The sequence below is a fragment of the Flavobacterium sp. NG2 genome (assembly GCF_034119845.1).
Classification (GTDB): Bacteria; Bacteroidota; Bacteroidia; order Flavobacteriales; family Flavobacteriaceae; genus Flavobacterium.
In genome coordinates this window covers 1,712,473-1,770,143 of record NZ_CP139420.1, presented here as the reverse complement: position 1 = coordinate 1,770,143, position 57,671 = coordinate 1,712,473, and the positions used below count along the sequence as shown (strand labels likewise).

Annotated in this window: 55 protein-coding genes (2 of these 55 only partly in view); 27 read left to right on the top strand and 28 right to left on the bottom strand. The window is 33.9% G+C overall.

Annotation, left to right across the window (positions count from 1 at the left end):
- The 6 genes from SLW70_RS07595 to SLW70_RS07570 all read left to right on the top strand — a co-directional run.
- A protein-coding gene (locus SLW70_RS07595; protein WP_320891499.1) for a DUF5683 domain-containing protein crosses the window boundary here: on the top strand, nucleotides 1–493 show its 3' portion. It extends 68 nt beyond the left edge of the window; only the last 493 of its 561 coding nucleotides appear in the window; its start codon lies off the left edge, out of view; the stop codon is at nucleotides 491–493.
- A 54-nt stretch (nucleotides 494–547) separates the two neighbouring features.
- Nucleotides 548–1,249, top strand: coding sequence for a 4-hydroxy-tetrahydrodipicolinate reductase (gene dapB / locus SLW70_RS07590; protein WP_320891498.1), 702 nt, complete (start codon nucleotides 548–550; stop codon nucleotides 1,247–1,249).
- Nucleotides 1,250–1,285: 36 nt separating this feature from the next.
- Entirely contained in the window at nucleotides 1,286–2,863 is a 1,578-nt protein-coding gene (lepB, locus tag SLW70_RS07585; RefSeq protein WP_320891497.1) for a signal peptidase I, read from the top strand.
- Nucleotides 2,864–2,936: 73 nt separating this feature from the next.
- Nucleotides 2,937–3,077: a hypothetical protein gene (locus SLW70_RS07580; protein WP_320891816.1), complete on the top strand. Its 141-nt coding sequence runs from the start codon at nucleotides 2,937–2,939 to the stop codon at nucleotides 3,075–3,077.
- A gap of 73 nt (nucleotides 3,078–3,150) precedes the next feature.
- Nucleotides 3,151–4,860 (top strand): signal peptidase I, encoded by a 1,710-nt coding sequence (gene lepB / locus SLW70_RS07575; RefSeq protein WP_320891496.1) that lies wholly within the window; start codon nucleotides 3,151–3,153, stop codon nucleotides 4,858–4,860.
- Nucleotides 4,861–4,940: 80 nt separating this feature from the next.
- Complete coding sequence (locus tag SLW70_RS07570) at nucleotides 4,941–5,567, top strand: WbqC family protein (protein ID WP_320891495.1); 627 nt, start codon at nucleotides 4,941–4,943, stop codon at nucleotides 5,565–5,567.
- 7 nt (nucleotides 5,568–5,574) lie between these two features.
- Here SLW70_RS07570 and SLW70_RS07565 read toward each other — a convergent pair whose 3' ends face one another.
- The 6 genes from SLW70_RS07565 to SLW70_RS07540 form a co-directional block, all read right to left on the bottom strand.
- Nucleotides 5,575–6,621: an endonuclease/exonuclease/phosphatase family protein gene (locus SLW70_RS07565; RefSeq protein ID WP_320891494.1), complete on the bottom strand. Its 1,047-nt coding sequence runs from the start codon at nucleotides 6,619–6,621 to the stop codon at nucleotides 5,575–5,577.
- 69 nt (nucleotides 6,622–6,690) lie between these two features.
- A complete protein-coding gene (locus tag SLW70_RS07560) occupies nucleotides 6,691–7,554 on the bottom strand; it encodes a rhomboid family intramembrane serine protease (protein WP_320891493.1) in 864 nt (287 codons plus the stop codon).
- A gap of 24 nt (nucleotides 7,555–7,578) precedes the next feature.
- On the bottom strand, nucleotides 7,579–8,331 hold the full coding sequence (locus tag SLW70_RS07555) for a rhomboid family intramembrane serine protease (RefSeq protein WP_320891492.1): 753 nt from the start codon (nucleotides 8,329–8,331) through the stop codon (nucleotides 7,579–7,581).
- Nucleotides 8,328–10,208: a DNA mismatch repair endonuclease MutL gene (gene mutL, locus SLW70_RS07550; protein ID WP_320891491.1), complete on the bottom strand. Its 1,881-nt coding sequence runs from the start codon at nucleotides 10,206–10,208 to the stop codon at nucleotides 8,328–8,330. Before mutL ends, SLW70_RS07555 begins: the two co-directional genes overlap by 4 nt.
- 167 nt (nucleotides 10,209–10,375) lie before the next feature.
- Complete coding sequence (ribH, locus tag SLW70_RS07545; protein WP_320891490.1) at nucleotides 10,376–10,948, bottom strand: 6,7-dimethyl-8-ribityllumazine synthase; 573 nt, start codon at nucleotides 10,946–10,948, stop codon at nucleotides 10,376–10,378.
- A gap of 114 nt (nucleotides 10,949–11,062) precedes the next feature.
- Entirely contained in the window at nucleotides 11,063–11,836 is a 774-nt protein-coding gene (locus SLW70_RS07540; RefSeq protein ID WP_320891489.1) for a tetratricopeptide repeat protein, read from the bottom strand.
- Nucleotides 11,837–12,079: 243 nt separating this feature from the next.
- On the opposite strand from SLW70_RS07540, the gene recF reads away from it, so the two are divergent.
- Genes recF through SLW70_RS07520 form a run of 4 tightly spaced genes read left to right on the top strand, consistent with a single transcriptional unit; the run spans nucleotide 12,080 to nucleotide 15,380 of the window.
- Nucleotides 12,080–13,165 (top strand): DNA replication/repair protein RecF, encoded by a 1,086-nt coding sequence (recF, locus tag SLW70_RS07535; protein WP_320891488.1) that lies wholly within the window; start codon nucleotides 12,080–12,082, stop codon nucleotides 13,163–13,165.
- A gap of 56 nt (nucleotides 13,166–13,221) precedes the next feature.
- Entirely contained in the window at nucleotides 13,222–13,617 is a 396-nt protein-coding gene (locus SLW70_RS07530) for a rhodanese-like domain-containing protein (protein WP_320891487.1), read from the top strand.
- A 15-nt stretch (nucleotides 13,618–13,632) separates the two neighbouring features.
- A complete protein-coding gene (locus SLW70_RS07525) occupies nucleotides 13,633–14,307 on the top strand; it encodes a DUF2461 domain-containing protein (RefSeq protein ID WP_320891486.1) in 675 nt (224 codons plus the stop codon).
- Between the two features lie 11 nt (nucleotides 14,308–14,318).
- The gene (locus tag SLW70_RS07520; protein WP_320891485.1) at nucleotides 14,319–15,380 is read left to right on the top strand and encodes a glycosyltransferase; all 1,062 of its coding nucleotides are present in this window, start codon (nucleotides 14,319–14,321) and stop codon (nucleotides 15,378–15,380) included.
- Between the two features lie 157 nt (nucleotides 15,381–15,537).
- Here the strand turns inward: SLW70_RS07520 and SLW70_RS07515 are convergent, their stop codons facing one another.
- Together SLW70_RS07515 and SLW70_RS07510 are read right to left on the bottom strand one after the other, a co-directional pair.
- A complete protein-coding gene (locus SLW70_RS07515; RefSeq protein ID WP_320891742.1) occupies nucleotides 15,538–16,491 on the bottom strand; it encodes a transposase in 954 nt (317 codons plus the stop codon).
- A 13-nt stretch (nucleotides 16,492–16,504) separates the two neighbouring features.
- Nucleotides 16,505–16,867 (bottom strand): transposase, encoded by a 363-nt coding sequence (locus SLW70_RS07510; RefSeq protein ID WP_320888229.1) that lies wholly within the window; start codon nucleotides 16,865–16,867, stop codon nucleotides 16,505–16,507.
- Nucleotides 16,868–17,030: 163 nt separating this feature from the next.
- Between SLW70_RS07510 and murB the strand changes: the two genes are divergently transcribed.
- The 6 genes from murB (at nucleotide 17,031) to gap (ending at nucleotide 23,282) form a co-directional block, all read left to right on the top strand.
- Nucleotides 17,031–18,044: a UDP-N-acetylmuramate dehydrogenase gene (murB, locus tag SLW70_RS07505; protein ID WP_320891484.1), complete on the top strand. Its 1,014-nt coding sequence runs from the start codon at nucleotides 17,031–17,033 to the stop codon at nucleotides 18,042–18,044.
- 110 nt (nucleotides 18,045–18,154) lie between these two features.
- The gene (locus tag SLW70_RS07500; RefSeq protein WP_320891483.1) at nucleotides 18,155–19,261 is read left to right on the top strand and encodes a glycosyltransferase; all 1,107 of its coding nucleotides are present in this window, start codon (nucleotides 18,155–18,157) and stop codon (nucleotides 19,259–19,261) included.
- Nucleotides 19,252–19,803: an RNA polymerase sigma factor gene (locus SLW70_RS07495; protein ID WP_320891481.1), complete on the top strand. Its 552-nt coding sequence runs from the start codon at nucleotides 19,252–19,254 to the stop codon at nucleotides 19,801–19,803. Before SLW70_RS07500 ends, SLW70_RS07495 begins: the two co-directional genes overlap by 10 nt.
- A gap of 533 nt (nucleotides 19,804–20,336) precedes the next feature.
- Nucleotides 20,337–21,176 carry an energy transducer TonB gene (locus tag SLW70_RS07490; RefSeq protein WP_320891480.1) on the top strand — a complete coding sequence of 280 codons (840 nt, stop codon included), beginning with the start codon at nucleotides 20,337–20,339 and terminating at the stop codon, nucleotides 21,174–21,176.
- Between the two features lie 136 nt (nucleotides 21,177–21,312).
- Complete coding sequence (lipA, locus tag SLW70_RS07485; RefSeq protein WP_320891479.1) at nucleotides 21,313–22,212, top strand: lipoyl synthase; 900 nt, start codon at nucleotides 21,313–21,315, stop codon at nucleotides 22,210–22,212.
- Between the two features lie 68 nt (nucleotides 22,213–22,280).
- Nucleotides 22,281–23,282: a type I glyceraldehyde-3-phosphate dehydrogenase gene (gene gap / locus SLW70_RS07480; protein WP_320891478.1), complete on the top strand. Its 1,002-nt coding sequence runs from the start codon at nucleotides 22,281–22,283 to the stop codon at nucleotides 23,280–23,282.
- Between the two features lie 295 nt (nucleotides 23,283–23,577).
- On the opposite strand, the gene lpxK is transcribed toward gap, so the two are convergent.
- A complete protein-coding gene (lpxK, locus tag SLW70_RS07475; RefSeq protein ID WP_320891477.1) occupies nucleotides 23,578–24,597 on the bottom strand; it encodes a tetraacyldisaccharide 4'-kinase in 1,020 nt (339 codons plus the stop codon).
- A gap of 82 nt (nucleotides 24,598–24,679) precedes the next feature.
- On the opposite strand from lpxK, the gene SLW70_RS07470 reads away from it, so the two are divergent.
- From SLW70_RS07470 to SLW70_RS07450, 5 genes are all read left to right on the top strand, one after another.
- Complete coding sequence (locus SLW70_RS07470; RefSeq protein ID WP_320891475.1) at nucleotides 24,680–25,774, top strand: Nif3-like dinuclear metal center hexameric protein; 1,095 nt, start codon at nucleotides 24,680–24,682, stop codon at nucleotides 25,772–25,774.
- A gap of 3 nt (nucleotides 25,775–25,777) precedes the next feature.
- On the top strand, nucleotides 25,778–26,557 hold the full coding sequence (locus tag SLW70_RS07465; RefSeq protein WP_320891473.1) for a zinc ribbon domain-containing protein: 780 nt from the start codon (nucleotides 25,778–25,780) through the stop codon (nucleotides 26,555–26,557).
- Between the two features lie 39 nt (nucleotides 26,558–26,596).
- Nucleotides 26,597–27,442 carry an alpha/beta fold hydrolase gene (locus SLW70_RS07460; protein WP_320891472.1) on the top strand — a complete coding sequence of 282 codons (846 nt, stop codon included), beginning with the start codon at nucleotides 26,597–26,599 and terminating at the stop codon, nucleotides 27,440–27,442.
- A 209-nt stretch (nucleotides 27,443–27,651) separates the two neighbouring features.
- The gene (gene rluF / locus SLW70_RS07455; RefSeq protein WP_320891471.1) at nucleotides 27,652–28,464 is read left to right on the top strand and encodes a 23S rRNA pseudouridine(2604) synthase RluF; all 813 of its coding nucleotides are present in this window, start codon (nucleotides 27,652–27,654) and stop codon (nucleotides 28,462–28,464) included.
- Nucleotides 28,465–28,639: 175 nt separating this feature from the next.
- Nucleotides 28,640–30,868 carry a response regulator gene (locus SLW70_RS07450; RefSeq protein WP_320891470.1) on the top strand — a complete coding sequence of 743 codons (2,229 nt, stop codon included), beginning with the start codon at nucleotides 28,640–28,642 and terminating at the stop codon, nucleotides 30,866–30,868.
- Here the strand turns inward: SLW70_RS07450 and SLW70_RS07445 are convergent.
- The 9 genes from SLW70_RS07445 to ffh all read right to left on the bottom strand — a co-directional run bounded on the left by SLW70_RS07445 (nucleotide 30,865) and on the right by ffh (nucleotide 39,188).
- A complete protein-coding gene (locus SLW70_RS07445) occupies nucleotides 30,865–31,005 on the bottom strand; it encodes a hypothetical protein (protein ID WP_320891468.1) in 141 nt (46 codons plus the stop codon). The two genes, SLW70_RS07450 and SLW70_RS07445, sit on opposite strands and share 4 nt — an antisense overlap.
- A 179-nt stretch (nucleotides 31,006–31,184) precedes the next feature.
- On the bottom strand, nucleotides 31,185–32,021 hold the full coding sequence (locus SLW70_RS07440) for a T9SS type A sorting domain-containing protein (protein WP_320891467.1): 837 nt from the start codon (nucleotides 32,019–32,021) through the stop codon (nucleotides 31,185–31,187).
- Nucleotides 32,022–32,246: 225 nt separating this feature from the next.
- Nucleotides 32,247–32,801, bottom strand: a complete 555-nt coding sequence (locus SLW70_RS07435) for a phage tail protein (RefSeq protein WP_320891466.1) — start codon at nucleotides 32,799–32,801, stop codon at nucleotides 32,247–32,249.
- A 255-nt stretch (nucleotides 32,802–33,056) separates the two neighbouring features.
- Nucleotides 33,057–33,341 (bottom strand): hypothetical protein, encoded by a 285-nt coding sequence (locus SLW70_RS07430; protein WP_320891465.1) that lies wholly within the window; start codon nucleotides 33,339–33,341, stop codon nucleotides 33,057–33,059.
- Between the two features lie 230 nt (nucleotides 33,342–33,571).
- Complete coding sequence (locus SLW70_RS07425) at nucleotides 33,572–34,318, bottom strand: response regulator transcription factor (RefSeq protein ID WP_320891464.1); 747 nt, start codon at nucleotides 34,316–34,318, stop codon at nucleotides 33,572–33,574.
- A gap of 99 nt (nucleotides 34,319–34,417) precedes the next feature.
- Nucleotides 34,418–36,154: a tetratricopeptide repeat-containing sensor histidine kinase gene (locus tag SLW70_RS07420; protein ID WP_320891463.1), complete on the bottom strand. Its 1,737-nt coding sequence runs from the start codon at nucleotides 36,152–36,154 to the stop codon at nucleotides 34,418–34,420.
- Between the two features lie 77 nt (nucleotides 36,155–36,231).
- Entirely contained in the window at nucleotides 36,232–36,627 is a 396-nt protein-coding gene (locus SLW70_RS07415) for a hypothetical protein (RefSeq protein WP_320891462.1), read from the bottom strand.
- A gap of 162 nt (nucleotides 36,628–36,789) precedes the next feature.
- Nucleotides 36,790–37,677: a bifunctional 5,10-methylenetetrahydrofolate dehydrogenase/5,10-methenyltetrahydrofolate cyclohydrolase gene (locus tag SLW70_RS07410; RefSeq protein ID WP_320891461.1), complete on the bottom strand. Its 888-nt coding sequence runs from the start codon at nucleotides 37,675–37,677 to the stop codon at nucleotides 36,790–36,792.
- A 149-nt stretch (nucleotides 37,678–37,826) separates the two neighbouring features.
- The gene (ffh, locus tag SLW70_RS07405; protein ID WP_320891460.1) at nucleotides 37,827–39,188 is read right to left on the bottom strand and encodes a signal recognition particle protein; all 1,362 of its coding nucleotides are present in this window, start codon (nucleotides 39,186–39,188) and stop codon (nucleotides 37,827–37,829) included.
- Nucleotides 39,189–39,676: 488 nt separating this feature from the next.
- On the opposite strand from ffh, the gene SLW70_RS07400 reads away from it, so the two are divergent.
- The 3 genes from SLW70_RS07400 to SLW70_RS07390 all read left to right on the top strand — a co-directional run bounded on the left by SLW70_RS07400 (nucleotide 39,677) and on the right by SLW70_RS07390 (nucleotide 42,132).
- Entirely contained in the window at nucleotides 39,677–40,909 is a 1,233-nt protein-coding gene (locus SLW70_RS07400) for a hypothetical protein (protein WP_320891459.1), read from the top strand.
- Between the two features lie 193 nt (nucleotides 40,910–41,102).
- Nucleotides 41,103–41,501, top strand: coding sequence for a hypothetical protein (locus SLW70_RS07395; protein ID WP_320891458.1), 399 nt, complete (start codon nucleotides 41,103–41,105; stop codon nucleotides 41,499–41,501).
- Between the two features lie 235 nt (nucleotides 41,502–41,736).
- Nucleotides 41,737–42,132, top strand: a complete 396-nt coding sequence (locus tag SLW70_RS07390) for a hypothetical protein (RefSeq protein WP_320891457.1) — start codon at nucleotides 41,737–41,739, stop codon at nucleotides 42,130–42,132.
- Nucleotides 42,133–42,480: 348 nt separating this feature from the next.
- Here SLW70_RS07390 and cobA read toward each other — a convergent pair whose 3' ends face one another.
- The gene (gene cobA, locus SLW70_RS07385; RefSeq protein ID WP_320891770.1) at nucleotides 42,481–43,275 is read right to left on the bottom strand and encodes a uroporphyrinogen-III C-methyltransferase; all 795 of its coding nucleotides are present in this window, start codon (nucleotides 43,273–43,275) and stop codon (nucleotides 42,481–42,483) included.
- 215 nt (nucleotides 43,276–43,490) lie between these two features.
- On the bottom strand, nucleotides 43,491–44,741 hold the full coding sequence (gene rocD / locus SLW70_RS07380; protein ID WP_320891456.1) for an ornithine--oxo-acid transaminase: 1,251 nt from the start codon (nucleotides 44,739–44,741) through the stop codon (nucleotides 43,491–43,493).
- Between the two features lie 120 nt (nucleotides 44,742–44,861).
- Here rocD and SLW70_RS07375 point away from each other — a divergent pair, with 120 nt between their 5' ends.
- A complete protein-coding gene (locus tag SLW70_RS07375) occupies nucleotides 44,862–45,875 on the top strand; it encodes a M28 family peptidase (protein ID WP_320891455.1) in 1,014 nt (337 codons plus the stop codon).
- Nucleotides 45,876–46,001: 126 nt separating this feature from the next.
- On the opposite strand, the gene SLW70_RS07370 is transcribed toward SLW70_RS07375, so the two are convergent.
- From SLW70_RS07370 to SLW70_RS07345, 6 genes are all read right to left on the bottom strand, one after another.
- Entirely contained in the window at nucleotides 46,002–46,367 is a 366-nt protein-coding gene (locus tag SLW70_RS07370; RefSeq protein WP_320891454.1) for a DUF1801 domain-containing protein, read from the bottom strand.
- Nucleotides 46,368–46,465: 98 nt separating this feature from the next.
- Complete coding sequence (locus SLW70_RS07365) at nucleotides 46,466–46,906, bottom strand: hypothetical protein (RefSeq protein WP_320891452.1); 441 nt, start codon at nucleotides 46,904–46,906, stop codon at nucleotides 46,466–46,468.
- 114 nt (nucleotides 46,907–47,020) lie between these two features.
- Nucleotides 47,021–47,386 (bottom strand): hypothetical protein, encoded by a 366-nt coding sequence (locus tag SLW70_RS07360; RefSeq protein WP_320891451.1) that lies wholly within the window; start codon nucleotides 47,384–47,386, stop codon nucleotides 47,021–47,023.
- A gap of 122 nt (nucleotides 47,387–47,508) precedes the next feature.
- Nucleotides 47,509–48,687, bottom strand: a complete 1,179-nt coding sequence (locus tag SLW70_RS07355; RefSeq protein WP_320891450.1) for an AIR synthase related protein — start codon at nucleotides 48,685–48,687, stop codon at nucleotides 47,509–47,511.
- A gap of 113 nt (nucleotides 48,688–48,800) precedes the next feature.
- Nucleotides 48,801–49,691, bottom strand: a complete 891-nt coding sequence (locus tag SLW70_RS07350) for an OmpA family protein (protein WP_320891449.1) — start codon at nucleotides 49,689–49,691, stop codon at nucleotides 48,801–48,803.
- 85 nt (nucleotides 49,692–49,776) lie between these two features.
- On the bottom strand, nucleotides 49,777–51,966 hold the full coding sequence (locus SLW70_RS07345; RefSeq protein ID WP_320891448.1) for a glutamine synthetase III: 2,190 nt from the start codon (nucleotides 51,964–51,966) through the stop codon (nucleotides 49,777–49,779).
- Between the two features lie 446 nt (nucleotides 51,967–52,412).
- Between SLW70_RS07345 and SLW70_RS07340 the strand changes: the two genes are divergently transcribed.
- The gene (locus tag SLW70_RS07340; RefSeq protein WP_320891447.1) at nucleotides 52,413–53,429 is read left to right on the top strand and encodes a glutamine synthetase beta-grasp domain-containing protein; all 1,017 of its coding nucleotides are present in this window, start codon (nucleotides 52,413–52,415) and stop codon (nucleotides 53,427–53,429) included.
- Nucleotides 53,430–53,757: 328 nt separating this feature from the next.
- Nucleotides 53,758–54,714 carry a TerC family protein gene (locus SLW70_RS07335; protein ID WP_320891446.1) on the top strand — a complete coding sequence of 319 codons (957 nt, stop codon included), beginning with the start codon at nucleotides 53,758–53,760 and terminating at the stop codon, nucleotides 54,712–54,714.
- A 53-nt stretch (nucleotides 54,715–54,767) separates the two neighbouring features.
- Here the strand turns inward: SLW70_RS07335 and SLW70_RS07330 are convergent, their stop codons facing one another.
- Nucleotides 54,768–55,274 carry a hypothetical protein gene (locus tag SLW70_RS07330; RefSeq protein WP_320891445.1) on the bottom strand — a complete coding sequence of 169 codons (507 nt, stop codon included), beginning with the start codon at nucleotides 55,272–55,274 and terminating at the stop codon, nucleotides 54,768–54,770.
- A 179-nt stretch (nucleotides 55,275–55,453) separates the two neighbouring features.
- Nucleotides 55,454–57,671 carry the final stretch of a hypothetical protein gene (locus tag SLW70_RS07325; protein WP_320891444.1) on the bottom strand. It continues 3,623 nt past the right edge of the window, so only the last 2,218 of its 5,841 coding nucleotides appear in the window; its start codon lies off the right edge, out of view; the stop codon is at nucleotides 55,454–55,456.

The following is a 57,671-nucleotide window of genomic DNA, read 5'->3' as shown; positions in this document are numbered from 1 at the left end:
AAAAACAGAAACAACTACCACTTCCCAAGATAAAATAAAATCAAACGATATTGATCCTTTGACACCTGCAAAAGCAGCCTTTTATTCGGCTGTATTGCCAGGACTAGGACAAGCTTACAACAAAAAATACTGGAAAATTCCTTTAGTATATGGCGCCATAGGAACAAGTCTTTACTTTTACTTGGACAGTCAAAAAAAATACAATTCGTTTCGGGATGCTTATAAACGAAGACTAGAAGGCTTCACAGATGACAAATACAGTTATCTAGACGACAGCCGATTGATTAGCGCTCAAAAATTCTACCAACGTAATCGTGATTTATCTTCACTATTTATGGTTGGTTTTTATGTTCTAAATATCATTGACGCTAATGTTGATGCAGCATTACTCCAATTCAATGTCGACGAAAATTTATCGTTAAAGCCATCGCTATACCAAAATGATTTGAATGCCAAAACTAATTTGGGACTTACCATTAATTACAGCTTTTAAAGAAACACAATAAATATAACCACACTTATATTTTTAATTTATAAAAAATAACAGATGAAAATAGCACTTTTAGGATACGGAAAAATGGGTCAAGTAATTGAACGAATTGCTCTAGAAAGAGGCCACGAAATTGTTTTGAAAAAAGACGAATTCAACACCTACGAAGGACTTTCAACTGCTGATGTCGCTATTGATTTTAGTGTCCCAATGGCTGCTGTTGACAACATCTCTAGTTGCTTCCACGCTAATGTACCAGTGGTTTCAGGAACTACAGGATGGCTTGACCGTTATGACGAAATGATAGCACTTTGTAAAGAAAAAAATGGCGGTTTTATTTCAAGCTCTAACTTTAGCTTAGGAGTAAACTTGTTTTTTGGACTAAATGAATATTTAGCTAAAATGATGGCTAAAATCGATGGCTACAACGTAACCATGGAAGAAATTCACCATATCCATAAATTGGACGCTCCTAGTGGTACTGCTATTTCATTAGCTCAAGGAGTAATAGAAAATAGCAATTACACTAACTGGACTCTTGAAAATGCTAAACAAACAGAGATTCATATTGAAGCAGTACGTACTGGAGAAGTTCCAGGAACGCATACAGTGACCTATGACTCTGGTATCGATAGTATCGAAATTAAACATACTGCCCACAATCGTGAAGGTTTTGCTCTTGGCGCAGTTGTTGCTGCCGAATGGCTAGCAGGAAAACAAGGGATTTTCAGTATGAGAGATGTATTAAACATCCAGTAACTAAAAAACGTAATCAACCACTAATCAAAAAGAGTTATGACACTATATCAATGGTTTGTATTTTTCCTTCTTATTCAAATAGTTCATTTTTTAGGAACATGGAAACTGTATGAAGCGGCAGGAAGAAAAAAATGGGAAGCTGCCATTCCTGTGTACAATGCTATCGTATTGATGAAAATTATCAGTCGTCCTACATGGTGGACTCTTCTGCTTTTCATTCCTATCATCAACCTGATTATGTTTCCTGTAATTTGGGTTGAAACCTTAAGAAGTTTTGGAAAACGCTCCTCTTTAGATACTTTTTTAGGAATAATCACTTGTGGACTATATATCTACTATATCAATTACACTCAGGAATTACACCATGTTACAGACAGAAAACTTACTCCTGAAAACAAAACAGCTGACACTATAAGCTCTTTACTATTTGCTATTATTGTAGCAACCTTAGTACACACTTACTTTATTCAGCCTTATACGATTCCAACATCTTCGTTGGAGAAATCATTATTGATTGGAGATTTCTTATTTGTTAGTAAAGCCAATTATGGAGCTCGAGTTCCAATGACTACAGTAGCCTTACCAATGGTTCATGACTCCATTCCCACAACCAAAAGAAAATCATATTTAAGTTGGCCACAACTTCCTTATTTACGTTTACCTGCAATTGAAAAAATAAACAGAACAGATATCGTTGTTTTCAACTGGCCCGTAGATACTGTACATTACTTTTTTGAACCCAAAGGAAGACCTGGGGTTATCAAACCTATTGATAAAAAATCAAACTATGTAAAAAGATGTGTTGGTATAGCTGGAGACAGTCTTTCTATTAAAGACGGTATCGTATACATTGATGGAAAGGTATTACAATTACCAGAACGCGCAAAACCTCAATTTTCTTATGCAGTTGCCTTGGACGGCAAAACTCCTATTGATTTTCAATCCTTAGTAAAAGAATTAGATATCACGGACGGAGCAGGATTCAAAGACGAGAATTTACGCGATACTTTATACTTTAGAGCCCTAACAGCTGCTGGTGCAGAGAGATTAAGAAATGTACCTGGAATTACTGCTGTAAAGCAAGAAATCATGAGAGGTCCTGAGGAAGGTATCTTTCCGCATATTGGTAAATGGAATAGAGATAACTATGGCCCTATTTATATTCCTGAACAAGGTAAAACTGTTGACTTAAACCTTGCAACATTACCATTCTACCAAAGAATTATCACTGATTACGAAACAGACGAAAACGGTAACAAAAACGACTTAAAAGTCACTGGAAAAGAAATCAGAATCAATGGCAAAGTAGTTAACAGTTACACGTTTAAGCAAAACTACTACTGGATGATGGGTGATAACCGTCATAACTCTGAAGACAGTCGTTATTGGGGCTTTGTACCTGAAGATCATATTGTAGGGAAACCTATTTTTATCTGGATGAGTTGGGACACTAACGGCAAAGGCATCAACAAAGTACGTTGGGACAGAGTTTTCACGACTGTAAGTGGCGAAGGACAACCTCAATCGTATTTTAGATATTTTCTAATTTTCCTAGCCTTGTATTTTGTTGGAGAACATTTTTGGAACAAAAGAAAAGCGAATCAAGAAGATTAATATAAAAAATGTTTAAAGTTTCAGGTTTCAAATTTACAAAACGGGACACCTGAAACTTGAAACTTGAAACAAAATGAACACCCTACTTCACCCTACTTACTTCCCTTCGATTAGCCAATTTGCAGCGATGATTCAGGCGGAAAAAATTGTATTTGAAGTAGAAGATAACTTTCAAAACAAACTAACTAAAACAGGACTTATAGCAACTGAATAGCTTAGCAAAAAAAAGATATAAAAGCATGAAAATCTGCTTAGCAGCAAATACTAATCATATAATTTAAAGGGTAATGACACTAAATAATTGGTTTGTACTTTTCCTTATTATTCAAATAGTTCATTTTTTAGGAACATGGAAACTATATGAAGCAACTGGAAGAAAAAAATGGGAAGCAGCAATACCTGTTTACAATGCCATTATTTTAATGAAAATTATTGGTCGTCCTACTTGGTGGACAATCTTGTTATTTATCCCCATCATTAACCTGATTATGTTTCCTGTAATATTGGTCGAAACGATAAGAAGTTTTAGAAGATGCACAACGACGGACACATTATTAGTCATTCTTACTTTTGGTTTATACATATACTACATTAATTACACTCAAAAATTAGAGTATGTTGCAGACAGAAAACTTACTCCAGCAAACAAAACTGCTGATACGGTAAGTTCACTCCTTTTTGCTATTATTGTAGCAACATTAGTCCATACTTATTTCATTCAACCCTATACTATTCCAACTTCATCTTTAGAAAAATCACTACTAATAGGAGATTTTTTATTTGTGAGCAAATATAATTATGGTGCAAGAACCCCAATGACTACTATTGCTGCTCCAATGGTCCACGACACAATTCCAGTTATAAACATAAAGTCTTATTGTTCTTGGCCTCAATTACCTTACTTTAGATTACCTGGTTTTGAAAAAATTAAAAATAACGACATTGTTGTTTTTAATTGGCCAACGGATACTTTGTTTAATATGTACAAATCTGCAGATAAACGATACGAAAAACCAATTGACAAAAAAACAAATTATGTCAAGCGTTGTGTTGGTATTGCTGGTGATTCATTAGAAATTAAAAATGGAGATGTGTATATTAATGGTAAAAAACTTCAACTACCAGAAAGAGCTAAACCCCAATTTTTTTACAAAATCAAATTAAAAGAAGGTTTATCCGATGATATTAAAATTGACTATCAAATTTCCGAATCTTATGATTTATTCGAAATAAGTAATCAAATATGGGATAGACCTGAAGTAAAAAATGAATTAATCAATGTTTACAAATTTGAAGAAGCAAGTAGAGATAGCTTAAAGTCAGTTGTAACTGGAGCAATTAATCAAAATTTATTTAATAAATTAAATTTAACCTTTTCAAAATCATTATTTTACGGAAACCTTACGAAAGAAAAGTACGAAAAACTAAAAACTGATTCAAGAATTGCATCAATTGAAAGAAGAATTAGTGTTGAAAATGAAGATGGTATTTTTCCAGACTTTAAGGACGGAAAACCTTCTACTACAAATAAATGGAATGTTGATAACTTCGGTCCAATTTACATACCTAAAAAAGGAGCAACTGTCACTATTGACAAAAAAACATTACCTTTTTACAAAACAATCATTCAAGAATATGAAAATAATGACTTAAAAATCAATGGTGATCTTATCAAAATTAATGGTCAAATTGCTACATCATATACTTTTAAACAAGATTATTATTGGATGATGGGGGACAATCGTCATAATTCACTAGACGCACGTTATTTTGGATATACGCCAGAAAATCATATTGTAGGGAAACCTATTTTTATCTGGATGAGTTGGGATACTAACGGCAAAGGCATCAACAAAGTACGTTGGGACAGAGTTTTCACGACTGTAAGTGGTGAAGGACAACCTCAATCGTATTTTAGATATTTTCTAATTTTCCTAGCCTTGTATTTTGTTGGAGAACATTTTTGGAACAAAAGAAAAGCGAATCAAGAAGATTAATATAAAAAATGTTTAAAGTTTCAGGTTTGCAAAACGTGACACCTGAAACTTGAAAATTAAAAATTGAAACTTAAAACAAAATGAACACCCTACTTCACCCTACTTACTTCCCTTCGATTAGCCAATTTGCTGCGATGATTCAGGCGGAAAAAATTGTATTTGAAGTAGAAGATAACTTTCAAAAACAAACCAATAGAAATCGTACGTATATCTATAGTCCAAACGGAATTCAGCTATTAAACATTCCGATTAAGCATTCGAAACAAAAAAGACAAAAAACCAAAGACATTCAAATCGAACCCGAATTTGATTGGCAAAAACAACACTTCAAATCACTGGAAGCGGCTTATCGAAGCTCTCCTTTTTTTGAATATTTCGAAGATGATATCCAACCTATATTTGAAAAAAAACACAAATTTTTGATGGATTTAAACTTCGAAACTTTTGACATTTTAACCAAATGCCTTCGATTAAAATTAGACTACACCATAACGACTGAATATTTCCATGAAGTCGATTTAAACACTACAAAAGATTATCGCTTTTTGGCAAATGGAAAAAAAGACACTTCCATATTCGAGCCTTACCCTCAGGTATTTGATGACAAATTTGGATTTATCAATAACCTAAGTATTTTGGACTTATTATTTAATGAAGGAAAATTTACGATTGATTACTTAAAGAATCAAACACTAATAATACCGTAGTCGGAGACTAATCCAAAGATAATTTTGCCATAATAGGATAATGATCTGAGTTTTCAAAGTCTGAGAAACTCTCAAATTTCTTTACCACCATACTATTATCAACAAAGATGTAGTCAATTCGAGCTGGATAATAACGGAATTTATAGGTTTGTCCAAAACCTAATCCAGCTTCTTCAAAGCTATCTTTTAAATTGCCTTTGATATTTCGATACACATAAGAAAAAGCACTGTTATTCATATCCCCACAAATAATCATAGGGTATTTACACTCTCTTTTGTGCTCCTTTAAAATTTCAGCTTGCTCTTGTTGTTGTTTAAAGGCTTTACTAATTCTAAAAAGCATCATTTGAGATTTCCCTTGATTCATTGCATCTATATTTTCAGAAATCTCATTTACATCTGGCGAAATTTTAATGGATTGCAAATGCATATTATAGACACGAATAATATCCTTCCCTTTTTTTATATCAGCAAATATCACATTATTATTAGAGTTAGGAAACACAATATTCCCCTGATCGATAATTGGAAATTTAGAAAAAATCGCCTGACCAGTTTTAATTTTATTACCCGTCATAACAATATATTTATGAGGATACACTTTTAAATCAATATGTGCTGAATGCGAATACTCTTGAATACATAGAATATTTGGGTTTTTATCATTAATGAAAGCCAATATATCTTGTGGCACATAAGTTTTATCCAACCATTTAAAAAGATTCAACAAGCGTACATTATAACTCATCACAACAAAATCCTTTTCGTCATCCGGATACTCTTTAGTTGAAAATTTGTAAAACTTATTGATAAATGTAATTCCCATTAACAGTACCAAACCCGAAAGCACCATTCGCTTTTTAAACTGTATGGCCCAATACAAGAAAAACAAGCCATTTAAAATAAAAAATACAGGCATAAAAAGCGTCAATACAGACAATATCGGAAACATTTTAGGCGCCAAAAAAGGCAAAATGTAAGCGATAAAGGTGACAACTGTCAATACGATATTTAAAAAAAACATTCCCCTATTAAACCACGAAAGTTTTTTCATTTTTTTATATTTAAAGTTTAAATTTCGTAGTTAAAGGTGATTGACCTAACTCCAAAAAGCTAAACAAAATCATTTTCCAACCTTGAATAAAAACTCTTTTTCCTCTTTAGTTAAACTATCATAACCCGACTGACTAATTTTATCTAAAATCTCATCAATCTGTTGTTGCGACTTGTCTTTCGTTACTATTCTAGAGGCCCTTTTTTCTGCTGGCTTAGAGTAATTCTTATGCACCTTTTTAAACGGAGTTTTATTCGATTTATTGAACAGATTTACAAAAAAATCGATAAAAGCCGAAACCAGTTTACTTAAGTCAACACCGTTTTGTAGCAACTTAATAAAAACGAAACCAAAAAATGCTCCTGATAAATGCGAAATATGGCCACCAGTATTACTTAAACGAAACTGCATCAAGTCCAAAATCAAAATCACCGCAGTGATGTGCCATAGCTTGACATTTCCTATCAATAACAAACGTACATTCATCAAGGGCTGATAAGTTGTGACGGCCATTAAAACAGCCATAATTGCCGCAGAAGCACCTACTATTCCAGTACTAATATTCATTAAATAATAAGTGAATACAAAAACAACACCCGCAAAAATAGCCCCCAAAAAATACAACCCCAAAAGCTGTTTTTGGGTAAAATAGGTCAAGAATAAATGACTAGAAAAATTTAAAACAATCATATTAAACAGCAAGTGCATAAACCCATCATGAAAAAAAGCATATGATAAAAAAGTCCATGGCGCAATCAAAAATTGGGAGGCATCCGTATTAAGCGCTAGCCAAAACGGATAATTAAATTGCCCCGCTTGAAATTGATAGAAAAAAACAAGTGAAATTAAAAAACAACCCACGTTCCAGTAGATTAACCTATTGGTAACTCCACCTAATTTATATTGCAATTTTAAATCATCTAATATATTCATGCTTTTTGAATTAATTTCTAAAAACTAGTTCCAACGATTATCATTAAATTGATTTTTCTTCCAAAACCACATCATCAAAAATCCAGTAATAGCACCACCTAAATGAGCAAAATGCGCAATCCCAGTGCTTCCTGCACCAAAAATAGACTGACCTTTTAATCCTAAAAATAAATCAATCGCTAAAATTCCCGGCACAAAATATTTAGCTTTTATCGGTACTGGCAAAAATAACAGAGATAATTCTGCATTTGGAAACATATAGGCAAAAGCGACTACAACACCATAAATAGCTCCTGATGCCCCTACAACCACACCTCCAAAGGCACTAGTGAAATTCTGAAATTGAGAAACCGTTAACACCTCTTGCCAAAGTGTATTGATTTTCCCTTGATTTAAAAGGTTTAATACTTCTGATTTAGTAAAACCATTAGCCGTTATAATATCTAAGGCTTCATTAAAATAATAATAATTAATTCCAGTATGCAATAAAGCAGCACCTATCCCACATGAGATATAAAAAAATAAAAATTTCTTTCCGCCCCAAAAATGTTCTAAAGCTGAACCAAAGGAATACAAAGCAAACATATTAAAGAAAATATGCATCAAACCGCCGTGCATAAACATATGGGAGATGACTTGCCAACCTTGAAAATTTTGATTTTCAGGAAAAAACATAGCCAAGAATTGATAGGCCGGCTCACCTACTATTTGAGTTCCAATAAAAAACAAAATATTGATTATCAATAATTGCTTAACTGTTGGGGTAACATTCATCATATTGCAAATTTTTTATCTATATCCTCCACACGCATGGTGATGAAAGTTGGTTTTTGAAAAGGAGAAACATTTGGCTCTTTGCAAGCAAAAAGTCCGTTGACTAAATTCTCTTGTTCTTTTATTGTTAATATTGTTCCTGTTTTTACTGCCAAACTCTTGGCCATCGACTTGGCTATAGAATCGTTTTGACTAAAACTATTTTCAGGTATACCGTCTTGTAAATCACCTATTAATTGTTCTAAAAGCATCGAAACTTCGCTTTCGACTACATTAACAGGAATTCCAGAAATTACGACTTGTTCTTTATGCGTTTCATCAAAAATAAAACCAGTATTAACCAAAGACATTTTCAGTTCATCAATCAACTCCATCTCAGTTGATGAAAAATACAATTCTAACGGAAACAACAACTGCTGACTTGATGCTTGATGCACCGTCATATTTGTTAGAAACTGCTCATACAAAACACGTTGGTGTGCTCGTTGTTGATCTACAATCACCATTCCAGATTTGATAGGTGATACAATGTATTTTTTATGAATTTGATAGGTGTTTTGAACCGTCTGCTCTACTTCTTCATCATTGAACAAAGAACCCGTTACTTCTTCAGTTTCAAAACTAATAGCACTTTCTTCTTCCATTTCAGTATCCTGTTCTAACCCTACATACAAACTTTCCCAATGTGCCACTGGCTCAGGTTTTCTATAAGCTGAATTAAAACTAGAACTAGAACTTCCACCACCCGAATAATGCTTATTAACTTTATCATCCGAAAACGGATTAAAACTTCTATCAACTTGTATTGTTGGTGTTTTCCCTTCTAAATCTTTAAAATTATAAGGTGTATCTAAATTTGCATCTCTATCAAAATCTAAAACAGGCGCAATATTGAATTGCCCTAAACTATGTTTGATTGACGCTCTTAAAATAGCATACAAAGCATGCTCATCATCAAATTTAATTTCTGTTTTAGTAGGATGAATGTTAATATCAATCGTATTTGGCGGCACATCCAAATATAAAAAATAACTCGGTTGTGCCCCGTCTTTCAAGATACCATCATAAGCCGCCATAATAGCATGATGCAAATAACCACTTTTTATAAATCGGTCATTCACAAAAAAGAATTGCTCTCCCCTGCTCTTTTTAGCAAATTCAGGTTTGCTGACAAAACCTTGAATCGTTACAATTTCGGTTTCTTCTTGAACAGGAACCAATTTCTCATTGGTTTTACCCGAAAATATATTGACAATTCGCTGTCTTAAAGTCGAAGCAGGCAAATTAAACATTTCACTTCCATTATGGTAAAAAGTAAAATGAATATTCGAATGCGCTAATGCTACTCTCTGAAATTCATCAATAATATGACGGTATTCCACCGTATCCGATTTCAAGAAATTACGACGCGCCGGAATATTAAAAAACAAATTCTTAACCGCAAACGATGTCCCTTTAGGCAACACCGCTGCCTCCTGAGAAACAAACTTACTCCCTTCGATAACAATTTGTGTCCCTAGCTCTTCTTGATCTTGCTTGGTTTTCATCTCTACATGCGCAATTGCAGCAATAGACGCCAAGGCCTCTCCACGAAATCCTTTGGTTCCTAAAGAAAATAAATCCTCCGCTTGACGAATCTTGGAGGTGGCATGACGCTCAAAACACAATCGCGCATCTGTCACAGACATTCCTAAACCATTATCAATAACTTGAACCAATGCTTTTCCTGCATCTTTAATAATTAATTTAATATCAGTAGCTTTGGCATCAACAGCATTTTCAAGCAACTCTTTGACTACTGAAGCTGGCCGTTGAACGACTTCTCCAGCGGCAATTTGGTTGGCAACATGATCAGGAAGTAATTGAATAATACTCGACATTTTTTTCAGTATTCGGTTTTCAGTAATTAGTTTCAGGGCATAACTAAGCCCCGCAAATTTAATAAATTTCTAGCGGCTTTTGGCGTTTCCACAATCATAAATAAAACAAAAAAACCTACACTGTTTTTTTGAACAGTATAGGTTTACAAATGAATTAATTCAATTATTTATTCTTCTAGCTTCAAAGGGGAACCTTCAATTTGCAAAGCACCAGAAGCTAATAAAGGTTGTTTTTTGTAATCGTGTGCCAATGAAGCTTGTTGACGGATATACGCCATCTTGATTGCTGCAATAGCTGCTTCAGTTCCTTTGTTTCCGTGAATCCCTCCACTTCTATCAATAGACTGCTGCATCGTATTATCTGTTAAAACACAAAAGATAACAGGAATATCTGTTTGCACATTTAAGTCTTTAATCCCTTGAGTAACTCCTTCGCAAACAAAATCAAAATGCTTGGTTTGCCCTTGAATAACACACCCTATTGCAATTACCGCATCTACATTTTGAGTTTGAAGCATCTTTTTGCATCCGTAAATCAATTCAAAACTTCCAGGAACATTCCAACGAATTATCTGAGATGCAGGAACTTCATTATCCAAAAAAGCCTCCAAAGCTCCTTTATAAAGTCCTTCAGTAATTTCTTCATTCCACTCTGAAACGACTACCCCAAAACGAAAATCTTTCGCATTAGGAAGTGTACTTTTATCATAAACCGATAAATTTTTATTTTCTGTTGCCATCTTGTATCTGTTTACAGTTTAAAAATTGAGTATTAAAATTAATAAAATAAGTGCAACTAAGAAAAATTAAATCTTAATTGCACTTATTTATTAGTACTAGTAAATTTTATTCTTTTATTGTGCCATTCCAATCAATACATCAACAGAAGCAGCTTCTGGAGTTGTATCATAATTATCTTTAATATCTGTAAAGAATTTCAAAGCATCTTCTTTTTTCCCTAAAGCTAAAGCTGTTTTTCCAGCTTTCAACAAGAAACGAGGTGTTGTAAAATCATTTTTATTGGTCTCTGCTGCTTTTACATAAAATGACAATGCATCTTCTTGTTCATTTTTTTGAGAGTGAGCATCACCAATCGCTCCTTTTGCCAAAGCACTCAAAATCATATCATCAGATTTGAATTTACTTAAATAATCAATAGCTTCAGTATATTTTCCTGTGTTCAAGAAAGCGATACCGGCATAATAATTAGCTAAATTTCCAGCATCAGTACCAGAATATTCATCAGCAATCTTGATAAAACCAAATTTACCTTCAGAACCGTTCAATGATAATTTATAAAGGGAATCACTTGCAATACCATTTGTTGCTTTTTCAAAATTTTGTTGTGCTACAAACATTTCGTCAGCAGCTTCATTTTGTTTAGGCTCAGAAATAAACTTTTGGAATACTAAATAACCAACAGTAAACAAAGCAACAGCTCCTACAAAACCAATAATTATTTTTTGATTCTTAGCAACCCAGTCCTCTGTAATTGAAGCAGTTTCGTCAAGTTTAGAAAACACTTCAGCAGTTGTACTGTCTTTTTCATCAATCATTACATCTTCTGCAACGTCTTTTACTTCTTTTTCTTTTGGTGTTTTATATCCTCTTTTATTATAAGTAGCCATTTAAATTTAATTTAGTGAACCGCAAAAATAAAATTTTTATTCAAACTCACGCAAAAAATTACCTTTTTTATATTTATTTTAAAAAATAAAAGATTACAATCACTAGAAGCCTTCCGTTACTTCAAAACATTTAACGTAGATAAAACCTCAAAAGCAATTTATCTCAAAAATTTTCAATAATTTGCGCACACTTTCAAAAAGCCAACTCAAGATAATAAATCCCAATATCAGTAAGCCTTTATAATGTATTTAAAAAAAATATCCTTATTCAATTACAAAAATTTCTCAGAAGCCAATTTTGAGTTTGACGGGAAGATTATTTGCTTTGTTGGGAAGAACGGTATCGGAAAAACAAATGTCTTAGATGCTATTTATCATCTCGCTTACGGCAAAAGTTATTTTAATCCCCTTGCTGTCCAAAACATCAAACACGGAGAGGAGTTTTTTGTCATTGATGCCGAATTCATTAAAGAAGAGCGCAATGAGCAATTAGTTTGCAGTTTGAAAAAAGGACAAAAGAAAATCCTTAAACGCAACGGCAAAGCTTATGATAAATTTTCAGATCATATTGGTTTTATCCCGTTAGTAATTATTTCACCAGCCGACAGAGACTTGATTATTGAAGGAAGTGAGACACGCCGAAAATTCATGGATAGTGTTATATCACAACTTGACTCAAAATATTTGCAACAATTGATTCAGTATCAAAAAACAATGAGTCAAAGAAATGCTTTGCTTAAATATTTTGCCCTGAATCATGTTTTTGAAAAAGACACTTTATCTATCTATAACGAGCAACTGGATACATTTGCGCAATACATTTTCGAGAAAAGAAAAGCTTTTATTGAAGAATTTGTTCCCATTTTCAACACGCATCACCAAACCATAACTGGTTCGGCTGAAAGTGTACAGCTTGTTTACGAAAGTCATTTATTCGAAAAAGATTTACAAACCCTACTAGAGGAAAACCTCAACAAAGACCGTGCACTGCAATACACCAGCGTCGGCACACATAAAGACGACTTATCTTTTGAAATCGACCATCATCCTATTAAAAAATTTGGCTCTCAAGGACAGCAAAAATCATTTTTAATTGCATTGAAACTAGCGCAATTCGATTTCTTAAAAAAGCAAAGCGGCGTAAAACCTATTTTACTCTTTGATGATATTTTTGACAAATTAGATGAAAGTCGGGTTTCTAAAATTGTTGAAATGGTTAATAGTGATGCCTTTGGCCAACTTTTTATATCAGACACACATCCAGAGCGAACAGAAACCATTGTAAAATCAACTCATCAATCCTACCAAATAATACATTTACAAGCCTAACAAAAAGAAAAAATACTTAACTTAGTATCTATCTCTTTTCAAAAATCATACTAAAAATGAAATTTCGCTCACTTATCTTCTTATTCACATTTTTCACGCTTTTTAGCTGTCAAAAACAACAATCACAAAACGTCGCTATTGTTGATGCTCCTACATTTGCAAAAACTATTGAGACAACACCACAAGCACAAATACTAGATGTACGAACTCCAGAAGAATTTGAAACCGAACACATCAACGATGCCATCAATATCAATTGGAATGGAAATAGCTTTGTAAGTGAGGCAGAAAAATTAGACAAAACAAAACCAGTTTTTGTATATTGCAAAAGCGGAGGAAGAAGCCAAAAAGCCGCTGAAAAACTCAAAGAACTAGGATTCACTGACATATACGAACTTGATGGTGGATTTATGCAATGGAGTTTAGAAGGTTTTAAAAGCAATAAAAATTAAAATAAAACGCTGATTATGCTTTCAAATGATAGCCTACAATTTCTTGACGATTTAAAAGCCAACAACAATAGAGATTGGTTTATAGCCAATAAAAAAAGGTACGATATTTTCAAAAAAGACTATCACCAGTTGGTTTCCGACTTTTTAGACGCCATGAAACCCTTGGATGCATCCTTAGAAATGCTCGAAATAAAGCACTGCATCTTTAGAATCAATCGTGACATTCGTTTTTCAAAAGACAAATCTCCTTACAAATCACATATGGGCGTTTGGTTGTCATCAGGAAACAAAAGCAATAATCGAGCGGGCTATTATGTACATATTGAAAGAGGCGCTAGTTTTATCGCTGGTGGATTTTATGCTCCCGAATCAGAAGATTTAAAAAAAGTACGTAAAGAAATCGCCTTCTTTCACGAAGACCTAGAAACAATTTTAGAAAATAAAACATTTAAAAAAGAATTTGGTACTTTTAGCCGAACAGAAAAAAGCACACTCAAAAATCCTCCCAAAGGATATGATAAAGAACATCCCGCTATAGAATTATTAAAATTAAAAAGCTTTGAACTGACTCAAAAATTTGAGATTGAGGAAATCACTAAAAAAGATTTTGTTTCAAAAATGAGTAAAAAATTAATCTTATTAAAGCCGCTGAATGAGTTCATGAATCGGGCATTAACAGCTGATGACTAACGAATAACAGGATGAAAAAAAGAAAAATACTTTTCCTTGGAGAAACCTATAGAGCTGACGCCATCACTTGGATGAATGGCCTTCAGGAATTTGGCAATTTCGAAATTATCAGTTGGGAACTCAAAACACCATCGAATAATAAGTTCCGAAGAATCATCCGAATCTTGGAATATGTTTTCGCTCCGCTTCAAACCAAAAAAATAATTCGCAAACACCAGCCTGATATGGTTATTGCCGAGCGAACAACCAGTTATGGTTTCCTAGCTGTAATGTGCGGAATAAAACTTTCGGCAATTGCACAACAAGGAAGAACCGATTTATGGCCCGAAAAATCGATTTATTATCCATTAAAAAAAATAATTCAGAATTACGCTTTCAAGAATGCCACATTGATACACGCTTGGGGTCCTGTTATGGCCGAATCTATGATTAAAGCAAAAGTCGATATGACTAAAGTTTTGGTCTTGCCTAAAGGTATTGATTTATCAAAATTTAAAAACACAAATACTGCCAATCCAAGAAAAATTTGTGCGATTGTTACTCGTTCGCTTTTACCTGTTTATTCGCATGACATCATCCTAAGAGCTTTTGCCGTAATTCACCAAAAAGGAATCGATTTTTCACTGACGATTATTGGTGACGGCACACAGTTGGACAACTTAAAAAACTTGGCAACCGAATTGCATATCGACGACAAAGTATTATTTACAGGAAGAATTCTCAATACTGAATTGCCTGCATTGCTTCAAAAATCCAATTTCTACATCAGTATGCCATTGACCGAAGGCGTTTCAGGCTCTTTATTTGAAGCTATGGCGTCAGGCTGTTACCCAATTGTTTCGGATATCGAAGGTAATCAAAGTTGGATTACCCATCGTAAAAATGGGCAACTAATTCCCGTTAATGACTTTAAAACCTTGGCTGATTCCATTTTATGGGCTTTCGAAAATGAATCCCATCGCAATGAATCTGTTGCCATGAACAGAGCATTCATTGAAGAACATGCCAATTACGAAAAAAACATGCAGATTATCGCGTCAAAATACCATGAATTGATTGATGCTAACAGCTAATTCACAACATCTTCAACTTTACAAAATTATTAAACCATTAAGAGATTAAGTTTATTAAGCTACACTTCAGTTAGATTATCTCTAAAAAACTTAGTGAATCTTCCTGCTTCTATTGTGTTTCTTTGGATCAATCCTAAAACCTGTGGAGCGACAAAAATTAAGCATAAATATTAGTTAGCCTAAAAAGGAAAAACTCAATGTTTCTAACTCCTCTAAACTGCGACCTAAAAGCTTTTATTTTGGCATTGAAGGATTCTGCCGAAGCATTAGTACTTCTGTTGTCAAAATAGTTTAATATGTTTTGATAATGATTGGTTATGGTTCGAGATATTGTGTTGAAAGACTTAAATCCTGATTGATTTACTTTTTCATGCCATTTGGCCAGTCTAGTAAAAGCAATTATTTTATCAGTTGTGTTTTCAAAGATATTGCGTAAGTCTTGTGTTAGATTGTATGCTTTATGAATATCGGGATATAAATTGAATAATAAGTCCGCACGTTCTTTTTGGTTCTGAGACCATTTTGATTTGTTTTTGTATAAAAAATAACGACTCCTAGCTAGTAGTTGTTTGAGGGTATCGCCGTTGGTTAATATTTTTGGTTCATACTTCGTTTTGCTGCTTTTAGCTTGTTCCATTGCTTCGTTTTCTTGGTCTATAGCTTTCCATCGGTGTTTAATTCTGATCTCTTGCAAAGCTTCAGTGGCAAGTTTTTGAACATGAAAGCGGTCGGTCACTTGTATTGCTTTAGGAAAACATTTTTTAGCAATTAATCCCATATTACCAGCCATGTCCAATGTTATTTCATTAACTAGGTTTCGTTGTTTAAGAGGGATTTTTTCAATAATTGCAATTACTGTTTCTGCTTTTGTTCCAGCAACCATCGCTACTATAGTGCCTTTTCTACCGTTAGCAGCTTTGTTTGTTAAAACGGTGTAAAGCTCGCCATTAGAAAGAGAGGTTTCATCAATAGATAACCGTTTTCCAATGTTTTCAGGAAAAATAAGCCATTGTTTCGCATGTGCTTTTTGATTCCAGATTTTAAAATCACTTAAGAAATCCTTGTATTGATATAGTAGGTTTTTGCCTTTGACACCATAGAAAGAGGCGATAGCATTACAATCATTAGGCTTTGAATCTATTGATTTCTTTTAAAAAAGACGCAAACTCCTGTGTTACCCGAGTTCCGTCTGCTACTAAATTCCAATCTCTAAATACAACTTGTCCAGTATCTTCGTTAAGCCATCTTCTACGAGTAATGTGTAGGTACACTTGATGTCCACGTATTGGAAAATCTTGAACAGTTATCTCATCAAAAAAACCTTTTGAACTTAATTTGTTTTGACGGTATTCTTTTGGAATCGAATTAATCTCTTTTAAGTATAAATGAAGAATTTCTTCACCTTTTTCATAAGAAGTAAGTTCAAAATAATCAACGATAATTTCTGGCAACAATAACTTGAGAAGTTCAACTAAGGAATCTTTCATTTGCATTTAATTTAAAACACAAATATCGAAATTTAATATTTCCCCACAACTTTTTGACTTGATCCGTTTCTTTGTGGTAAAACTTTTAAATAAAACAGCCCAACTTATTTTTTATCCTTACTTTTGAACTTTAAAAATCACTTTTTAACACGCCCTTTCTTTTATGGAAATACTACAGCAGTTTTCATTAAAAAACTATAACACTTTTGGGATTGAAGCCAAAGCCAAACAATTTGTAGCCGTTCATTCTATTGACGAATTAAAAACGATTTTAGCACAGCATAAAGACGAAAAAAAATTTATTTTAGGCGGTGGTAGCAATATGCTGTTGACGCAAGATATCGATGCTCTGGTAATTCATATCGATTTAAAAGGAAAAAAAGTAATTGAGGAAAACGAAGATCATGTTTTCATCGAATGCCAAGCGGGCGAAAACTGGCACGAATTTGTTCTATGGACCATCGAACAGGATTTTGGCGGACTTGAAAATATGTCGCTTATTCCTGGAAACGTAGGTACGACTCCTGTTCAAAACATTGGTGCATACGGAGCGGAAATCAAAGACAGCTTTATTTCTTGTGATGCCATAAACATCAATAATCAAGAAAAACGAACTTTTGTAAAAGACGAATGTAAGTTTGGTTATAGAGAAAGCATATTCAAAAACGAGGTTAAAGACCAATTCATCATCACTTCGGTGGTGTTTAAATTGACCAAACGCAATCATAAAATCAACACTTCTTACGGAGATATCAGTGCTGAATTAGCCAAAAACAACATCACCAATCCTACGATAAAAGATGTGAGCAATGCTGTGATTGCAATCAGACGAAGCAAACTTCCAGACCCAAAAGAATTAGGAAACAGCGGCAGCTTCTTTAAAAACCCGATTGTTCCAAAAGTTGATTTCGAAAAAATCCAACAAAAATTCCCTGAGATGAAGTACTACGACATCTCTCCTACTGAGGTAAAAGTTCCAGCGGGCTGGTTAATAGAACAAGCAGGTTTCAAAGGAAAACGTTTTGGCGATGCAGGTATTCACAAAAACCAAGCCTTGGTATTAGTCAATTATGGAAATGCCACAGGGCAAGAAATATTAGCGGTTTCCAAAGATGTTCAACAAACTATTTTTGAGACTTTTGGCATCCAAATCGAAGCCGAAGTTAATGTCATTTAGGACTAAAAAATAAGGATAAAAATTTTATTTTAAAATTCATATTTTATCATTTACAAATCCTAATTCTATTCATACCTTTGCACTCGATTTAATAACCTCATTAAAATCCAATGCTTATACTATTACTTTACTTTTTTATCGTTATCGTCGTTGTTCAACTGGTATATTATTTAGGGGTTTTTACGAAATTTGCATTTGCAAAACCACAAAAAATTACACCTAAAAGAATTCCAATTTCGGTGATTGTTTGCGCTAAAAACGAAGAAGAAAACGTTAAAAACTTCATTCCTTTATTGGCCGAGCAAAATTATCCTGATTTTGAAATCGTTTTAATAGACGATGCTTCCAGTGATGACACCCTAGAGGTTTTTGAAGCATTTGAAAAACAATACTCAAATATCCGTTTGGTAAAAGTAGAAAACAACGAAGCCTTTTGGGGAAATAAAAAATACGCCTTGACGCTCGGAATCAAAGCAGCAAAAAAAGACTATCTCTTATTCACCGATGCCGACTGCTATCCAATATCTAAGGATTGGATAACAGCAATGAGTTCACAATTCACTTTACACAAAACCATCGTTTTAGGATATGGTGGATACGAAAGATTAGCCAATTCATTCCTTAACAAACTCATCCGTTTTGAAACCGTCATCACTGCTATGCAGTATTTGTCTTGGGCAAAAGCCGGAAATCCATATATGGGTGTAGGACGTAATTTGGCTTACAAAAAAGAGGAATTCTTCAATGTAAACGGTTTCATCAGCCATATACAAGTACGTTCTGGAGACGATGATTTATTCATCAACGAAGCTGCCAATTCTAAAAACACCACAATTGCTTTTACTCCTGAAAGTTTTACCTATTCGAAACCTAAAACCACTTATAGCGAATGGTTTACCCAAAAACGCAGGCATTTAGCAACCGCTAATTACTATAAAACATTAGACAAATTACAACTTGGAACCTTTTATTGTTCACAACTGTTCTTTTTCATACTCGCAATTTTATTAATCGCATTGCAATTTCAATGGATTATAGTCACTAGTTTAATTGCGTTGCGCTATCTTGTAACCTGGACTGTCGTAGGATTCACCGCGGGCAAACTCAAGGAAACCGACATTAAATTTTGGTTCCCATTTGTAGAATTGTCACTTATCCTGTCACAAATCTATATCTTTATAGCCAACCTATTCTCAAAACCAGTCAATTGGAAATAAATACACAAATAGACAAAGCAAAAAAAGGTGACCAAACAGCCTTTACTTTCCTATTGAATCTGTACTGGAATGAGGTATATGGCTTCATGATTAAGCGCACCGAAAACGAAACCATTGCTGAGGACATCACCATCGAAACCTTCTCGAAGGCTTTTGATAAAATTGCCTCTTACAACCCCGAGTTCCAGTTCAACACCTGGTTGATTTCCATTGCTAAAAATGTGCATATCGATTTGTTGCGCAAGAATAAGTCCAGCCTTTTTGTCGAAATCACCGAAAAAGAAGATCAAAAAGCCTACAACATTGCTGACACAACACCCTCGGCAGAAGATGAATTAATCACTGAACAAAATCTATCTCAGTTGTTGCGGTACATCAAGGAACTCAAACCTCATTACCAAGAAGTGATTCAGTTGCGCTATTTTCAAGAAATGAGCTACCAAGAAATTGCTAATGCTATTGACGAACCTTTGAGCAACGTCAAAGTAAAACTCCTTCGCGCCAAAAAACTACTGGCCGAAATCATTCGTGATAAGCGATAAATTAAGTTTTTACATAAGTTAATCATATAAGCCAATTCGAGTGTTTTTTTTTTTTGTGTAGTGGAACGGAACAAAAAAATGTATCGAGAATTATTTTGCGCCAATTCCAGCTATCCGCTTTAGCCCTCCATTAGTTTGCTTTTTTTACTAGCCACTACAGGAGCTTCCTGTGGTCGCTCTGTAGTGACTGTAAAAAATAGCAACCCAATTCTCGGGGCTATCGCTACTATCTGGGGCGAAGCAACACTATTCTGAACTTCCATTTTATTGCAACCTACAATACTTAAAACTACAAAACATTCATATGAGCCCCGATCGCAGCAAAATATCCTTTTTTATTAGGACGAGGAACGCAGTCCTAATAAAAAAGATATTGCGTAGAGCGGGACGACTGTTCCTTAGAAATAATCTATGTTCTGCTCCTAAAAAAAAATCAAAAACTCAAACAATATTTTTCCTACTAATGCGTTGAAATAAAAAACACCGTCTTGCCTATGTAATGATTTTTACCTAACCATTAAACCCAATGAATTATGTCAAAATCAAGCATTTACGAAACCAACTGGATTAATCTAGTTTTCGAAAACAGAAACCAAGAATATGGTGCTTTTAAATTGCGCCAAGAGACAACTAAAACCTCGCTTATGGCACTTTTGGTAAGTCTTTCGCTCTGCGCTGTTTTATTTATCATCCCTAAAGTCTTGCTTAGTTTTCATCTTATTGATAACTCTCCAACAGAAACTATCGCTCCTGTAACGCCTCTCGATGAAATTATTGAGGTAGTACAAATCGATTTAACCGAGAAGCCTCCAGTTATTGAAGCGAATACACAACCACCTGTTCAACAAATCATCACCGAAGATGTAAAGATAGAATCGATGGCGCATCCTGTAATTGTTGAAGCTTCCCAAGCGACTCAAGAGGTTCCTGTCAACTCGGAGCCCGTAAGAATGACAATATCCTCTGAAGGAACAGGAATCAAAGGCTTGAACCCAACGACTAGCACTGGTGCTACTACTGGAACCAATACTTCTGCAGTTACAAATTATGGCGACAAAGTAGTAACAACTGCTATTTTGGACAAGCAACCAAGTTTCCCAGGTGGTATCGAAAAATTTTACAATTATGTAGGTCGGAATTTTGAAACACCTGAAATCAATGATGAAAAAATCGTTCGTGTTATAGTCTCTTTTATCGTTGAAAAAGACGGAAGCATGACGGATATTCAAGTAAAAAACGACCCTGGCTATGGTTTAGGAAAAGAAGCTATTCGAGTTTTGAAATCCTTAAAAACCAAATGGTCGCCAGGAATCATCGACTCGCAAGCAGTGCGTACAGCTTACAGTTTACCTATCTCGGTTCAAATGTATTAGGATAAAACTTTTTATCATAAAAGCAGTATCTTCTTGATGCTGCTTTTTTTTTTAACAAATCTATGGCGAAGCTTGAAAACTTAAACAGCCTATTTTAAATCCGCTTTCCTTATCTTTGCAATCTGAATATTGATATATGGAACCTGTTTTAGATACTACTGCACCTGTTGCAACCCGAGGCACAGCCGAACTGAGCACAGCTAAACCAAAATGGCTAAAAGTAAAACTCCCTATTGGAAAAAAATACACGGAGCTTCGCGGCTTGGTGGACAAATATAGCTTGAACACGATTTGTACTTCTGGAAGTTGCCCAAACATGGGGGAATGCTGGGGCGAAGGAACAGCTACCTTTATGATTTTAGGAAATACTTGTACTCGTTCCTGCGGTTTTTGTGGTGTAAAAACAGGACGTCCTGAAACAGTAGATTGGGACGAACCTGAAAAAGTAGCCCGTTCTATCAAAATCATGAATATCAAACATGCCGTTATCACAAGTGTGGACAGAGACGATTTGAAAGATGGTGGTTCAATTATTTGGATTGAAACCGTTAAAGCCATTCGTAGAATGAACCCAAACACCACTTTGGAAACATTAATTCCAGACTTTCAAGGTATCGAAAGAAACATTGACCGTATCGTGGAAGCCAATCCAGAAGTAGTATCTCACAACATGGAAACTGTACGCCGCTTGACTCGTGAAGTACGTATCCAAGCAAAATATGACCGAAGTCTTGAAGTTTTGCGTTACCTAAAAGAAAAGGGAATTAACAGAACCAAATCAGGAATCATGTTGGGTCTAGGCGAACAAGAAGAAGAAGTGTACCAAACTATGCGTGACCTTCGCGCTGCAAATGTGGATGTAGTTACTATTGGTCAATACTTACAACCAAGTAAAAAACATTTACCCGTTAAAGAATTTATCACTCCAGAACAATTCGCTAAATACGAAGCCTACGGATTAGAATTAGGTTTCCGTCATGTGGAAAGCGGACCGTTAGTTCGTTCTTCATATAAGGCACAGAAACATATTTTGTAAAACAATTTATTCGGTTAATCGGTTAATCGATTAATCGGTTAAACAATTAACCGCTTAAACCTACACAATTGAAAATACGCATTGCCATAAATGGTTTTGGAAGAATAGGACGAAATCTTTTCCGATTGCTTTTGAACCATCCTACCATCGAAGTTGTTGCCATCAACGACATTGCTGATACCAAAACAATGGCACATTTGCTTAAATACGATAGTATTCACGGTGTTTTGCCTAATATTGTAAAAGCGGACGACAAAGGAATCTTGGTCGATGATAATCATTACTTATTTTTCCACGAAAAAAACATAGCTAATCTAGATTGGAAATCCCTGAACCTCGATTATGTTATAGAATCGACAGGGAAATACAAAACCTTTGACGACATCAATGCACATATTTTGGCTGGAGCCAAAAAAGTAATTCTCTCCGCTCCTGCCGAAGTTGAAAATATCAAAACCGTGGTTTTAGGTGTCAACGAACATATTCTTGATGGTACTGAAACGATCATATCGAATGCGAGTTGTACGACTAACAACGCTGCTCCGATGATTAAAGTCATCAATGAGTTATGCGGAATTGAGCAAGCCTACATCACGACAATTCACTCCTACACTACGGACCAAAGTTTACACGATCAACCGCACAGAGATTTGCGTCGTGCCCGTGGAGCAAGTCAATCTATTGTCCCTACCACAACAGGTGCTGCCAAAGCCTTGACGAAAATCTTCCCAGATTTAGACCATAAATTAGGAGGTTGTGGTATTCGTGTTCCCGTGCCTGATGGTTCTTTGACCGATATAACTTTCAACGTAAAACGAACCGTAACCATTGAGGAAATTAATGCAGCATTTGAAAAGGCTGCTCAAACAAACCTCAAAGGAATCTTAGACTATACAGAAGACCCAATTGTTTCGGTTGATATTTTAGGAAACCCTAACTCTTGTTTGTTTGACGCTCAATTGACATCTGTCATTGATAAAATGGTAAAGGTTGTTGGTTGGTATGATAACGAAATTGGATATTCGTCTCGAATAATCGATTTGATTTTATTTACTTCGAAGGAGGTTTAACCACAAAGGACACTAAGAAGGCGCTAAGCTCACTAAGTTTTTTTTTACCGCTAAGACGCAAAGGCACTAAGTATTTTTACCGCTAAGACGCTAAGGCACTAAGATTTACTTTGAGTAGCTCTGTGTATAAACTTTGTGAATCTCTGTGAAACAAAAGGTTTCAACTCAAAACACACTAAGAAGGCACTAAGTTCACTGCTTTTTTTATACCGCTAAGACGCTAAGGCACTAAGACTTACTTTGCGTAGCTCTGTGTATAAACTTTGTGAATCTCTGTGAAATAAAAAAATCTGTGTTAATCTGTGCAATCTGTGTTTACAAACCTAAAAATCAGTTTTTCAAATAGCATTTCATTTCCTAATAACTGACTTTTGATTGGCAAATAATACAATTGATTTTTCAGCACACTGTCTTTCAAGCGTACATAATCTTTTTCGGTGGTAATGATAATTTTACCCTTGGCTTTTGTTTGGATTTCTTCTAAATCTTTATCCGAAAAATGATGATGATCAGGATAAGTTAAGCAAAGGTCCTTTTCGTTTTTTAAGAAATCAAAAAACGGTTTTGGTTTTGCAATTCCTGCTAAAAGTATTTTTTCAGTGTTTAAAATCTCACTGACTAATAACTCACCATTGTTAGAATAAACCGTTTCATCATAAGCGATGGTACTAAAAAACAAAGTTTGACTTGAATTTAATTTTAACTTTTTAGCTATTGTATTTTGTTCTTCAATGGAAAGATTCGTAGGGCATTTGGTCACCACAATAATTTTGGCTCTTGCAGCTCCGCTTCTTAATTCACGCAAATTCCCCACAGGTAACATAAAATCATCAGCATACAAATCGCCATAAGCCGTAAGTAAAACATACAATCCCGCTTTTACTTTTCGATGTTGGTAGGCGTCATCTAGCAGAATTACTTCTGGATTTACTTTGGTAAGTAATTGTTGGATTCCATTAGTTCGATTTGCATCAACTGCCACTTGGATATTTGGGAATTTCTGATGGTACTGAAAAGGTTCGTCTCCTAAAGTAAGTGCATTATCATTGGCTCCAGCCAAAACAAAACCTTCAGATTGACGTTTGTAACCGCGACTCAGCGTGGCTACTTTATATTTGCTGGAAAGCATTCGAACTAAATATTCAATTTGGGGCGTTTTCCCTGTACCGCCCACGCTTAAGTTCCCAACAGCAATAACAGGCAAATCAAACGAAGTCGATTTTAAAATTCCTTTATCAAAAAGAAAATTACGAATAGCTGTCACTAAACCATATATTATGGCGAATGGGAATAAAAATTTTCTAATAAATTTCATTTTACAAAAATAGAATAAATTATCTTTGAACTAATACCTCTCGTTAATTAGATTCCGACACAAAAACTTTAAACCAAAAACTGTGAAAATAAAAGAAATCCTTTCCGTACTTGAAGAAATGGCGCCTTTGGGCTATGCTGAAGATTTTGACAACGTAGGCTTATTAGTAGGCAATCAAGAAGACGAAGCCACTGGTGTTCTAGTTTGTCACGATGCACTTGAAAACGTCATTGAAGAAGCTATTGCTAAAAACTGTAATTTGGTCGTATGCTTCCACCCTATCCTTTTTTCGGGCATTAAAAAAATCACTGGCAAAAATTATGTTGAGCGTTCTATATTAAAAGCTATCAAAAATGATATTGCCATTTATGCTGTACACACCGCTTTGGACAACCATCAACAAGGAGTTAATAAAATATTTTGTGATGCACTAGGTCTTAAAAATTGCAAAATATTAATTCCAAAACAACATTATATTCGCAAATTAGTCACTTATACCATCCCCGAAAACGTAGTTAAGGTTAGAAAAGGATTATTTGAAGCTGGCGCAGGAAATATTGGAAATTACGAAAATTGCAGTTTCAGTTCGAAAGGAATGGGAACTTATATGGGTAATGAATACAGCAATCCTTCTATAGGTGGTCGATTTGAATTTGTTGAAGCCAATGAAATCAAAATCGAAGTGACTTATGAAAAACACTTAGAAAATAAAATATTAAAAGCCCTTTTCAAAAATCATGCATATGAAGAAGTGGCTTATGAAATAATCAATTTACAGAACCAACACCAAAATATTGGTTTAGGAATGATTGGCGAACTCGAAACTCCAATGGAAGAAAAAGCGTTTTTACATTTGGTTAAAGACAAAATTCAAGCAGAAGGTATTCGGCATTCGGCTTTTCTAGGGAAAGAAATAAAAAAAGTAGCGGTCTTAGGAGGTTCTGGAAGTTATGCTATAAAAAATGCCATTCAAGCGGGAGCAGATGCTTTTTTGACTGCTGATTTAAAGTATCATCAATTTTATGAAGCCGAAAATCAACTTATTTTGGCAGATATTGGACATTTTGAATCAGAACGTTATACAAAAAATTATATTGTTGATTTTCTTAGAAAAAAAATCCTTAATTTTGCAATTATTTTATCTCAAGAAAATACAAATCCAGTTAAGTACATATAGAACATGACGAATATCAAAGAATTAAGCGTTGAGGAAAAGTTAAGAGCAATTTACGATTTACAATTAATTGACTCTAGAATTGACGAAATTAGAAACGTAAGAGGAGAACTTCCTTTAGAAGTTGAAGATTTAGAAGATGAAGTAGAAGGCTTAACTACACGTTCTGAAAAATTAAAAAGCGATCTTGAAGTTATTGAAGATCAAATTAAAGCTAAGAAAAATGCTATTGACGAGCATAAAGAAGCTATAAAAAAATACACGAAACAACAAGAAACGGTTCGTAACAACAGAGAATTCAACTCTTTAACTAAAGAAGTAGAATTTCAAGAGCTAGAAATTCAATTGGCTGAAAAGCAAATTAAAGAAATGAAAGCTTCAATTGAGCATAAAAAAGCGGTAATTTCTGAATCTAAAGAAAAATTAGATTTGAAATCAAACCACTTAAAACATAAAAAATCTGAACTAAACGCTATCCTTGCTGAAACAGCGAAAGAAGAAGAATTCTTAATTGAAAAATCTGAAGAATTCAGAGGGAAAATCGAAAACAGACTTTTAGCCGCATACGACAGAATCCGCTCAAGTGTACGTAATGGTTTAGCAGTAGTTTCTATCGAAAGAGGAGCTTCGGCAGGTTCTTTCTTTACTATTCCACCACAAACACAAGTTGAAATTGCTTCAAGAAAGAAAATCATCACTGATGAACACTCTGGAAGAATTTTGGTTGACAGCTCATTAGCTGAAGAAGAAAAAGAAAAAATGGAAAATTTATTTGCTACATTTTAAATCATACAAGCCACGCTCTAAAGCGTGGCTTTCTTTTTTATGACAAAAGTCCTTTATTACCTTTTTACCAAATCTGTTGGATTATATTTAAACTTTTTGAGTTTTGCTTTTCCAGAAAAGGCAAGCCAAATGGCTTATTCGCTCTTTAGTGAACCAAGAAGAGGTAAATTAAAAAAAGACAAACTCCCAAAAACATTAGCAAAAGCTAACACCAAAACCTTTCAATACGAAGGACAAGAATTTGTCACTTATACCTGGGAAGGAAACGAAAATGTTATTTTATTAGTTCACGGCTGGGAAAGTAATGCTTCTCGCTGGAAAAAACTATTACCTTATTTACAAAAATCAGGAAGCACCATTATTGCTCTAGATGCTCCTGGACATGGTTTATCAAGCGGTAGGGAATTTCATGTACCTAAATACGCCGATTTTATTGATGTTGTTGTTCAAAAATTCAAACCAAAACACCTAATTGGACATTCTTGGGGCGGAAAAACTTGTTTGTATTATCAAGCACATTACACTAATTCAACCATTGAAAAAATGGTGATTTTAGGCTCTCCTAGTGATTTCAAAATCATACTAAACAACTACATTACTTTATTGAGTTTAAACTCTTCTATCACCAAAGCCTTAGAAATAAAATATACTAGTGTTTTCCAAAAAGAACTTGAGGAATTTACAGGAAAACATTTCGCCTCACAAATTAAAACTAAGGGACTAATTGCTCACGATACAGATGACACAGTAGTTCTTTTTGATGAAGGCAAAAAAATAGCTAATGCATGGGAAGATGCAATTTTTATAGAAACTTCTGGATTAGGCCACGCAATGCATGACGGAGAACTTTATGAAAAAATCTATTCTTTTTTATTTGAAGACTAGTTATTATACAGATAAGGCACTAAGAAGATTGTAAATATGCACTTTTTTTCAATCGCACGAAAACAAATAAAATTCGTGTAAATCTTCGATTTATACGGCATCTAAACACAAAGCGAATAATCTATCTTTGTCATCCGCGTCCCATTTCAACGCTAAGTTTTCTTTATCTTTTATAAAAACAAGCCAAACAAATTCGCTAAATTTGCACTATGGAAGAAAATTTAAAGCGCCTCAATAAATTCATCGGAGAAACAGGATTCTGTTCGAGACGTGAAGCAGACAAATACATCGAGCAAGGTCGTGTTACGATTAATGGACTTGTACCTGAATTGGGGACGAAAGTAGCTCCCACAGACGAAGTTCGCATTGATGGCAAATTAATCCGTGAAAGCCGCGAGAAGCCTGTTTATCTAGCTTTTTACAAACCTGTAGGCATTGAATGTACTACCAATTTAGATGTAAATAACAACATTGTTGATTACATCAATTATCCGAAACGTATTTTTCCTATTGGCCGATTAGACAAAGCCAGTGAAGGGTTGATTTTTATGACCAATGACGGTGATATTGTCAATAAAATTCTTCGTGCTAGAAACAATCACGAAAAAGAATACACGGTTACAGTTAACAAACCCATTACGGATCGCTTTATTGAACGCATGGGAAATGGAGTTCCTATTTTGGATACTGTCACTCGTAAATGTAAGGTGGAACAAATCTCGAAATACATTTTCAAAATTATTTTAACTCAAGGTTTGAACCGTCAAATCCGTCGCATGTGTGAATATTTAGGATATGAAGTAACAGCTTTAAAACGCATACGAATCATTAATATTTCCCTTGATGTTCCCGTAGGACGCTACCGTGACTTGACTGATGCCGAAATCAAAGAACTTAACGCCCTGATTGAACCATCGAGTAAAACAGAAGAAGCCAGTTTGCCAAAAATAGAACCTACCAAAAGAAAAACTGAATTCATCAAACGCGATGATCCTCGGTTTAAGAGACGTGGCGATTATTAGACACAAAATGCTAGCATATAAAAAAAGGAAAATTAAGTTTTCCTTTTTTTATGCCAGCACCTCAAGCTATTCCTACTATAAAAAGACACAATTAATTAACCTTTTCTTCGGGTTTTGTTAATCTATTTTCTCCCCCAAGACCCTAATTTTGTTTGCGTACCCAAATTTACAGCAATTGAAATTTTCACTCCCTAACCTACGTGATTTTAGAATCCAAATCTTCTTATCCTTTTCATTAATCATCATTTTAATCGCCATTTGGTTTTTATTTTACCTTACTATAGATCGTAAAATTGACCATCTCAACGACTTTAGCTATAAATCCTATCGCGTATCACAAGATATCAGCACAAATACCAAACGGTTTCAAACGTTTTTATTATACGGTTATAAGGAAAAATATTTCTACATAAATCACAGCCAGAAAGACTTAGATCAGTATATCTCGAATTTAAAAAAACAAAGAACAGCTGTTGATGCCATTTTTAAAGAGTCAAAAGAGCTTGATATCGAAATCAATCACAAACTTATGTCGGCTCTTTCGAATAGAATCGACACATTAATAACTGTCATCAATCAATATAAAAAAATTGCACTAATACGCGGTTTTAAAGATTACGGAATTGAAGGTAAAATGCGAAATAGAGCGCATTTTTTAGAAGAAAAAGAATTACTCCCAAGGGCCACTATTTTACAATTTCGCCGCCACGAAAAAGACTATTTATTGCGCTCAGAAAAAGCCTATATCCAAAAGTTTTCCAACTTATACGATAACACCATCATTTCTGACGAAATTGACAGCACTACCAGACAAGCACTTCTTGAGTACAAACGCTACTTTGACAACTTAGTAACCCTAAGTAGCCAACTTGGAGAAACTGAAAAACAAGGGTTAAATGGTAAAATAAATAAAACAAACGAAGCGATTGAAGACTTGCTAACTCAAATAATCAATCATAATGAAAACAGAATTAACAATTTAAAAGAAAACTTATTTTACTTTCAAATAGGTCAAACCCTATTAATGATTTTCATTGCTTTGTTTTTGTGTATTTACTTATCCAAATATTTCACAAAAGACATAAAAGAACTCTCCATGGATATTTCCAATTTTATCCTTTCTGATTTTAAAAACAAAGTCCCTTCAGTCATACACAAATCCTCTATTAAAGAAGTAGATTATTTATTGAATAGTTACACTATTTTAAAAGAAAAGTTATCTAAGAATGTTCATTCCTTAGAAAAAAATACCGAAATAGCAACGAATACCGCCAAATTCAAAACGCAATTCTTAGCTAATATGAGTCATGAAATTCGCTCGCCTTTGAATGGTGTGATGGGCATGTTAAACATTCTAAAAACTAGTCCGTTGAATGCAGAACAGTCTGAGTATATCGAAATTGCAGAACATAGTGCCGATCATCTGTTAGGAATAGTCAATATGATTCTGGACCATTCAAAAATGGAAGCAGGCAAAATGAAATTAGAAGAATACCCAATTCACCTAGAAAAAGAATTGTCTAAATTAATTCGCTTGTTTGACTACAGAATAAAAGACAAAAACATCTGTTTAAACTTTAATTATGATAGCAATATTACCAACACAATTCTTTGTGACAACTTGCGACTTCAACAAATCTTGATAAATTTATTGGACAATGCTATCAAATTTACCCATGAAGGAGATGTTAAACTTGAGGTAAGTCTGCTCAAACAGAATGAAAACATTCAACACTTGAATTTTAAGGTTATGGATTCTGGAATTGGAATTGATGTCGAAAAAACAGAGCAACTTCTTCTAGCCTTTGAGCAAGCCGATTTATCGACAACCCGTAAATATGGAGGCACAGGACTTGGATTAACTATTTCAAACCAGCTAATATCACTTATGGGAGGAAGCAAGTTAAACATCATCGCTTTAGAAGAAGGTGGCTCTAGCTTTAGCTTTGATATTCCTTTTAAATTAGACTTATCAGCAATACCTATTGAGAATAACAAATCCAATACAACTATTGACCTTAGGGTTCATAAAGCATTGATAGTTGAAGACAATTTAATCAATCAAAAAGTACTAAGAAAACTTTTGGACAAACTTGATATTCCTTCGGATATTGCAAATAACGGAAAAGAGGCTGTATCGCTATTCGAACAAAACGAGTACAATATGATTTTCATGGATTTACACATGCCTGAAATGGATGGATTTGAAGCTACTAAAACAATACATGCACACACAAAATACAAATCAAAAAACATTCCCATTATAGCGGTAACAGCTAGTGCCTTTGACGAAGATAAAACAAAAGCGATAGCCAGTGGCATGGACGATTTTATTACAAAACCTATTGTTCTAAAACATTTAGAAGAAACCATTTGTAAACAAATGCGCTTAAGGGAAGTTTAAAGCAAAAGGAACTGGATAGACAGAATAAAAAAAGTACAAACTAAGACCAAAGTAGCTAAAGCCCCTATAAATCTATAAGGACTCATCCCTGAAAAAACAGTTGTATTCAGATAGAAATTAAGGATATTGATTTCCATAATAAAGCGTTTTTACACTTTAAAACTACCTCAAAAGAAAAGGGTCTATAAAAAATTAGGTATAAAAGGGATTATTGATGTAACAAGATGGCAAAATCAATGATTTCTCATAACTTGGAATAAACAAAAACAAAAAAGGCTGCCCAAAGGCAGCCTCAATCTTTATAAACTTATACTAATTAATGTTTGATAATAATTTTTTGAACTTCTGAAATATTGTTTTTTGACTTAATAAAATATATACCATCAATCATCTCTGAAACATCGATACTATTAGCACCAGAATCAACATTAAACGTTTTAACAACTTGTCCTAATGGATTACAAATTTGAAATTCTGCTGCTTTATCTGAGTTAATCATCAACAAATCTTTAGCTGGATTTGGAGAAATGACAAAATCCGACTTTTTAACAAAATCTTTATTTGACAAATTAGTAGCGAACTTCCATGTCATTGCATCTAATGCACAATAAGCAAATGAACCTGTAGTACTAATTACTAATTGATCTATATTCACATTTGAATTATCAGTTCCTCCAAAGGTTGTAAAATCAATTAAAGTATATCCATTATTGATGAGTGAATTAACATTAAAGCCTATGCTCTTAGTAGCTGTAAACTTGGTGTTAGAACCTAATTTACCAACAACTGTCAAACTACCTCCTTGACCTAACCCAGTTAAGTTACTTTGTGACAAATACACCCAAAATTGCTTTATATTAAAAGGTGTTGAACCTGCACTAGATATAGTGAAACTAACCGGAACATTAAATGTTCCACTACCTGTATTATCAATAAAATAATTATCAACAGCCGTACCATTCCAACCATAAGGTAATATATTGTAATATATATCAAAAGTACCACCAGCTTGTGTGGTAATATTAAAGACTTGACCGTTATCTGTAAAACTTGTACCTCCAGCCGTTTCGGTTTCAAATGTTTCAGTAGTTTGTGCCCAAAATAATTGTGACATAGCAATTGCAATAAAATTTAATAGGTATTTTTTTTTCATCTTAAAAAAATTTAGGTTTATAAAAACATGCGTTATTTATTACAAATAAACAATATTTCAATATAAAAAGCAAGAATATATTTACATAAAAATATATTTTAAGTAACTAATGACCTAATCACATATCAATCAGAAACTTACCAGTTTACACGAAACTTAATTAGACAAAATAGAATTTTAACAAAAAAAGGTAAAGATTTATAGTCTTTACCTTTTAAAAAATTTCTATTGCCTACTTGGATATAACCCATCTACACAAATTATGTATTTCAAGGCTAAACTAGGTTGTATATTATTCACAGGTGTTGAACCACCAACGGCAGCCAGTTGTATGGAAGCAGGATTCATCGCAACACTAGGACTAGACGAATTAAATCCTAAGCCAGGTGTAAATTCTCTTCCACTTGTAATTCCTGGAGCAGCAATACTTGATGAAGCTATAGGGGTTGTCATAGTAGCATTTGCCGAGTTCACATTCAAAGTAGCTGTATGCGTATGATTTGGCAGATTATTTAAAGTTAAAATATTAAACTCATCACCTTCTTTTTGCCCAAGATTATAGTCTGATAAACCTTGCCCTTGTCCCATTCCTATTGCGACTCTACTTCTAAGGTCTGGTAAAGCAAATGTTTGCCTTCCATCTCCTCCATAAGTAGTTCCTAGTATTGAATACAAAGTGGTATTAGAAGCTATTGATAATAAAGCACCATTACATTCCATAAACCCTTTAGGCACAAAAGTACCTGCAAAAAACTTTATCGTTCCAATTAATTCGTCCATATTTAATTTATTATAATGAGTATTTTAATTAGTGCTAAAAAATCTATGTTTGTCTATTATAATCGTAAAACTTTCAGTAATAATTTTCTGTTTAAACAAGTAGATTTCAATTGTAAATATGAGAAACACTAATGAAAATTAGGTTCTTTAATTCTTAAAATACAAACAATAAATTGTTAAGCACACACATAAATGAGATAAAAAAGAAAAGGAATAGAGTCAAAATAAAAGACCCTATTCCTTACAATATAAAATTTAGATTCTTACTATTCCAGTGATATATGGTTTTCCATTTAACGGTGCAAATATCTCTACCACTGCTTCCCAAATTACTTCTGAAGGAGGCATCGAAGCAGTACATTTATAACGGTAATTTGTTCCTGCTACAATTTGAGTTGAAACTGAATTTGGAGTATAACTAACTCCAACAAATCCATTTAAGGCTTCACTAAACACCTCTTTATCTTGAGCTGTTAACGGCTGAAACGGAGACCATCCTCCTACTAATGTTGGTTCTTGAACTGGGGCTTGATTTAACATAATAAATAATTTTAATTTCCTACTCTTTAGGATTTTCGGATAGGTCCTCGTTTTTATAGTGGTTTCTGAACTCCACTTTTAAATTTCTGTGACTAAATTAGCGAGCCTATTTCTTCCGATTGGCAAATATGACATGAAGCCACAAATCCTTGTTATAAGATTCCATTAATTAGTAAGCAAAAAAAATCCCTCATCAAAAGATGAAGGATTAACAACTAAGTGTTCAAAATTTATTTTAAGATTCGAAATTGATTTGCAAAATCTTTGTACTTATCACTTAAAATCACATTATGGTTATTCTTGAGCCAAACCAAATTATCTTGAGGTATAATTTCGATAATTTTATCAATATTAATTAAAAAATTGCGGTGTGTTCTGCAAAACACTTTTGGGTTTAAGAGTTCCATTAATTTGGTTAACGACAACAAAATCAAAAACTTCTCATGCTCTGTTACAATCTTACAATAGCGATCTTCAACTTCTACATATATAATATCCGAAAGCAAAACCTTCTTTAAAGCCTTGTTTTTCTTAATAAATAAATAGTCCTGACTTATAACAGTATCTTGATCTTCGCTCAAAAATACATTGGGCTGCTTATAAAACTTTTCCACAGCCATTTCCAAAGCATATAGAATTTCTAGTTCATTAAAAGGCTTCATCAAGAAACTATAAGGTTGAGTTAACTTAGCACGTTCAAAAATTTGTCTATCTCTTGAACTTGTCAAAAACACAAAAGGTTTAGCAGCATCTGGAACTGCATTTATGGTCTCGGCAAAGGTAATTCCCTCTGGATTTCCATCTAAAAAAACATCAATCACTAGCACATCTACTGGCTTACTATAAAATAACTGTAACGCTTCCGCAAAAGTACGAGCCACTCCAACTACATTATAATTATACATACTAAGAACGGCTACCAAAGCATCACTTTCTGCAATAGTATCTTCTATAATCAAAACATTGATATTATCCATAAATAGGCTCTTTTTTAGGAGTATTACATTGTAAGTTCTTACAAATATAAGTATTCTATTAATAATAACAAGTCTGAAAAATCAGGATAATAACCAAGATTACAGCTTAATGGCTAGAGGCAGTCCAATTATCATTTTAGTACCTTGGTTTAGTTTAGTTTCTATTGCAAATGTCCCTCCATTTTTATCAATCAGACTTTTGCACAATTGCATACCAAGGCCCGTCCCTACACCCTCTTCTTTTCCTTTTTTGGATAATAAAACCGTTGGCGCAAGTAATTCCTGTCTCTTGGTTTCGGTCATTCCTAAACCTGAATCTTCCACTACCAAATAACAAAAATGATCATCAGACGGTCTTGTATAAACAGATATATTTCCATTTTCAGAACAAAACTTAATCGCATTGTCTAATAAATTGCGAAGTATAATTTTAAACGAATCAGTATCTACAAAAACAAAAATAGGAGCAGCTACATTCGATTGAAAACTAATTCCTTTATTAAGCATCAAAGGCTCATAATTAAAAACAACCTGTTTTACAATAGATTGTAAATGTGCCGACTCTTGATAAAAAAAAGATTGCTGTGTTTGTAACAAAGCCCAATTCAACAAATTATCTAACAAGTTATAAGCCCCATTAGCAATGGCGTTATTCGTATTCAATTGAACATCCAAAGCCTCATAATTTTTAGAAGACAAACTCGTCTGAAGTTTTGAATTACTTGTTTTTAAAGCATTTACCGAAGAACGCAAGTCATGACTAACAATTGAGAAAAGTTTGTCTTTAGTTGCATTCAAATCATCTAGTATCATTTTTTGTTCTAATATGATTTTATTACTTTTTACTTTTTGACGGTAAAAATAAAATCCAGCACCTAATATCACTAATAATAATCCCGAAGAAAACAACAAACTATTTCGTTCCGCTTCTCTTAGTTTATTTTCGGTTGCGAGTAAATTAACTTCCTTTTGTTTTTGTTTGATGGCAAATTTTTTCTCGATTTGAGCCGTTTCCCAAATTTTATTTTGATTATTTAAAGAATCTTTCCATTGGTCATATTCCTTCCTATATTCTAGTGCCTTCTCAAAATTATTCCGATTTTGTTCGACTACTGCCATGTTCTTAGCCGAAAATTCTTTACAACTAAAATCATCCACTCTTTTTGATAATTGGTACGCTTTTTCAAAATAAGGTATGGCTTTATTGTCTTTGTATTGTTCATAATACACATTGGCAATGTTTTGATAAAGACTCATTAATACTTTATCATCATTCCCCTTTTCGGCTAGTTTTATTGCAGTAAGAAAATATTTTTCAGAATTATCAAAATCATTTAAAAACAAATAACAAGTCCCAATATCACTATATAACAAACACTTATCAATATAAGAAGGCACATTATCCCCCAAACTTTCTATTTCTTTAAAAATAGACAAGGCTTCTTTGAATTCTCTAGACTCAATTAACACCTTTCCTAAATGATTATTTGCTAACAAATAAAATTCAAAATCCTTTGAAACTAAATGGAGTTCTCTCTTTGCTTGTTTAAACAAATCAAGATTCAAAAAACTTTTACCTCTAAAAAAACGACAGTAATTAGCCAATTCACGATTTTTATTGGCACTTAATTGTTTCATTGAATAAATCAATGTAGAATCCCATTTCTTTTGATTATAAAATAAAAAAGCCTTTACGAAGTTGACTTCATTTTTATATTCTTTACTCTTTTTCCTTAAAGTAACCTCAAAAGGATCAACTTTAGCAATTCCCTGGGATAGGATTGCCATCGAAGAGACAAAAAATAAGATTAAAAATGATTTCCTTTTAAATGTCATTCTAAAAAAATTGTTGGATATAAAAAATCGTTTAACCAATTATTAATTAAACGATTTTTAGAATAAAATAAATATTGTTAGTTTAAAACTTTTGTGGTTGTCCCTCTTGAAACTTCAGGATCAATATCTTTTAAAAAGGAAACAACATTATTAATATTTGCAATGGTAGCTGAAGTATAGTCGAATTCAACGTACCAAACATTACAGCTTACTGGTATTTCTTCGGTATAATCGTAGTCAAAATACAGTTCTAAATCCTCACCAACTTCAGTAGGAGTTTCTAATTTTGGATTTGTGGTTACATTGGAATCGATATATAAAGTCACACGTACTTTAAGTGTTTGAACATTGTTCACTTCGTAAAATTTAGCCGAAACTAAAGGCGCTACTGGATATGAAACTGTTTTATTATTTGCAAAAACAAAAGGTTCTGAATTGATTTTTGTGTTCTGCAGTGTAGGATAAAAACTCATAGTATACTTGTTTATTTAAGATTACATTAATTGTTGTTAAAGATATTTTTTTATTTAATAAAAAGGGCAAAAACCACATTAATTTATCTTTTAAATCTTACATTATTTTTTTAGAGTCATAAAAAAAACCTACTCGAAGAGTAGGTTTAGAATTCTTATTTCTTATTGATTGTTTCTTGCTCTTATCTTACGAGCCAAAAGTGTGTTTTTCAACAACATCGCTATGGTCATTGGCCCAACTCCTCCTGGTACTGGTGTAATAAAAGAAGCTTTTTTACTTACGCCATCAAACTCTACATCTCCTTTGATAACATATCCTTTTGGGTTTGATGAATCCTCTACACGTGTAATTCCAACATCAATAATTACCACTCCCTCTTTTACCATATCGGCTTTTAAAAATTCTGGAACACCTAAAGCTGTGATAATAATATCGGCATTTTTAGTGTATTCTTCTAGATTTTTAGTTCGACTATGTGTCAAAGTAACTGTAGAATCTCCAGGATACCCTTTACGACTCATTAAAATACTCATAGGACGACCTACGATATGACTACGACCAATAACAACAGTGTGTTTTCCAGAAGTTTCTACTTTGTAACGTTCAAGCAATTCCATGATTCCAAATGGTGTAGCTGGCAAGAATGTTTCCATTTCTAGTGCCATACGTCCAAAATTAGTAGGATGAAAACCATCTACGTCTTTCTCAGGATTGATTGCCAAAAGAATTTTCTCCTCATCAATATGTTTTGGCAAAGGCAATTGAACAATGAATCCGTCTAGGTTATCATCCTCATTCAATTCTTTAATTTTAGCCAACAACTCTTCTTCAGTAATAGTATCAGGCATACTTACCAAGGTAGATTCAAAACCAATTTGTTGGCAAGATCTTACTTTACTCCCTACATAAGTTAAACTCGCTCCGTTATTCCCTACTATTACAGCAGCCAAGTGAGGTACTTTTCCACCACTGGACTTTATTGCTAGTACTTCAGCAGCAATTTCGCTTTTAATATCGTCTGATGTTTTCTTTCCGTCTAATATTTGCATTCTTTTTTTTGTTTTAAAAGTTTCAAGTTTCAGGTTTCAAGTTCCACATAAGAAACAAACCTTTCAACCAAAACAATCTGTTATATTATTTTTCAACCTTTAGCTTCAATCTACTTTATACTTGAAACCTGAAACTTGAAACAAGCTCTTTATCTCATCCCCGGCATTCCACCTGGCATACCGCCTTTCATTCCCCCCATCATTTTCATTAGGTTTTTTCCGCCTGGGCCTTGCATCATCTTCATCATTTTGCTCATTTGGTCAAACTGTTTCATTAATTGATTTACTTGTTCAATTTTTGTCCCAGACCCTTTTGCAATTCTCGCTTTTCTTTTGACATCAATAACAGATGGTTTTTTTCTTTCTATTGGAGTCATCGAATAAATAATCGCTTCGATATGTTTGAAAGCATCATCTTCTATTTCTACATCTTTCATGGCTTTTGAAGCACCTGGTATCATTCCTACCAAGTCTTTCATATTACCCATTTTCTTTACTTGCTGAATTTGAGTCAAGAAATCGTCAAAACCAAATTCGTTTTTAGCGATTTTCTTTTGAAGTTTTCTAGCTTCTTCTTCGTCAAATTGCTCTTGTGCTCTTTCAACTAACGAAACAACGTCTCCCATTCCAAGGATACGTTCTGCCATACGTACAGGGTAGAATACATCAATAGCATCCATTTTCTCACCTGTACCTACAAACTTAATGGGTTTGTTAACCACCGTTTTGATTGATAACGCTGCTCCACCACGAGTATCACCATCTAATTTGGTTAAGATAACACCGTCGAAGTTTAAGATATCATTGAAAGCTTTAGCTGTATTCACCGCATCTTGACCTGTCATCGAATCGACCACAAATAAAGTTTCCTGAGGCTCAATTGCTTTGTGTACACGTGCAATTTCGTCCATCATCTCTTTATCAACTGCCAAACGACCTGCCGTATCGACAATTACCACATTAAAGCCATTTGCTTTAGCATGTTTGATAGCGTTTTGTGCAATTTCGACTGGGTTTTTATTCTCTGGTTCCGAATATACTTCAACACCAATAGAATCTCCCACAACGTACAACTGTTGGATTGCCGCTGGACGATAAATATCACAAGCCACTAAAAGTGGTTTTTTATTCTTTTTTGTTTGTAAAAAATTGGCCAATTTCCCAGAGAAAGTAGTTTTTCCAGAACCTTGTAAACCTGACATCAATATTACTGAAGGATTACCTGAAAGATTAACCCCAGCAACATCTCCACCCATCAATTCTGTCAACTCATCTTTTACTAATTTCACCAATAACTGACCTGGTTGTAGTGTAGTTAAAACGTTCTGACCAATCGCTTTTTCTTTTACTCTAGTAGTAAAATCTTTAGCAATTTTAAAGTTAACATCGGCATCAAGTAACGCACGACGCACTTCTTTTAAGGTCTCGGCAACGTTTACTTCTGTAATTTTTCCGTGCCCCTTTAATATATGAAAGGCTTTGTCTAGTTTATCGCTTAAATTATCAAACATGATAGTATTGTTTTTTAGGAAGTGCAAATATAATATAAAGTTCTTTAGCTTCAAAGGTTGTAAGTAGCAAAGACACAAAGTTAAAAGAAGATTTATTTCATGATTTCAAGAATAACAAATCAACCCAACTTCCCTCTTCTAAATCCAAAATTCACACTCCCACTTTGGGCGTGCCCCGCGAAAAAGCGGGTCGGGCTATCCGCTACAATTCCTCGCACCTCCTACGTCGGGCTGCGGGATTTTCGCTTCTATCCCTCACGCAAAATCTACACTCAATTCACTTTTTGACTAATAATTTTAATTCTTCTTGAAAAACTATTTCTTTTCGTTTAAGATGTAGGAATTATTTTTAAATTTGTCCGAAGTGAGTAAAATAGAACGTTATATTTTTGGCAAAAAAATGGGACTAACATTTCATTTTGGGATAGAAGTAGTAATGTTTATTCGCTTATTGAATAGTTGGCTGTAATTTTAAAGAAAATCCGCGAATGAAATACAATTATAAATTAAATGATATTAATACTAATTATCCAATTATATTAATTCCTAAAAACATCCAGATTAATATTAATAGAGAAATTCATTATACAGAAATTTTAAAGCATATTAATGAATCCTATTATCCGTTAAGTTCACGGGTTTACCTTAAATTTCCAAATTTCAATAAAGGTCTATTTAAAGACGACTATAGCTTAAGCGAATATTTAAATTTTGAAGAAGATGAAATTATTTTTAGTTTAAAAGACTTTTATTACAGTAATCCTGCAAATGAAGATTATAAACTTCCGAGGAAACCACGAAATTTTAAGCTTGTTCAAATAGAAAAAAATATACCTTTTTTTATTCAGTTAAATATAATTGTAAATATTATAATCTCTTTAATTACATTTAAATATTCTACAATACAAAATGCTTTATATTGTTTAATATTCCTATGTATTATTACAATAATATTTATATTTTTTGGGTTTTTTAAAAGAAAAATTGAAGAAAAAAAATATTTCGATGAAATAGAATTTAGTTTAATAATTGCAAATTTTACTGAAGAAGTAAATAAAATAACTTCAAGAGCGATTGAAGACTATCGAAAGTACAAATATAATAAATTAAAAAAAGTAGAAACAAATCGCGAGAAAGCAGAAAAAGAAATTTTTTATTTGTCACTTAAACCTGAATTAGAATATACTTTTAATCAAAAAATTGCAGTAAAAGGAAGAACTGAGGAATTCTTTTTAGAGTTTTTATTACAATATTTTGGTAATCAAATCAAAACAGATATTGTCCCAATAGAAATCACAAATTCTTACCAACCTGACTTTTTATTAGTTTGTAATAAAACAGGATTTTATTTAGTTATTGAAATTGATGAGCCATATTCTGCTGAAAATGGGCAACCTATTCACCACGAAAGAACTTCAGACAAAGAAAGAGAAGATTTTTTTGAAGAATTAAATTGGGCAATGGTCAAGTTTTCCGAAAAGCAAATTATCAAAGAAACTTATAAATGTTGTGAACTTATAGAAAACATTATAAAATGTATTTCAGAAAAAAAAATTGAGATAACACATCAAGTAACACCTGATCAAAAATGGAGTTATGAAGAAGCAATTATTATGTCAAAAAATAATTATCGAAATACTTATCTTCCAAATAATTTAAAAATTAATACCAATAATGTAAAATCTATTAAAAAGGCTTATGATGATGATCTACCATTCTAATCTACACAATTTATAAAAGTCGATTTGAGTTTTAGGCTTAATTTAAAGATAGTTTTTACTTGTTAAATTAATCATTAACCGAAAGATAAAACTTCCTTAATCTGCCACATTACCAAGCAGTCAATCGTTTTAAGCAATTTCCACGTCACGAGAGTATTCTGAAAAAAAAAAAAAAAAAATTAAAACCAAAAAAATGAACTATTCAATATTTACAGACGAATTGTCAAAACGAGCAGGTATACATAAAGAATTGTTTGAATTAAGCGAGAAAAAAACAGGTAAGAAGATTCAGGAAGATAACGAATATAAAGTTTTAGAAAAGCACAATATTATCAAAAATCATTTTTACAATGATTATCAATATAAGGAAAATTACAAGCAAGGATGGAAATCGATTACATTTTCTATTCCGACAGATATTGCACACGAATTTTTTGGAATAGTAAATTCAATATTAGAAGAAAACAATGAAAATTCAATTGATCTTGATAATATTAAAAATGAGATTGTTTATAACAACGATGGGATAATTAGCTTATTGATTTTAAAACAAAAAGGATTTTATCAAGTAGAGATTGCAAATAGGAATTAATGAAACTTTTTATAACAGATTGTCGTGATTAGGGTTTTAGGCTGAATTTAAAGATGGTTTTGTACTTGGAAAATTGTGTTTAAACGAGAGATAAGGCTTCCTTCATCAGCTATATCGCCAAGCGACGAATCATTCTTCATTTTGATCTGTAAATATTGGTTTAATTAAAAACCAAAAATTAGCGTAAGTAAATTATTACCAAAGAACAATTAAAACATTTTAAATTATAGATATTATGGGTTTTGCAATTTCACCAATTTGTATCAACTGTGGTTACAAAACAAAGTCAATAGGTATTGGTGGAGGTAGATTAAATCATTTAACTAAATATGGCGCACCAGCATTAAATACTGAATCTAATGAAATTGAGCAAATAAATCTATATGATTACAAAAAAACTGTAATTATTAAAAAGAAATTTCTATATTTTTTTTCCAAAAGCATTGAAATTGAAATTGAAACGAAGAATGAAAAATATATTCCATATTATGAGCCTGGTATGTTTACAGAGGATTTGGAAATTGAAAATCATTATTGGGGTGGTAAATGTTTTAAAAAAAGCAAAAACTTTTGTCCAAAATGCAAATCATACAATATAGATTTTATAGATACAGGAATTTGGTTTGATTAATTAACGAGAACGAAACGGAAGAAAATTACTGTCAACCGCATTAAAAATCATACCGTACCTACGGCACTCAATTCCCTTTGTCTATATACATGGATGGATTAAAATCCATCCCTACAAAATATACCGAGCCTAAGGCTCTCAATCCGTTCAATTATATGTGTGCCTTTTTTTAAAATCCTATTTCATATCTCCATTTGGTTTTAAAACCTTTGTGATTCTCTGTGTTTTCTCTTGGCGTATCTTTGTGAAAAAACATTTTTCTACCCAATCCCAATCCACTTTGGCGAAAGCCCACAAAAAAGGCTAGACGAATCTAACCTTTTAACGTATTTTACAAACTAACGTATTTTAAATCAAACTTAAATTTTGATATACAAATTCGTCTTCTATATTTTCTTCAACTAAGTATTCCGTCAACTTCGATATATTTCCCACTACTTCACCAATCACAATAATGGCTGGCGATGAAATTTGTTGGTCTTTCACTAAATCTGTAATCGAACTCATTGTTCCTATCACTTTCTTTTGATCTGCTCTTGTACCATTTTGAATAATTGCTATTGGCAAATCATCCGTTCTATTTGATTGATATACATCTACAATTTCGTTCAATTTATGCATTCCCATTAAAATAACTACCGTTGCTGATGATTGCGATGCCAAAGTCACATCCTTAGACAATTTATGATCTGATGTTGTCCCTGTAATCACCCAAAAACTCTCTGCCACTTTGCGCTGAGTTAAACTAATACCGTTCAAAGCAGGCACTCCCATCGAAGAAGATATTCCGGGAACAATAGCGGTTTCTAAACCAAATTCTTGTGCGTATTCTATTTCTTCACTTCCTCTTCCAAAAACAAAAGGATCTCCTCCTTTTAAACGGACTACATGTCCGTGTTGTTGAGCCATGGACACAATAAGTGCATTAATTTGATCTTGACTATAAGCGTGACATCCTAGACGTTTCCCTACAAAAACAATTTCAGCATTTGGTGCATATTGCAATAAGTCTTCGTTTACCAAAGCATCATACAATACCACATCAGCAGCTTCTAAAGCTTTTATTGCCTTCATTGTGATTAACTCTACATCTCCTGGACCCGCTCCTACAATCGTTAACTTAGGTGTATTGGACTTATTCATATTATTTTCATTTAAGAATTTGAAAACAGCAACTGTTCGTTCTAACTTTTGACGTAAAAAATCGACCATTCTATTTTCAAATTTGATTACTAATCAGCTTAACTACGTAAATACTTAGACAAATATAAGTATAAATACGTAATTAAAACTAAAAAAATCTCAAATTTTATGTACTTATGAAGCAAAAAGCTTCTTTTTGCAACTATTTCATACAATTATACAAAAGCTTGTAATGCTTTTTCAATGATACTTAGACAATCTTTTATTTGCTCTTCGGTAATTACTAATGGTGGTGCCAAACGAATTTTATTACCATGTGTAGGTTTCGCTAACAAACCTAAGTCTCTAAATTTCAAGCAAATTTCCCAAGCCAAATCGGATTCTTCATCACAATTAATTACAATCGCATTTAGCAATCCTTTTCCTCTTACTAAGGTTATTAACGAATTCTTTTTAGCAATTTCGTTTAGTCCATCTCTTAGAATTATTCCCAAACGTTCTGCATTCTCCGCTAATTTTTCGTCTTTTATCACTTCCAAAGCTGCAATTGCTACTGCCGCCGCTACAGGATTCCCACCAAACGTAGAACCGTGCTGCCCTGGCTTAATTACATTCATAATCGCATCATCAGCCAAAACAGCCGACACGGGATAAACACCACCTGAAAGCGCTTTCCCTAGAATCAAAATATCAGGTTGTACATTTTCGTGATGTACAGCTAATAATCTACCCGTACGTGCAATCCCTGTTTGTACCTCATCAGCAATAAATAACACATTGTATTTTTCACACAATGCTTTGGCTTTCGCCAAATAGCCTTCACTAGGCACATAAACTCCGGCTTCCCCTTGAATAGGTTCCACCAAAAATCCTGCAATAGTGGATGATGATTCTAAAACTCTTTCCAAAGCCTCAAGATTATCATACTCTATTTTAACAAAACCTTCCGTATAAGGACCAAAGTTCTTGCGTGCTCCTTCATCATTTGAAAACGAAATTATCGTAGTCGTTCTTCCGTGGAAATTATTTTCACAAACAATAATTTGTGCTTGGTTTTCAGCGATTCCTTTTACTTCGTATGCCCATTTTCTACACAGTTTCAAAGCAGTTTCCACCGCTTCAGCACCTGTATTCATGGGTAACATTTTATCAAAACCAAAATACTTAGTAACATATTCTTCATAAACTCCTAATTGGTCATTATAAAAAGCACGGGAAGTCAATGTCAAAGTTTGCGCTTGACTCACCATCGCCCCTACAATCTTAGGATGACAATGCCCTTGATTTACGGCAGAATAGGCGGAAAGAAAATCATAATATTTTTTTCCATCCACATCCCAAACAAAAACACCTTCCCCTTTCTCTAGAACCACTGGCAAAGGATGATAATTATGAGCACCATATTTATTTTCTTTTGCTATTAATGCTTCTGATTTCGATGAAAGTTGATCTTGTACTTGTTGCATGATGTCGTTTTTTATTCATTAAAGTGCAAAAATAGTGATAATTACACCGAGCCCCAAACATTCAAATAGTTAATCTATTTTTATATCTTTATTCGCTCTTGAATCGTATACTATCAAAAAATGAAAAAAACGCTTGTTCTCTCCCTACTTTTACTAACACTATCCTGTGCCAATACCAAAAGAACCGACAACAAACTAACAACAGACGCTAGTAAATACCTTAACACAATAACGGCTGAGGAATTAAAAACTCATGTATTCACCATTGCAGCAGACACTATGGAAGGGCGAGACACAGGCTCCATCGGACAAAAAAAAGCAGGCAATTATCTGATTTCGTTTTATCAAGAAAATAAAATTTCACACCCAAAAAACCAAGCCGATTTTTACCAAAAAATCCCCTCTCAATTCCTAAAAACAAGAAGTGGACAAATCTTAAATGCTTCCGAAAACATTTGTGCTTTTATTGAAGGAACCGAAAAACCAGAAGAAATCATCATCATTTCGGCTCATTACGACCATATTGGAAAGAAAAAAGAAACCATTTTCAATGGTGCCGATGATAACGCCTCTGGAACTTCAAGCTTGTTAGAAATTGCGCAAGCTTTCCAAATTGCCAAAAATGAAGGCCACGGCCCTAAACGCTCCATCTTATTCTTGCATCTTACAGGCGAAGAACACGGTTTATTAGGTTCTTCCTATTATACTGAAAACCCAATATTTCCATTAAAAAACACTGTTAGTGATATCAACATTGACATGATAGGTCGTCGCGATGCCGAACATCCTTCAACAAATAACTATGTTTACGTTATAGGCGCTGATCGTTTATCAACCGAATTACACAACATTGTCTTGGCTACAAACGAGAAATACACCCAACTCGATTTGAATTTTAAATTCAATGACCCTCGTGACCCAAACCATTACTACGAACGCTCCGACCATTACAATTTTGCAAAACACAGGATTCCATCCGTTTTCTTTTTCAACGGTGTGCACGCTGATTATCATCGACCAACTGATACTGCAGATAAAATAGAATATGACGCCCTTGCCAAAAGAGCACAACTGGCCTTTGTCGTAGCTTGGGAACTAGCCAATCGCGAAAACCGAATTACGGTCGATAGATAATTATTTCACTAAAATGAAGATTTAAAATTTTACCATTAAGAAATTAAGTAAAATTAAGACTTAATCACCCTTAATCTCTTAATGGTAAACATCAATATAGATTGTAAAAAAGCAATTGTACATTTACTACTTTATTTTAATAAGTCCTGATTGGTAAAACGAAATAGCTTTTTGAATAATAGCTTCAATTTGTTCTATGGGCAAATCTTCATCCATGTCCAAAAGCATGATTTTCATTCTGGCTCTTTTTTCTTGTAGTAAAAATGGCTCTTCAAATAACATCCCTTCTACCAAGCTAATATAAGGTTGCTTGAACTTTTTATGAAACCACAGATAACAAAACATCTTGCCTTTGTAACTAAAAAAAGGACAGCCGTATTTTAAACTATGTGTAATATTTTCATCTTGCTTTAAAATGATATCACGCAAAGCCAAATAAACTCCTTTAAGAGGTTCTTGTTGTCTTTGATAAAATTCGTCTAGTGGTGTCATATTATACAATAATTGTATTGGTCAAATATAGCTAAAACTCATAAAAAAAACCGCCAACTCTCATTGGCGGTTTCCTTATACTATAAAATTATTGAAATTTATTTTTTACCAAATTTCCACTCAAACTCATCTTTATCACTGATGATAGCTCCTATCTCAAATTTAACTACATCATCAAACTCCGTTTGAAAAATAATCCAGTTTTCATCATTGAAATAATTCTCAAAAGTATCAAACTCTTCTTGCGTAAACTTAGTGATGTTTTTCTTAGCTAAGTCTTTTTTGACATCGATGATTTTTTGTCCGATGATTTTGTTACCAAACAATTCCAAGGCTGGACTTGAAGCCACAATATAACCTAGTTTAAAATCTTCGTCATGGTAAAAAGTCAAACGCATTTTAAGGTTATTGTACACTAAAATTTGGTGACCGTCTTCGTCTTTATATTCTTTAGTTGGTTTGCCATAAATTGCTGTTACATCTTTTTGTTTCATACCAAAAAGCAATTTATCAATACCGTTTTTGAGATTTATTTTCATTTTTTTTAAGGAATTTGGATTGGGGATTTTTTCAAACCACTATTTACACCAATTATCACTAATTATTTATTTTTATGCACTAACTGAATACTAAAAAAACTGACCACTGACCTCTTATTCCTCTTCTTCATAAAACTCATCGTAACGAGCAGGAATTTGTGGATCGTATAACGGACATTTGAATTCTTCCATAATACTCACGAGTTTGTCCATCGTTTTCCCCTCAGTTCCGTAGCAGTCTATTTGAATACTTTGAGGCGTTGTATTGACTTGAAAAGCACCTTTCCCTTTTGGGTTTTTCCAACTGTCACCATCTACTTTCTCCCAAGTATCAAATACCGAAGCGATTCGGTTTAAAATCACTTGTACAGGAAGTAGCTCTAGTCCTTCAACCATTTCTCCCTCAATCAAGGCTTCATACACCAATTGATGATTGAGATACACTTCGTCTAAGTATTGCCAAAAAATGAGTTCGTACATTGAAAAAAGTTTAATCGTTTAAAAGTTTAAAATTGTTTAAGAGTTTAAAGGTCTGTAAAAACTAAAATTATTTACAATCTACAAGATTAAACAACTTTAAACTTTAAACTTTAAACAAATTTTTAATACTCGAAAGTTCCGTATTCGCTGGTAATCGTTAATTTTTTAGCATCCGCAGCTTCTACTCTACCTACGATTTGTGCATCCACATTGAATGATTTTGAAATCGCGATAATATCTTGAGCAACAGCTTCAGGAACGTATAATTCCATACGGTGACCGCAGTTGAATACTTGGTACATTTCTTTCCAATCGGTTTTTGATTGCTCTAGAATCAATTGAAATAATGGTGGAACTGTAAATAAATTGTCTTTAATAATGTGAAGATTATTCACAAAGTGCAAGATTTTAGTTTGCGCTCCTCCGCTACAATGCACCATTCCGTGAATATCGTTTGAATTATATTTGTCTAATATCTTCTTGATAATTGGAGCATAGGTACGTGTAGGCGAAAGTACTAATTGACCAGCGTCAATTGGGCTATTTTCTACAGCATCGGTCAATTTCACTTGACCAGAATAGATTAATTCGTTGGGTACTGCTGCATCATAACTTTCAGGGTATTTGGTCGCCAAATATTTTTCGAACACATCATGACGAGCCGATGTTAATCCGTTACTTCCCATTCCGCCATTATAGCTTTTTTCATAAGTAGCTTGACCAAAAGAAGCCAATCCTACAATCACATCCCCAGCTTGAATATTAGCATTGTCAATCACTTTAGCACGAGGCATACGAGCCGTTACTGTAGAATCCACAATAATCGTACGCACGATATCACCCACATCAGCCGTTTCTCCTCCGGTTGAATGAATGGTTACGCCAAAGGAATCCAATTCCTTGATCAGTTCCTCGGTACCATTGATGATAGCCGAAATAACATCAGCAGGAATCAGGTTTTTATTTCTACCAATAGTTGAAGAAAGCAAAATATTATCAGTAGCTCCTACACACAATAAGTCATCGATGTTCATAATCAAAGCATCTTGAGCGATACCTTTCCAAACTGATAAATCACCCGTTTCTTTCCAATACATATAGGCCAAAGACGATTTTGTCCCTGCTCCATCAGCATGCATAATCAAGCAATAATCCTCATCCTGAGTCAAATAATCAGGTACGATTTTACAAAATGCTTGCGGAAATAATCCTTTGTCAATGTTTTTTATGGCGTTGTGCACATCTTCTTTAGATGCCGAAACCCCACGAAGGGCATATCTTTTTGAAGTATCTGAACTCATGAATTCTAATTGTGTAATTGATTTTGAGCAACTGGTTTGCGTGCGCAAAGATAACAAAAGATTACGGATTTTGGATTGTAGAATTTAGATTGCCTTTTATTAAATAAAAAAAATTAATTTTCCAGTATCTCAATTTCGACTCTTCTATTTTCTGCTCGCTCTTCTTCATTTTTTTCAGGTATCGGAAAAAGAGGCCGTGAAACCCCAAAACCTTTATAAGTCATACGACTTTTATCAATCTCATTGTATTCTAAAAACTTATAGACTGCCCTAGCTCTCTGAGTTGATAAATCGGCTCTATCGATACCCACACAACACAAATGCCCTTGAATACTGATTTTTAGATTGGGATTTTTTTGCATAATCAATAACAACTCATACAACTTCCCTCTTGATTCGTTTACCACCGCAAAAGTGTTTAGTACAAAATTCAAGTTTTTTATTTTGAGCTTCTCCCCCACTTTAGCCTGACTAGCAGCCTGCATAAAGGCAACATCGAGTGGCAATTCTGTTTTTGTACCGTTAGGATTTTGAATAGAAACTCTATCAGGAAAAATAATGGGGGCTTTAGGCATTTCGGCTTCCACAACTATGGGCTTAATTCCTAAAATTTCATTTTCCTTCTCAATATCTTTTTCCTTTAGAAAATACAAGGTTACTTTTCTATTCTTCGCTTTTTCAGGTAATTGTTTGTGCAGTTCTCCAAAAGTTCGGGTTTTAAAATCTTCCCTGATTTTCACTTTATCTTTGATTATACTATAAACAAAGTCAACTCTTTTTGACGCCAACACCTCATTATATTCCACCGAACCATCTTCGTCACAAAACCCATAAGCTCCAATGATTTTACTCGTTTTATTTTCTTCTATCCAGTTTCCTAAAGCATGATTTTCATTTTTAGTCAACTCAAACTTATTGCTTTCAAAATAAACAGAAAACTGCTCCTGTGACCAAGACAGATTAGTAACAAAAAAGAAAATTAAAAAACATCTATAAATCATCATATACTTAGGATTAAAAGGTAAAATTAAATCATTAGAATATACAAAAAAGGCTATCCGTTAATTTCCAGATAGCCTCATTTTAAAATTATTTAGTAAGCAACAATTCTCTGTATTTTGTCAAGGTCCATAATTCATTATCAACCAAAAGCTCCAATTTATCGCAGTGCTCTCTGATGATTTCAAAATATGGTTTTACCTTATTACAATAAGCTTCGGCCATTTTTTGTGCATCCTCCATAACATTGGCTTTTTTTCTTTCGTTAGTCATTTCGACTACTTTTGAATTGATTCCTTCAATATGTTTCGAAATACTTTTAATTAATCGAATTTGCTCTTTGGCAATGGTTTCAAAATCAGAGCCAAAAATATCTTTCAATCCTTTGACGTTTTCTATTAAAGTATTTTGGTAACGAATGGCTGTTGGAATTACATGATTGGTCGCAATATCACCCAATACACGCCCTTCAATTTGAATTTTCTTAGCATATTCCTCCAATTCAATTTCGTAACGCGCTTCGACTTCAATATGATTCATAATCCCCATTTCGGAGAACAAATCCAATGCTTGTTTAGAAATTTTAGCTTTCAGAGCATCTGGGGTCGTTTTAAAATTACTCAAACCTCTTTTAGCCGCTTCTTTTTCCCAAGCTTCACTATAACCATCTCCTTCAAAAAGGATTTTTTTGGATTTTTTGATATACTCACGCAAAACATTAAAGATGGCATCATCTTTTTTCATGGTTTTATTTTCAATCAAAGCATCAACTTCATTTTTGAAATCTTTTAATTGTTTAGCGACAATGGTATTCAAAGTTGTCATTGCATTCGAACAATTTGCCGAAGAACCTACCGCACGGAATTCAAATTTATTACCTGTAAAAGCAAAAGGAGAAGTTCTATTTCTATCGGTGTTATCCAAAATTACTTCGGGAATTTTTCCAACAACATTCAGTTTTAAGTCGGTTTTTTCTTCTGGAGATAATTTCCCAGTTGTCACTTCTTTCAATTCATCTAAAACCTTAGTTAATTGCTCTCCAATGAATACTGAAATAATTGCTGGTGGCGCCTCATTAGCTCCCAAACGATGATCATTACTCGCTGTAGCAATCGAAGAACGCAATAAAGCTTCGTAATCGTTAACCGCTTTAATAGTATTAATAAAGAAAGTTAGGAATTGTAAATTCGTCATCGGTGTTTTACTAGGACTCAATAAATTAATCCCTGTATCTGTAGCCAATGACCAGTTGTTGTGCTTCCCTGAACCGTTCACACCCTTGAATGGTTTTTCATGCAACAGAACTTTGAAATGATGACGTTCAGCCACTTTCTGCATCACATCCATCAATAAACAGTTGTGGTCTACTGCTAAATTAGTTTCTTCAAAAATTGGTGCAAACTCAAACTGATTAGGAGCTACCTCGTTATGACGTGTTTTAACTGGAATTCCAAGCAACATACACTCTTGTTCCAAATCGCGCATATATGTCAATGCACGTGTTGGAATCGCACCAAAATAGTGATCATCCAACTGTTGCCCTTTGGCCGATGTATGACCTAACAGGGTTCTTCCCGTCATCATGATATCAGGACGAGATTCTGCCAACGCCTTATCAATCAAGAAATATTCTTGTTCCCACCCCAAAGTAGCGGTTACCTTTTTTACATTTTTATCAAAATATTTACAAACTTCAGTAGCCGCTTCATCAATAGCAGACAATGCTCTTAATAACGGAATTTTATTATCCAATGCTTCCCCAGTATAAGAGATAAACACTGTTGGTATACAAAGTGTCGTTCCAAAAATAAAAGCTGGAGAAGTAGGATCCCAGGCCGTATATCCTCTTGCTTCGAAAGTATTTCGGATTCCTCCATTTGGAAAACTAGATGCATCAGGTTCTTGTTGTACTAATTGGGCTCCCCCGAATTTCTCTACCGTTTCAGTCCCATCAAACGACGTCTCAAAAAAAGCATCATGTTTTTCAGCTGTTGCTCCTGTTAATGGCTGAAACCAATGTGTATAATGGGTTACTCCTTTAGCTAACGCCCATTCTTTCATTCCCATAGCAATATAATCTGCTAATTTCCTATCAATTTTTGTTCCGTGTTGAATCGCACTTTGAACCGCCTTATACGCATCCGAAGTGAGAAACTGTTTCATCGCTTTTTGATTAAAAACATTCGAACCAAAAATGGTTGATTTTCTCCCAGATTCCTCAAAATGAACTGGTTTCCTAGTGGAAGCTTCTCTCAAAGCTTGAAAACGTATTGTTGACATATATTTAAATTTCTAGATGATTTTTTAGTTTTTACAAATATAACAACTATAAGTTGTTCGATATAATTCAATCAACAGAATTTTTAATTTAAGAGTTCCTTTTCATAAAGAATTCCAATACTCAACTCCGTTATTAGCTTACTGAGAAACCAAAAAAATCAACTATATTAATTAACATCCATCAACCACGTTTATTTTATACCGACGATTTTTTAAATATTAATTAACACTATTACACCTGATTACTAAATATCACCACTCTTAAAAAATTACAATATCATTCATTAGACCCCCTCAGAATGATTAATTCTAAAATATCCCCCCAAAAAATTGTAGTAATCTAAAAAATAACACCCTATTCCATAAAAAATACCCCCCAATTTTCGGCTATAAAAAAAAACTTCTATATTTGCACCGTTAAAATCATTAAATAAATTTACAACATTATGGCTAAAATAAAATTAGAGTACCTTTGGTTAGATGGTTACGAACCAACTCAAAATCTTAGAAGTAAAACAAAAGTTGAAGAGCACGAAAACTTTAAAGGGACATTAGAAGAGATTGGAAACTGGTCTTTCGACGGTTCATCTACTAAACAAGCTGAAGGTGGTTCATCTGATTGTCTTTTAGTACCAGTTGCTATTTATCCAGATCCAGAGCGCATCAACGGATACTTAGTAATGTGTGAGGTTATGAATGCTGACGGAACTGCACACCCTTCTAACGGTAGAGCAACAATTGATGATGACAATGATGATTTCTGGTTTGGTTTCGAACAAGAATATTTCATCATGGATACTAAAACTTTATTACCATTAGGTTTCCCTGTTGGAGGATACCCTGCACCACAAGGTATGTACTACTGCTCAGTAGGTGGAAAAAACACTCACGGTAGAAAATTAGTTGAAGAGCATGCTGACTTATGTATCGCTGCTGGATTAAACTTTGAAGGAATCAACCAAGAGGTTGCTTGCGGACAATGGGAATTCCAATTATTTGCTAAAGGAGCTAAAAAAGCGGGAGATGAAATCTGGGTTGCTAGATATTTATTAGACCGTTTGACTGAAAAATATGGTTACTATATTGAATACCACCCAAAACCACTAGGAGATACTGACTGGAATGGTTCTGGTATGCATGCTAACTTCTCTAACGAAGTATTAAGAACATGTGGTTCTAAAGAAACTTACGAGAAAATATGTGAAGCTTTCCGTCCTGTTACTAAAGAGCACATTGCTGTTTACGGAGCTTACAACGACCAACGTTTAACTGGTAAGCACGAAACTGCTTCTATCAACGATTTCTCTTACGGAGTTTCTGACAGAGGATGTTCTATCCGTATTCCTTTGATGACTGTTCAAAAAGGATGGAAAGGATGGTTGGAAGACAGAAGACCAGCATCTAACGGTGATCCATACAAAATCGCTGCAAGAATCATCAAAACAGTTAATTCTGCTTTGTAATTCTTATTCTTATAAAACGAAAGTGCCTTCATTATTGGAGGCACTTTTTTTTATCCCCTAACTATTGACATCTACAATACGTTAGAAACGAATTTTACCAATTTACATTATAACAGATTATTTTAAATTTCACGAATCTGCCTGAGACAAATAAAATTAGTTCACTAATTTGAATACTTTACTAATTCGTAAAACCATTGCAATTCATGCTTACCTATTTCTTATCTGCATCAATTCGAGTACTCTGTGTTAAAACTTTAATTAAGTATTAAAATAATTTAAGTTACCCAATCAAAAAAGTATCTTTGAATTTCTAAAATATAATAATATGATTGTTTGGATTTGTTTTATTAGTGCCATCTTAGTTTTCTTAGCACTTGATTTAGGGATTTTCAACAAAACTCCTCACGAAATAAGCTCTAAAGAAGCAGGAAAATGGACTGCTATTTGGGTCTCGTTATCTTTTATTTTTTCAGGAGTTATCTATTGGCTTTACCAAAACAATTACGTTTCAAATCCTGATAACCTATCCCCTACAGTAGCCTCGATGAAATACATAACGGGCTACCTGATAGAACTCTCTTTAAGTGTCGATAATATTTTTGTTATAGCCATAATTTTCTCGGCTTTTAAAATTCCTAAAAAATACCAACACCGTGTTTTGTTTTGGGGAATTATTGGCGCCATCTTCTTTAGAGGTATTATGATTTATTTTGGGGTTCTCATCATTAATAAATTCACTTGGACAACCTATCTCTTCGGTGCTTTTCTAGTGTACACCGCAGTAAAAATGCTTTTCTCCAAGGAAGAAGAAGAACAATTCAACCCCAAGAAATCATTTGTATATCGTTACCTCCGAAAACTTACTCCTATCACTACTCAAATTGATGGGGAACATTTTTTTGTAAAAAGAAGACATATCAAAGCAGCCACTCCTTTATTCGTAGCACTTATCGTTATTGAAGTAATGGATATCATCTTTGCTTTAGATAGTGTCCCTGCCATTTTAGCCATCACATCTGATCCTTTTTTAGTCTTTAGCTCCAATATTTTTGCCATCTTAGGATTGCGTTCAATGTATTTCTTTTTAGCCAATATGCTGGAAAAATTCAGTTATCTCGAATATAGTTTAATTGCTATTTTAAGTTTTGTTGGAATCAAAATGCTAATACACGACTTCGTTAAAATACCCGAATGGGCTTCTTTGGGATTTATCGCATTATCACTTTTTGTCGGAATAATTGTCTCCTTGAGAACTAATAAAAAAGCAGAAAAAAATAAGTAGTAAAAAAAAGAGAGCATATTGACTCTCTTTTTTTTATTCAAATTTTCAACCTACTAAAAGTCTATTTTTTGTATATCTTTCTCTTTGACATTTAGCGCAGCAATAACTTCATTATAGTTATTTAAATTAATTGATTTAGAAAAACTACCTGGAACAATCACTACTCTTAAGACCTGATTATTTCTGAATGCGGTTGAAACAGATTGTAAATTATTACCCACCATATACACATTAATATCATATCTTGAGAAATCAAATCGATATCCAAAATCCAAAGTGCCGTTATCAAAGTAAAAAGTCTCAGGCATTAATTTCCATAAATCACTTCCATTATAAACTCCACTTAATCGATACACAAGAACTACATCCGAAGCAAAGATAGCCGGATTAAGATTTATTATTTTACTATAATTATTGGTCGAATTGAAGGATGTAGTCACTTCAAACACTTCACTGATAGTATCATGATCAACATAATCGACAGGAGTATTATCATTTACGGTACAACTTTGCAAGCTTAACAAACCTACAACAGCTAAAAGGGTAATTATCTTTTTCATGGCTTTCTTTTTTTAAAGTTATTTGTTTAGCCTATATCCATTAATTGTGCCAAAGTTTATTTCAAGCCTTATTAACTTGACATATCACTCAGAACAATCAACACAAATCCCTAAAAATTAGACACATAAAAAAAGCACCCGCGATTACGGATGCTTTAATTTTAAGGTTACTTTTTAAATTAGTTCGAGGACATTACTTTTTTGATAGATGTTCCTCTGTCTGTAGTAATTTGAACAATGAACACTTCCTCTTGCTCAGAATTTGTATTAAGAGTAATAGTAATCTCTTTGTTCAAATAACCTTTAGGATCTATAACTGTATGAACTAATACACCTTGCGCATTGAATACTTCAATTTTTACGCTAGATACATAATCAAATTCATATTTAATAGTCAATTGATCTTTGAACGGAACTGGATAAGCTGTAAATGCAGCTGCATCAGAAGTTCTTAAGGTTAAACTAGTATCAGTTAAAACAGGACATTCCATTGGAGGAACATCATAACCAACGAAGATTCTACATTCGTCAAAAGCATTATTGATTAAATCAACAGTACTTGCTATTTCAGAAAGTGACAATCCGTTAGTACTTCCACCTCCCAAAGCTTGATTCGCTAATGCATACAATCCTTGAACTGATTTGGTTGTCAATGCATCTACAACTTTAGCTGAGATAGTATAACGTTTGTATTCATTATTAACAGTACCATCCGGGTTACAAGTACGCGCTTTAGGGACATCTGAACCACAACCTCCATCTGGAGTTGCTATAGCAATTGTACCTGCTTTTAATTCAAAGTCACCTAGTGCACCGTTTATACCTATGTTAAGACCTAAAGCAATGGTTTGTGCTAATAAAGTATTATTGATATTACCTTTTTTCAATAAAGTTGCAGGTAAACTATTAATAGAAAACAAACCTCCATTAGGATTTGCAGGTAGAACGCTACTACCTCCTCCACCTGGCATAACATCAATCAGTGCAGCTATGTCTGTATCATTATTCATAATAGACACATGTCTCACATCTTTTATACCAACATACATGGCACCACCATAAGAAGCTAAAGCTTTAGCAATAAGCTCTTTGGTTGTGTATTGTTTGAACTCACCTTGTAGGTCAGGAGCACAAGACATACCTCCTACATTTCCATAATATCCTTGTGTATAAGTACATAGCGCCGCTGAACAAATTTCTGGTGTTACAGTCAAACAATTACTGTTTGCAGAACATATTACATTGTTTAACGTTGATATAGTAACTCTACGGAAATAAGTTGTTACATCTACTACAGGTGCATCATAAGTAGCCGAAGTCGCTCCTCCGATATCTGAGAACCCTGTATCACAATTTGTAGTACTCATTTGCCATTGGTAAGTAACTGTTCCTGCTCCAGTTCCTGCTACTGAGCTAGTAAAGGCTGCGGGATCAGCTGGTATACATAATGTCTGACTACCAGCTATAGCTCCTGGAGTAACAACATTTGGAGTAACCACTAATACATTACTATTGTCAGGACAAGCAACACCGTTTAGGGTTGAAGTGGCAACTCTGCGGAACCAAGTCACAGCAGCAACTGCTGGTGCGTCATAAGTAGCGGAAGTAGCTCCTCCTATATTGCTAAATCCAGCAACTGCACTTGTCGTACTACTTTGCCATTGATAGCTGATTGTACCACCACCAGTAGCTGAAGTTGTACTAGTAAAGGCTGCAGGATCAAACGGACTACAAAGTGTTTGATTACCTGCTATTACTCCTGGATTTATGGCATTTGGAGTAACCATCAATACATTACTGTTGTCAGGACAAGCAACACCGTTTAGGGTTGAAGTGGCAACTCTGCGGAACCAAGTCACAGCAGCAACTGCTGGTGCGTCATAAGTAGCGGAAGTAGCTCCTCCTATATTACTAAATCCAGCAACTGCACTTGTCGTACTACTTTGCCATTGATAGCTGATTGTTCCACCACCAGTAGCTGCAGTTGTACTAGTAAAGGCTGCAGGATCAAACGGACTACAAAGTGTTTGATTACCCGCTATTACTCCTGGATTTATTGCATTTGGAGTAACCATCAATACATTACTGTTGTCAGGACAAGCAACACCGTTTAGGGTTGAAGTAGCAACTCTGCGGAACCAAGTCACAGCAGCAACAGCTGGTGCGTCATAAGTAGCCGAAGTAGCTCCTCCTATATTACTGAATCCAGCAACTGCACTTGTCGTACTACTTTGCCATTGGTAGCTGATTGTACCACCACCAGTAGCTGCAGTTGTACTAGTAAAGGCTGCAGGATCAAACGGACTACAAAGTGTTTGATTACCCGCTATTACTCCTGGATTTATGGCATTTGGAGTAACCATCAATACATTACTGTTGTCAGGACAAGCAACACCG

Excerpts from the sequence above, each read along its gene's own strand:
- dapB (WP_320891498.1), top strand. The coding sequence starts at position 548 with ATGAAAATAGCACTTTTAGGATACGGAAAAATGGGTCAAGTAATTGAA.
- lepB (WP_320891497.1), top strand. The coding sequence starts at position 1,286 with ATGACACTATATCAATGGTTTGTATTTTTCCTTCTTATTCAAATAGTT.
- SLW70_RS07580 (WP_320891816.1), top strand. The coding sequence starts at position 2,937 with ATGAACACCCTACTTCACCCTACTTACTTCCCTTCGATTAGCCAATTT.
- lepB (WP_320891496.1), top strand. The coding sequence starts at position 3,151 with ATGACACTAAATAATTGGTTTGTACTTTTCCTTATTATTCAAATAGTT.
- SLW70_RS07570 (WP_320891495.1), top strand. The coding sequence starts at position 4,941 with ATGAACACCCTACTTCACCCTACTTACTTCCCTTCGATTAGCCAATTT.
- SLW70_RS07565 (WP_320891494.1), bottom strand. The coding sequence starts at position 6,621 with ATGAAAAAACTTTCGTGGTTTAATAGGGGAATGTTTTTTTTAAATATC.
- SLW70_RS07560 (WP_320891493.1), bottom strand. The coding sequence starts at position 7,554 with ATGAATATATTAGATGATTTAAAATTGCAATATAAATTAGGTGGAGTT.
- SLW70_RS07555 (WP_320891492.1), bottom strand. The coding sequence starts at position 8,331 with ATGATGAATGTTACCCCAACAGTTAAGCAATTATTGATAATCAATATT.
- mutL (WP_320891491.1), bottom strand. The coding sequence starts at position 10,208 with ATGTCGAGTATTATTCAATTACTTCCTGATCATGTTGCCAACCAAATT.
- ribH (WP_320891490.1), bottom strand. The coding sequence starts at position 10,948 with ATGGCAACAGAAAATAAAAATTTATCGGTTTATGATAAAAGTACACTT.
- SLW70_RS07540 (WP_320891489.1), bottom strand. The coding sequence starts at position 11,836 with ATGGCTACTTATAATAAAAGAGGATATAAAACACCAAAAGAAAAAGAA.
- recF (WP_320891488.1), top strand. The coding sequence starts at position 12,080 with ATGTATTTAAAAAAAATATCCTTATTCAATTACAAAAATTTCTCAGAA.
- SLW70_RS07530 (WP_320891487.1), top strand. The coding sequence starts at position 13,222 with ATGAAATTTCGCTCACTTATCTTCTTATTCACATTTTTCACGCTTTTT.
- SLW70_RS07525 (WP_320891486.1), top strand. The coding sequence starts at position 13,633 with ATGCTTTCAAATGATAGCCTACAATTTCTTGACGATTTAAAAGCCAAC.
- SLW70_RS07520 (WP_320891485.1), top strand. The coding sequence starts at position 14,319 with ATGAAAAAAAGAAAAATACTTTTCCTTGGAGAAACCTATAGAGCTGAC.
- SLW70_RS07510 (WP_320888229.1), bottom strand. The coding sequence starts at position 16,867 with ATGAAAGATTCCTTAGTTGAACTTCTCAAGTTATTGTTGCCAGAAATT.
- murB (WP_320891484.1), top strand. The coding sequence starts at position 17,031 with ATGGAAATACTACAGCAGTTTTCATTAAAAAACTATAACACTTTTGGG.
- SLW70_RS07500 (WP_320891483.1), top strand. The coding sequence starts at position 18,155 with ATGCTTATACTATTACTTTACTTTTTTATCGTTATCGTCGTTGTTCAA.
- SLW70_RS07490 (WP_320891480.1), top strand. The coding sequence starts at position 20,337 with ATGTCAAAATCAAGCATTTACGAAACCAACTGGATTAATCTAGTTTTC.
- lipA (WP_320891479.1), top strand. The coding sequence starts at position 21,313 with ATGGAACCTGTTTTAGATACTACTGCACCTGTTGCAACCCGAGGCACA.
- lpxK (WP_320891477.1), bottom strand. The coding sequence starts at position 24,597 with ATGAAATTTATTAGAAAATTTTTATTCCCATTCGCCATAATATATGGT.
- SLW70_RS07465 (WP_320891473.1), top strand. The coding sequence starts at position 25,778 with ATGACGAATATCAAAGAATTAAGCGTTGAGGAAAAGTTAAGAGCAATT.
- SLW70_RS07460 (WP_320891472.1), top strand. The coding sequence starts at position 26,597 with ATGACAAAAGTCCTTTATTACCTTTTTACCAAATCTGTTGGATTATAT.
- rluF (WP_320891471.1), top strand. The coding sequence starts at position 27,652 with ATGGAAGAAAATTTAAAGCGCCTCAATAAATTCATCGGAGAAACAGGA.
- SLW70_RS07445 (WP_320891468.1), bottom strand. The coding sequence starts at position 31,005 with ATGGAAATCAATATCCTTAATTTCTATCTGAATACAACTGTTTTTTCA.
- SLW70_RS07440 (WP_320891467.1), bottom strand. The coding sequence starts at position 32,021 with ATGAAAAAAAAATACCTATTAAATTTTATTGCAATTGCTATGTCACAA.
- SLW70_RS07435 (WP_320891466.1), bottom strand. The coding sequence starts at position 32,801 with ATGGACGAATTAATTGGAACGATAAAGTTTTTTGCAGGTACTTTTGTG.
- SLW70_RS07430 (WP_320891465.1), bottom strand. The coding sequence starts at position 33,341 with ATGTTAAATCAAGCCCCAGTTCAAGAACCAACATTAGTAGGAGGATGG.
- SLW70_RS07425 (WP_320891464.1), bottom strand. The coding sequence starts at position 34,318 with ATGGATAATATCAATGTTTTGATTATAGAAGATACTATTGCAGAAAGT.
- SLW70_RS07420 (WP_320891463.1), bottom strand. The coding sequence starts at position 36,154 with ATGACATTTAAAAGGAAATCATTTTTAATCTTATTTTTTGTCTCTTCG.
- SLW70_RS07415 (WP_320891462.1), bottom strand. The coding sequence starts at position 36,627 with ATGAGTTTTTATCCTACACTGCAGAACACAAAAATCAATTCAGAACCT.
- SLW70_RS07410 (WP_320891461.1), bottom strand. The coding sequence starts at position 37,677 with ATGCAAATATTAGACGGAAAGAAAACATCAGACGATATTAAAAGCGAA.
- ffh (WP_320891460.1), bottom strand. The coding sequence starts at position 39,188 with ATGTTTGATAATTTAAGCGATAAACTAGACAAAGCCTTTCATATATTA.
- SLW70_RS07400 (WP_320891459.1), top strand. The coding sequence starts at position 39,677 with ATGAAATACAATTATAAATTAAATGATATTAATACTAATTATCCAATT.
- SLW70_RS07395 (WP_320891458.1), top strand. The coding sequence starts at position 41,103 with ATGAACTATTCAATATTTACAGACGAATTGTCAAAACGAGCAGGTATA.
- SLW70_RS07390 (WP_320891457.1), top strand. The coding sequence starts at position 41,737 with ATGGGTTTTGCAATTTCACCAATTTGTATCAACTGTGGTTACAAAACA.
- cobA (WP_320891770.1), bottom strand. The coding sequence starts at position 43,275 with ATGAATAAGTCCAATACACCTAAGTTAACGATTGTAGGAGCGGGTCCA.
- rocD (WP_320891456.1), bottom strand. The coding sequence starts at position 44,741 with ATGCAACAAGTACAAGATCAACTTTCATCGAAATCAGAAGCATTAATA.
- SLW70_RS07375 (WP_320891455.1), top strand. The coding sequence starts at position 44,862 with ATGAAAAAAACGCTTGTTCTCTCCCTACTTTTACTAACACTATCCTGT.
- SLW70_RS07370 (WP_320891454.1), bottom strand. The coding sequence starts at position 46,367 with ATGACACCACTAGACGAATTTTATCAAAGACAACAAGAACCTCTTAAA.
- SLW70_RS07365 (WP_320891452.1), bottom strand. The coding sequence starts at position 46,906 with ATGAAAATAAATCTCAAAAACGGTATTGATAAATTGCTTTTTGGTATG.
- SLW70_RS07360 (WP_320891451.1), bottom strand. The coding sequence starts at position 47,386 with ATGTACGAACTCATTTTTTGGCAATACTTAGACGAAGTGTATCTCAAT.
- SLW70_RS07355 (WP_320891450.1), bottom strand. The coding sequence starts at position 48,687 with ATGAGTTCAGATACTTCAAAAAGATATGCCCTTCGTGGGGTTTCGGCA.
- SLW70_RS07350 (WP_320891449.1), bottom strand. The coding sequence starts at position 49,691 with ATGATGATTTATAGATGTTTTTTAATTTTCTTTTTTGTTACTAATCTG.
- SLW70_RS07345 (WP_320891448.1), bottom strand. The coding sequence starts at position 51,966 with ATGTCAACAATACGTTTTCAAGCTTTGAGAGAAGCTTCCACTAGGAAA.
- SLW70_RS07340 (WP_320891447.1), top strand. The coding sequence starts at position 52,413 with ATGGCTAAAATAAAATTAGAGTACCTTTGGTTAGATGGTTACGAACCA.
- SLW70_RS07335 (WP_320891446.1), top strand. The coding sequence starts at position 53,758 with ATGATTGTTTGGATTTGTTTTATTAGTGCCATCTTAGTTTTCTTAGCA.
- SLW70_RS07330 (WP_320891445.1), bottom strand. The coding sequence starts at position 55,274 with ATGAAAAAGATAATTACCCTTTTAGCTGTTGTAGGTTTGTTAAGCTTG.